56 protein-coding genes (2 of these 56 only partly in view) are annotated in these 55,256 nt (G+C 70.0%); 36 read left to right on the plus strand and 20 right to left on the minus strand.

The annotated features are described in order from the left end of the window. Both AB8810_RS18705 and AB8810_RS18710 read right to left on the minus strand, forming a co-directional pair. Positions 1-1,135, minus strand: partial view of a DUF1631 domain-containing protein gene (locus AB8810_RS18705; protein ID WP_369914498.1) — the 5' end (the start) only. It extends 1,196 nt beyond the left edge of the window; the window shows 1,135 of its 2,331 coding nt (coding positions 1-1,135); the start codon lies at positions 1,133-1,135; its stop codon lies beyond the left edge, outside the window. A 223-nt stretch (positions 1,136-1,358) separates the two neighbouring features. Further along, positions 1,359-3,599, minus strand: a complete 2,241-nt coding sequence (locus tag AB8810_RS18710) for a DUF1631 family protein (protein ID WP_369914499.1) — start codon at positions 3,597-3,599, stop codon at positions 1,359-1,361. A 155-nt stretch (positions 3,600-3,754) separates the two neighbouring features. Between AB8810_RS18710 and AB8810_RS18715 the strand changes: the two genes are divergently transcribed. Further along, positions 3,755-4,330, plus strand: a complete 576-nt coding sequence (locus AB8810_RS18715; RefSeq protein WP_179568172.1) for a nitroreductase — start codon at positions 3,755-3,757, stop codon at positions 4,328-4,330. Continuing rightward, positions 4,327-5,250, plus strand: coding sequence for a 5'-3' exonuclease H3TH domain-containing protein (locus AB8810_RS18720; RefSeq protein ID WP_369914500.1), 924 nt, complete (start codon positions 4,327-4,329; stop codon positions 5,248-5,250). Before AB8810_RS18715 ends, AB8810_RS18720 begins: the two co-directional genes overlap by 4 nt. 51 nt (positions 5,251-5,301) lie before the next feature. On the opposite strand, the gene AB8810_RS18725 is transcribed toward AB8810_RS18720, so the two are convergent. The 3 genes from AB8810_RS18725 to AB8810_RS18735 all read right to left on the minus strand — a co-directional run bounded on the left by AB8810_RS18725 (position 5,302) and on the right by AB8810_RS18735 (position 7,810). Further along, the gene (locus AB8810_RS18725; protein ID WP_369914502.1) at positions 5,302-6,090 is read right to left on the minus strand and encodes a hypothetical protein; all 789 of its coding nucleotides are present in this window, start codon (positions 6,088-6,090) and stop codon (positions 5,302-5,304) included. A 10-nt stretch (positions 6,091-6,100) separates the two neighbouring features. Further along, positions 6,101-6,805 carry a hypothetical protein gene (locus tag AB8810_RS18730; protein WP_369914503.1) on the minus strand — a complete coding sequence of 235 codons (705 nt, stop codon included), beginning with the start codon at positions 6,803-6,805 and terminating at the stop codon, positions 6,101-6,103. Between the two features lie 171 nt (positions 6,806-6,976). Then, the gene (locus tag AB8810_RS18735) at positions 6,977-7,810 is read right to left on the minus strand and encodes an SDR family oxidoreductase (protein ID WP_369914504.1); all 834 of its coding nucleotides are present in this window, start codon (positions 7,808-7,810) and stop codon (positions 6,977-6,979) included. Between the two features lie 100 nt (positions 7,811-7,910). Here AB8810_RS18735 and AB8810_RS18740 point away from each other — a divergent pair, with 100 nt between their 5' ends. The 5 genes from AB8810_RS18740 (at position 7,911) to AB8810_RS18760 (ending at position 12,375) form a co-directional block, all read left to right on the plus strand. Then, complete coding sequence (locus tag AB8810_RS18740) at positions 7,911-8,828, plus strand: LysR substrate-binding domain-containing protein (protein ID WP_369914505.1); 918 nt, start codon at positions 7,911-7,913, stop codon at positions 8,826-8,828. 160 nt (positions 8,829-8,988) lie between these two features. After that, on the plus strand, positions 8,989-9,540 hold the full coding sequence (locus AB8810_RS18745; RefSeq protein WP_179568176.1) for an NUDIX hydrolase: 552 nt from the start codon (positions 8,989-8,991) through the stop codon (positions 9,538-9,540). 7 nt (positions 9,541-9,547) lie between these two features. Then, the gene (locus AB8810_RS18750; protein WP_179568178.1) at positions 9,548-10,333 is read left to right on the plus strand and encodes an N-formylglutamate amidohydrolase; all 786 of its coding nucleotides are present in this window, start codon (positions 9,548-9,550) and stop codon (positions 10,331-10,333) included. A 77-nt stretch (positions 10,334-10,410) separates the two neighbouring features. After that, positions 10,411-11,304: a transglutaminase family protein gene (locus tag AB8810_RS18755; RefSeq protein WP_179568180.1), complete on the plus strand. Its 894-nt coding sequence runs from the start codon at positions 10,411-10,413 to the stop codon at positions 11,302-11,304. 378 nt (positions 11,305-11,682) lie between these two features. Then, positions 11,683-12,375 carry a hypothetical protein gene (locus AB8810_RS18760; protein WP_369914507.1) on the plus strand — a complete coding sequence of 231 codons (693 nt, stop codon included), beginning with the start codon at positions 11,683-11,685 and terminating at the stop codon, positions 12,373-12,375. Between the two features lie 134 nt (positions 12,376-12,509). On the opposite strand, the gene pip is transcribed toward AB8810_RS18760, so the two are convergent. Both pip and prmC read right to left on the minus strand, forming a co-directional pair. Further along, positions 12,510-13,451, minus strand: a complete 942-nt coding sequence (gene pip / locus AB8810_RS18765) for a prolyl aminopeptidase (protein WP_179568184.1) — start codon at positions 13,449-13,451, stop codon at positions 12,510-12,512. Between the two features lie 128 nt (positions 13,452-13,579). Then, positions 13,580-14,413 (minus strand): peptide chain release factor N(5)-glutamine methyltransferase, encoded by an 834-nt coding sequence (gene prmC, locus AB8810_RS18770; RefSeq protein ID WP_206230690.1) that lies wholly within the window; start codon positions 14,411-14,413, stop codon positions 13,580-13,582. Between the two features lie 215 nt (positions 14,414-14,628). Between prmC and ahpC the strand changes: the two genes are divergently transcribed. The 8 genes from ahpC to AB8810_RS18810 all read left to right on the plus strand — a co-directional run bounded on the left by ahpC (position 14,629) and on the right by AB8810_RS18810 (position 22,795). Then, positions 14,629-15,192 (plus strand): alkyl hydroperoxide reductase subunit C, encoded by a 564-nt coding sequence (gene ahpC, locus AB8810_RS18775; RefSeq protein WP_039007575.1) that lies wholly within the window; start codon positions 14,629-14,631, stop codon positions 15,190-15,192. A gap of 202 nt (positions 15,193-15,394) precedes the next feature. Then, complete coding sequence (gene ahpF, locus AB8810_RS18780) at positions 15,395-16,984, plus strand: alkyl hydroperoxide reductase subunit F (RefSeq protein WP_206258390.1); 1,590 nt, start codon at positions 15,395-15,397, stop codon at positions 16,982-16,984. 100 nt (positions 16,985-17,084) lie between these two features. Next, positions 17,085-18,050 (plus strand): LysR substrate-binding domain-containing protein, encoded by a 966-nt coding sequence (locus AB8810_RS18785; protein WP_191826797.1) that lies wholly within the window; start codon positions 17,085-17,087, stop codon positions 18,048-18,050. 103 nt (positions 18,051-18,153) lie between these two features. Next, complete coding sequence (locus AB8810_RS18790; protein WP_369914508.1) at positions 18,154-18,948, plus strand: hypothetical protein; 795 nt, start codon at positions 18,154-18,156, stop codon at positions 18,946-18,948. Between the two features lie 98 nt (positions 18,949-19,046). Continuing rightward, on the plus strand, positions 19,047-19,475 hold the full coding sequence (gene rnk, locus AB8810_RS18795; protein ID WP_191826795.1) for a nucleoside diphosphate kinase regulator: 429 nt from the start codon (positions 19,047-19,049) through the stop codon (positions 19,473-19,475). Positions 19,476-19,523: 48 nt separating this feature from the next. After that, positions 19,524-20,489 (plus strand): transaldolase, encoded by a 966-nt coding sequence (gene tal, locus AB8810_RS18800; RefSeq protein WP_369914510.1) that lies wholly within the window; start codon positions 19,524-19,526, stop codon positions 20,487-20,489. Positions 20,490-20,798: 309 nt separating this feature from the next. Next, positions 20,799-21,368 (plus strand): type 1 glutamine amidotransferase family protein, encoded by a 570-nt coding sequence (locus AB8810_RS18805; RefSeq protein ID WP_369914511.1) that lies wholly within the window; start codon positions 20,799-20,801, stop codon positions 21,366-21,368. A 197-nt stretch (positions 21,369-21,565) separates the two neighbouring features. Beyond that, positions 21,566-22,795, plus strand: coding sequence for a hypothetical protein (locus AB8810_RS18810; RefSeq protein WP_369914513.1), 1,230 nt, complete (start codon positions 21,566-21,568; stop codon positions 22,793-22,795). A gap of 111 nt (positions 22,796-22,906) precedes the next feature. Here the strand turns inward: AB8810_RS18810 and msrA are convergent, their stop codons facing one another. Together msrA and AB8810_RS18820 are read right to left on the minus strand one after the other, a co-directional pair. Beyond that, on the minus strand, positions 22,907-23,557 hold the full coding sequence (gene msrA / locus AB8810_RS18815) for a peptide-methionine (S)-S-oxide reductase MsrA (RefSeq protein ID WP_369914514.1): 651 nt from the start codon (positions 23,555-23,557) through the stop codon (positions 22,907-22,909). Between the two features lie 126 nt (positions 23,558-23,683). Beyond that, entirely contained in the window at positions 23,684-24,199 is a 516-nt protein-coding gene (locus AB8810_RS18820; protein ID WP_369914515.1) for an SgcJ/EcaC family oxidoreductase, read from the minus strand. 127 nt (positions 24,200-24,326) lie between these two features. Between AB8810_RS18820 and AB8810_RS18825 the strand changes: the two genes are divergently transcribed. From AB8810_RS18825 to AB8810_RS18835, 3 genes are read left to right on the plus strand one after another with little or no spacing between them, the layout of a single operon-like run. Beyond that, positions 24,327-25,025: a response regulator transcription factor gene (locus AB8810_RS18825; protein ID WP_369914516.1), complete on the plus strand. Its 699-nt coding sequence runs from the start codon at positions 24,327-24,329 to the stop codon at positions 25,023-25,025. Continuing rightward, positions 25,022-26,932 carry an ATP-binding protein gene (locus AB8810_RS18830; RefSeq protein WP_369914517.1) on the plus strand — a complete coding sequence of 637 codons (1,911 nt, stop codon included), beginning with the start codon at positions 25,022-25,024 and terminating at the stop codon, positions 26,930-26,932. Before AB8810_RS18825 ends, AB8810_RS18830 begins: the two co-directional genes overlap by 4 nt. Next, a complete protein-coding gene (locus AB8810_RS18835) occupies positions 26,929-27,390 on the plus strand; it encodes a response regulator (protein ID WP_179568215.1) in 462 nt (153 codons plus the stop codon). Before AB8810_RS18830 ends, AB8810_RS18835 begins: the two co-directional genes overlap by 4 nt. Before the next feature lie 101 nt (positions 27,391-27,491). On the opposite strand, the gene AB8810_RS18840 is transcribed toward AB8810_RS18835, so the two are convergent. Both AB8810_RS18840 and AB8810_RS18845 read right to left on the minus strand, forming a co-directional pair. After that, on the minus strand, positions 27,492-27,719 hold the full coding sequence (locus AB8810_RS18840) for a DUF2007 domain-containing protein (protein ID WP_010340670.1): 228 nt from the start codon (positions 27,717-27,719) through the stop codon (positions 27,492-27,494). 9 nt (positions 27,720-27,728) lie between these two features. Beyond that, positions 27,729-28,370, minus strand: a complete 642-nt coding sequence (locus tag AB8810_RS18845) for a glutathione S-transferase family protein (RefSeq protein ID WP_369914519.1) — start codon at positions 28,368-28,370, stop codon at positions 27,729-27,731. A gap of 98 nt (positions 28,371-28,468) precedes the next feature. On the opposite strand from AB8810_RS18845, the gene AB8810_RS18850 reads away from it, so the two are divergent. The 7 genes from AB8810_RS18850 (at position 28,469) to rlmM (ending at position 34,649) form a co-directional block, all read left to right on the plus strand. After that, positions 28,469-30,223, plus strand: a complete 1,755-nt coding sequence (locus AB8810_RS18850; RefSeq protein ID WP_369914520.1) for a glutamine--tRNA ligase/YqeY domain fusion protein — start codon at positions 28,469-28,471, stop codon at positions 30,221-30,223. 143 nt (positions 30,224-30,366) lie between these two features. Next, complete coding sequence (locus AB8810_RS18855; RefSeq protein ID WP_369914521.1) at positions 30,367-31,104, plus strand: AraC family transcriptional regulator; 738 nt, start codon at positions 30,367-30,369, stop codon at positions 31,102-31,104. A gap of 70 nt (positions 31,105-31,174) precedes the next feature. Further along, on the plus strand, positions 31,175-32,128 hold the full coding sequence (locus AB8810_RS18860) for a DMT family transporter (protein WP_369914522.1): 954 nt from the start codon (positions 31,175-31,177) through the stop codon (positions 32,126-32,128). 51 nt (positions 32,129-32,179) lie between these two features. Next, the gene (locus AB8810_RS18865; protein ID WP_369914523.1) at positions 32,180-32,572 is read left to right on the plus strand and encodes an STN domain-containing protein; all 393 of its coding nucleotides are present in this window, start codon (positions 32,180-32,182) and stop codon (positions 32,570-32,572) included. A 61-nt stretch (positions 32,573-32,633) separates the two neighbouring features. Next, complete coding sequence (locus AB8810_RS18870; protein ID WP_179568227.1) at positions 32,634-33,014, plus strand: hypothetical protein; 381 nt, start codon at positions 32,634-32,636, stop codon at positions 33,012-33,014. Next, on the plus strand, positions 33,014-33,574 hold the full coding sequence (locus AB8810_RS18875; protein WP_179568229.1) for a nucleoside deaminase: 561 nt from the start codon (positions 33,014-33,016) through the stop codon (positions 33,572-33,574). Before AB8810_RS18870 ends, AB8810_RS18875 begins: the two co-directional genes overlap by 1 nt. Before the next feature lie 34 nt (positions 33,575-33,608). Beyond that, complete coding sequence (rlmM, locus tag AB8810_RS18880) at positions 33,609-34,649, plus strand: 23S rRNA (cytidine(2498)-2'-O)-methyltransferase RlmM (RefSeq protein WP_179569387.1); 1,041 nt, start codon at positions 33,609-33,611, stop codon at positions 34,647-34,649. A gap of 167 nt (positions 34,650-34,816) precedes the next feature. On the opposite strand, the gene AB8810_RS18885 is transcribed toward rlmM, so the two are convergent. Then, on the minus strand, positions 34,817-35,932 hold the full coding sequence (locus AB8810_RS18885; protein WP_369914524.1) for a Gfo/Idh/MocA family protein: 1,116 nt from the start codon (positions 35,930-35,932) through the stop codon (positions 34,817-34,819). Positions 35,933-36,065: 133 nt separating this feature from the next. On the opposite strand from AB8810_RS18885, the gene AB8810_RS18890 reads away from it, so the two are divergent. The 4 genes from AB8810_RS18890 to AB8810_RS18905 all read left to right on the plus strand — a co-directional run bounded on the left by AB8810_RS18890 (position 36,066) and on the right by AB8810_RS18905 (position 38,716). Further along, a complete protein-coding gene (locus AB8810_RS18890; RefSeq protein WP_369914525.1) occupies positions 36,066-36,980 on the plus strand; it encodes an SMP-30/gluconolactonase/LRE family protein in 915 nt (304 codons plus the stop codon). 96 nt (positions 36,981-37,076) lie between these two features. Then, entirely contained in the window at positions 37,077-37,799 is a 723-nt protein-coding gene (locus tag AB8810_RS18895) for a hypothetical protein (protein WP_179568235.1), read from the plus strand. 49 nt (positions 37,800-37,848) lie between these two features. Beyond that, complete coding sequence (locus AB8810_RS18900) at positions 37,849-38,259, plus strand: EF-hand domain-containing protein (protein ID WP_191826829.1); 411 nt, start codon at positions 37,849-37,851, stop codon at positions 38,257-38,259. A gap of 139 nt (positions 38,260-38,398) precedes the next feature. Next, entirely contained in the window at positions 38,399-38,716 is a 318-nt protein-coding gene (locus AB8810_RS18905; RefSeq protein WP_179568239.1) for a hypothetical protein, read from the plus strand. 142 nt (positions 38,717-38,858) lie between these two features. Here the strand turns inward: AB8810_RS18905 and AB8810_RS18910 are convergent, their stop codons facing one another. From AB8810_RS18910 to AB8810_RS18945, 8 genes are read right to left on the minus strand one after another with little or no spacing between them, the layout of a single operon-like run. After that, the gene (locus tag AB8810_RS18910) at positions 38,859-40,037 is read right to left on the minus strand and encodes a UbiH/UbiF family hydroxylase (protein ID WP_369914527.1); all 1,179 of its coding nucleotides are present in this window, start codon (positions 40,035-40,037) and stop codon (positions 38,859-38,861) included. Then, positions 40,034-41,248: a 2-octaprenyl-6-methoxyphenyl hydroxylase gene (gene ubiH / locus AB8810_RS18915; RefSeq protein WP_369914528.1), complete on the minus strand. Its 1,215-nt coding sequence runs from the start codon at positions 41,246-41,248 to the stop codon at positions 40,034-40,036. The genes AB8810_RS18910 and ubiH overlap by 4 nt, the downstream gene beginning before the upstream one ends. Before the next feature lie 51 nt (positions 41,249-41,299). After that, positions 41,300-41,722, minus strand: a complete 423-nt coding sequence (locus AB8810_RS18920; protein WP_206230706.1) for a type IV pilin protein — start codon at positions 41,720-41,722, stop codon at positions 41,300-41,302. 2 nt (positions 41,723-41,724) lie between these two features. After that, on the minus strand, positions 41,725-45,015 hold the full coding sequence (locus AB8810_RS18925; RefSeq protein ID WP_369914529.1) for a pilus assembly protein: 3,291 nt from the start codon (positions 45,013-45,015) through the stop codon (positions 41,725-41,727). Beyond that, a complete protein-coding gene (locus AB8810_RS18930) occupies positions 45,012-45,551 on the minus strand; it encodes a PilX N-terminal domain-containing pilus assembly protein (RefSeq protein WP_241093165.1) in 540 nt (179 codons plus the stop codon). Before AB8810_RS18930 ends, AB8810_RS18925 begins: the two co-directional genes overlap by 4 nt. Then, positions 45,548-46,462, minus strand: coding sequence for a PilW family protein (locus AB8810_RS18935; RefSeq protein ID WP_369914530.1), 915 nt, complete (start codon positions 46,460-46,462; stop codon positions 45,548-45,550). Before AB8810_RS18935 ends, AB8810_RS18930 begins: the two co-directional genes overlap by 4 nt. Then, positions 46,459-46,938, minus strand: a complete 480-nt coding sequence (gene pilV, locus AB8810_RS18940) for a type IV pilus modification protein PilV (RefSeq protein WP_206230707.1) — start codon at positions 46,936-46,938, stop codon at positions 46,459-46,461. Before pilV ends, AB8810_RS18935 begins: the two co-directional genes overlap by 4 nt. Next, positions 46,931-47,440: a GspH/FimT family pseudopilin gene (locus AB8810_RS18945; protein WP_369914531.1), complete on the minus strand. Its 510-nt coding sequence runs from the start codon at positions 47,438-47,440 to the stop codon at positions 46,931-46,933. Before AB8810_RS18945 ends, pilV begins: the two co-directional genes overlap by 8 nt. Before the next feature lie 432 nt (positions 47,441-47,872). Here AB8810_RS18945 and AB8810_RS18950 point away from each other — a divergent pair, with 432 nt between their 5' ends. The 7 genes from AB8810_RS18950 to rsmA form a co-directional block, all read left to right on the plus strand. Then, a complete protein-coding gene (locus AB8810_RS18950; protein WP_206258411.1) occupies positions 47,873-48,457 on the plus strand; it encodes a hypothetical protein in 585 nt (194 codons plus the stop codon). Between the two features lie 21 nt (positions 48,458-48,478). After that, positions 48,479-49,033 carry a cob(I)yrinic acid a,c-diamide adenosyltransferase gene (locus AB8810_RS18955; RefSeq protein WP_369914532.1) on the plus strand — a complete coding sequence of 185 codons (555 nt, stop codon included), beginning with the start codon at positions 48,479-48,481 and terminating at the stop codon, positions 49,031-49,033. Between the two features lie 34 nt (positions 49,034-49,067). Continuing rightward, positions 49,068-49,973: a histone deacetylase family protein gene (locus AB8810_RS18960; protein ID WP_179568259.1), complete on the plus strand. Its 906-nt coding sequence runs from the start codon at positions 49,068-49,070 to the stop codon at positions 49,971-49,973. A gap of 109 nt (positions 49,974-50,082) precedes the next feature. Then, complete coding sequence (lptD, locus tag AB8810_RS18965; protein ID WP_369914533.1) at positions 50,083-52,428, plus strand: LPS-assembly protein LptD; 2,346 nt, start codon at positions 50,083-50,085, stop codon at positions 52,426-52,428. Beyond that, the gene (locus AB8810_RS18970) at positions 52,425-53,804 is read left to right on the plus strand and encodes a peptidylprolyl isomerase (RefSeq protein WP_179568262.1); all 1,380 of its coding nucleotides are present in this window, start codon (positions 52,425-52,427) and stop codon (positions 53,802-53,804) included. The genes lptD and AB8810_RS18970 overlap by 4 nt, the downstream gene beginning before the upstream one ends. A gap of 3 nt (positions 53,805-53,807) precedes the next feature. Beyond that, entirely contained in the window at positions 53,808-54,785 is a 978-nt protein-coding gene (gene pdxA / locus AB8810_RS18975; protein ID WP_369914534.1) for a 4-hydroxythreonine-4-phosphate dehydrogenase PdxA, read from the plus strand. 110 nt (positions 54,786-54,895) lie between these two features. Further along, positions 54,896-55,256 carry the beginning of a 16S rRNA (adenine(1518)-N(6)/adenine(1519)-N(6))-dimethyltransferase RsmA gene (gene rsmA, locus AB8810_RS18980; RefSeq protein WP_369914535.1) on the plus strand. 434 nt of this gene lie beyond the right edge of the window, so only the first 361 of its 795 coding nucleotides appear in the window; the start codon lies at positions 54,896-54,898; its stop codon lies off the right edge, out of view.

Raw genomic sequence — 55,256 nt, forward strand, 5'->3', positions numbered from 1 at the left:
GGGTGGCGTTGGACAACACCTCGCTCTTCAGCCGCTGCGCCAGCGATTCGCCGTCGTCGCCGATCGCCGCGCGCAGCGTGGCGCTGGGCGTGGCCTGCAGCAGCGACAGCACCGAGATCATTTCGCGCTGGCTCAACGAGCGCTGCTGGCCGACCGCGGCGCTGGCCGCGGAGGTGGCGTTCTCGCGCACGCTGCGGGTCTGCTGCAACAGTTCGTGCAGCGCCTCCAGCAACACGCCCTGGCTGCCGCCGGGCAGGTTGGCGCCGGCCTCGGCGTAGCCATCGGTGGCCTGCAGCCGGCCGCGGCTCTCGGCCCAGCGGTTGACGAAGCGGCTGGCCCAGGCCGGCGCGTACTGCTCGTCGTACTCGCCCGCCTCGCCGGCAGCGCCGCTGTCCTCGCCGAACCCGGGGGTGTCGCCGCGTGCCTGGCGCTCTTCCGGCGGCGACGGCGCGCGGCGCGGCGGCGGTGGCGGGCGCGGCCGCGAGATTTCCGGCATCACCCCGGCCCGCGCCAGGCTGTCGTCCAGCTCCTGGTAGAGCTTGCCGATGCCGCCGGTGAGGTCGCGCTCGCACAGCTTGATCAGCACCAGCCGCACTTCCGGGGCGAAATCGCTGGTGGAGAACGCGGCATGCACCGCAACGCCGATGTGTTCGGGGCCGACCGGATTGGTGTCGGCGTCCAGTTCCAGGCCGCCGGCGATCCAGCCCAGGCGGCGGTCGATGCGGCTGAGCACCGGTTTCCATTCGCGCAGCAGCACACTGGCCAGGTTGCGCACCGCCAGCCGCGATTCCAGTTCGTGTTCGGACACCAGGCTCAGGCCCTGGCCGTAGCCGGCCAGCGCCACTTCGGCCGACAGCGGCGCGCCGGCTTCCAGCGCCTGCCAGGCCTGGTCCAGTTGCGCACGGAAGCGCACGCCGATTTCGTCGCGGCGGCGGCGCAGCTCGCGCATGCCGTCCAGGAACAGCAGCTGCGAGGCGCCGGCGCTCTCGGCGCGGTCGAACAGGACGTCGTCGAAATGCGCCAACGCGGCAGCGAACGCCTGCCCCAGCACCGGCAGCATGCCGTCGCGCGCCTGCATCAGCAGATGCGGGTCGCGCGCGGGATGTGCGTGCGGCGAGCTGGGGCTGAAACTCATGCGCGAAGGCTCCGCGCCGGGAGCGGCGCTAGGAAAAGAGTAAAAGGAAGTCGAACGGACACGGCCCCTGTTTCCGCCTCTGCATGGTAGGCAAGGTACCTGAACAGCAACCGTGACGCGCTACACATTTTACGCTCCGGAACGTGACCTCGTCCGTCATCCTAGGCGGTCTTTACGTAACGTCACCTGCAAGACCGTGCGAAACGCGCCTACCCAGGCGCGTTCAGGCCGCGACCGCGACCCGTTCCAACCGGTCCACCGCACCCTGCATCGCGCTGTAGAACGCATCGTCGTCGCGATGCAGGCGCAAGCGATCCAGCTGCACCATCATCGCCAGCGCCTCCGGCGAGGCGACGCACAGGCGGCCGCCGCGGCGGTTGACGAACATCAGCCGCGACGAGATCGGGCTGACCCAGGACAATTTGCCCGGCTGCACGCGCCCTTCGCGATCGACGAAGTCCAGCCAGGTCCCCATCGCCAGGGTGCGGAAATACTCGGCGGTGGTGTGGTCGAAATCGGCCGCCTGCGCCGGCTCGGGCAACGCCGGCACGGTCTCGGCCGCCGGCGTCTCGGCAGCGGCCGGCGCGGGCGCAGGTGCCGGCGCCTGCAGCGGGCGCGCATGCGCCACATCGTCCAGCGCCGTCTGCAAGCCCAGCCAGGCGGCCTCGGCGGCGGCCGCATCCAGGCCGACGCTGGTCCACAGCCGCAACAGCTCGGCGCGCTGCGGCTGCAGCCAGCCGCCCGCCGGCACGCCGCCGCCGGTCTGCGCCTGGCGGCATTGCGCCAGCACCGCATCGCCAAGCGCCAGCGCCGCGCTCACCGCCGCGCCATGGCCGTCGTCGCGCAGCGCCGACTGCTGCAGGTACTGGCACCACGGCTGGCGCAGGAAGGTGTCGATCGGCAACGGCAAGGCCGCACCGTCCGCGTCGCCCTGCACGCGTTCGTCCACGGCCTGTGCGGCCAGCCGCCGCGCCTTGTCGCGGCGTTCCTCGGCGCGCTGCAGCTCGGCCGCGCGGCGCTCGGCGATCTCCACCCGGCGCCGGTACTGCTCGTAGGCGCTGCCGAATTCCGCCTCCAGGGTCAGGAACACCGCCAGGTGCTCGTCGAAATCGCTCACCACCCGTTCCACCACCGCCTGCGCCTGCGCCTGCAGCACCTGCTCGATCGCGCTGTCGCCGGCATTGCCGTCGCAGGCATCGGCCAGCAGATTGAGCAGGCGCCGCGCCGGATGCCCGTCGCGCACGAACAGGCGGCCGTCGATCAGCGCCACCTTGGCCAGCGGCACCAGCATCTGCCCGAGCAGTTCGCGTTGCGCCGGTTGCAGCACGCATTCGTCGAGCATGACCTCGAACAGCAGGCCGACCAGGTCCAGCGTGTCCGCATCGGCCGGCTCCAGGCGGGTGCTGGCCGGATCCAGCCCCAGCGACGCGCCGATCGCCACCACCTGCCGGCGCAGCCCCTGCGCCAGCGGTTCACCGTGTTCGGCGATCGCGGCGAAGCCGGCCAGCGGCGTGGTCTGCAGCAGCGACAGCACCGACAGCAGTTCCCGCGGCGACAGGCTGCGGCGCGCATCCTCGGCGGGATCGGGGGCCGCCGGCTGCGCTTCGTGCAGCAAGGCGCGCAGCGCCGGCGGCAGCACCTCATGGTCGTCGCGGGCATGCGCGTCCAGCACGCGCGCCGCGCGCCGCTGCGCGGCCGACAGCGGCGCGGCGGCATGCCAGCTCTCGAAGAAGCGGCTGATCCAGTCCGGCGCCGCTTCGTCGCCGCTGGCGCCGTTGCGCGGGATGGCGCGGCGGCGGGTGCGCCCCATCGGCAGCGAACGCGCCCGCGCGACCTGGTCCAGGCGCTGCTCCAGCCGCGCGTACAGCTCGCCGACCCGCTCCTGCAGTTCCTGCTCGCAGATCTTGACGATCGCCAGTTGCACCTGCGGCGCCAGCACCAGACCGTGCAGCGCCGCATACACCGCCGCGCCGATATGCTCGGGACCGAACGGGTTGTTGTCGGCATCGATGCGCTGGCCGCCGGCGATGAAACCGAGGAACCGGTTGAGCCGCATCAGTTCCGGGCGCCAGCGGTGCTGGATCGCGCCGGCCAGGTTGCGCACCGCCAGGCGCACGTCCAGCTCCTGTTCGGAGACCAGGCTCAGGTCGCCGCGCTCGCGCGCCAGGGTGCGTTCCACCGACAGCGGGCGACCGGCCTCCAGGGCCTGCCAGGCCTGCGCCAGATGGCCGCGGAAGCGCGCCGCGATCGGCTCGCGCTGCTGCCGCAGCAGCTGGATCGCCTCGAAATAGTCGTTCTGGGTCGGCCCCGCGCGCTCGGCCATGCGGAACAGCGCATCGGCGAGCACGTCCAGGACCTCGCCGAACGCCTCTGCAAGCGGCACCGATACCACGTCCCGGACCTGATCAAGCAGGTCCGAATTGCGGCTGGGCAGCAGCTCCTCGGCATATTCGGCGATTGTCATGGCAGTGTGATACGCAAGCGCAAGTGAGACCGACGTCAATTCGGAAGTTAGCGGCAGATCGAGGATGAAGCTTGACTCTCCGTGTAACCGCGGCATCCGCTGCCGCTTTTGGGCACGCGACTATAATTCGGCGCCCGCCCCACGGAATCGAGACTATGCGCACACTTCATTCGCTGCAAGCGCTGGATGAGCGCCGTTCGGTGCCGTCCAAGCAATTGGGCGAGCCGGGACCCGACGCGGCGACCCTGCTGGCGATGCTGCGCTCGGCGGTGCGCGTGCCCGATCACGGCAAGCTGGTGCCGTTCCGGTTCCTGCGCATCGCCGGCCAGGCGCGCCTGGCGCTGGGCGACTTCCTGGCCGAGCGCACGCTGCAGCGCGACCCGGGCGCCCCGCCCGCCGCGGTGGAGAAGGATCGCGAACGTTTCGCGCATGCGCCGCTGGCGATCGCGGTGATCGCGCGGCTGCAGCGCGAGGAGAAAGTGCCGGAGATCGAGCAATGGCTGACCGCCGGCTCGGTCTGCTTCGCGCTGCTGCAGGCGGCGCAGGCCTACGGCTTCGGCGCGCAGTGGCTGACCGCCTGGATGGCCTACGACGACGCGGTGGCGGCGCGGCTGGGCCTAGCCGAGAACGAGCGCATCGCCGGTTTCATCCATATCGGCACCCCGCGCATGCAGGTGCCCGAGCGCGAGCGTCCCGATCCGCAGCAGCTGCTGAGCGATTGGACGCCGTGAACGCAGCGGCGCCGACGCGGCCGCTGTACCTGGTCGATGCCAGCCTGTACGTGTTCCGCGCCTGGCACTCGATCCCCGACGAGTTCCAGGACGCGCAGGGCTGGCCGACCAACGCGGTGCACGGCTTCGCCCGCTTCCTGCTCGACCTGCTCGAACGCGAGCGCCCGCAGCACATCGCGATCGCCTTCGACGAAGCACTGGACAGCTGCTTCCGCAATCGCCTGTATCCGGCCTACAAGGCCAATCGCGCGCCGGCGCCGGACGCGTTGCGGCGCCAGTTCGCGCACTGCAAGGCGCTGTGCGCGGCGCTCGGCCTGGGCGTGCTGGCGCACCACGACTACGAGGCCGACGACCTGATCGGCAGCGCCCTGCACAGCATGCGCGGCGCCGGTTTCCACGGCGTGATCGTGTCCGCCGACAAGGACCTGTCGCAGTTGCTGCTGCTCGACTTCGACGAACAGTGGGACTACGCGCGCGGCCAGCGCTGGGGCATGGCCGGGGTCAAGGCGCGGCACGGCGTGCACGCGCACCAGATCGCCGACTACCTGGCGCTGACCGGCGATGCGATCGACAACATTCCCGGCGTCACCGGCATCGGCGCCAAGTCCGCGGCGATCCTGCTGGCGCATTTCGGCGACCTGGACACGCTGCTGGCGCGGATCGACGAAGTGGCGTTCCTGCGCCTGCGCGGCGCGGCGCAGATGGCGGTGCGCCTGCGCGAGCAGCGCGAGCACGCGCTGCTGTGGCGACAGCTGGCCACCATCGCACTGGACGCGCCGCTGCATTCGGCCGCACCGGGCTTCGCCCGCGGCCAGGCCGACGCCGACATGCTGCACGGCCTGTGCGAAGCGCTGCGCTTCGGCCCGCTGACCCGGCGCCGCTTGCTGCAGGCGGCGGGGCTGGCGACGGTCGGCGAGTAGCCCACGAAACCAAAAGCAGGCCCCGCCTAGAAACGGAAGGGCCTGCCAACCTCACTGCTTGGGCTGAACGCTCAAGCTCTGCGCGACGCTGTTTACGGTGGATGCTCTCATTTCCGGGTTGTTCTGCGAGAACGTGTTGAGCATCGCCGAGGCACGGATGTCACCGCGCTGCTGTGCGGCCACCAGCGCGCCTGCCATGTACTCCGGGGCCCGATCCACGCCCAGTTCGTAGCGCGCCCGTCCATCGAGATAGGCACCGAAGGGACTGGGATCGGACTGCGCCACCTTAGCCGCAAGCAAAATGGCGTCTAGCGCAGGACTGGTTCCCGAACTGGAGTCCTTGGCCGCCGCCGGCGCTGCACTCGCCGAGGTGATCGCCCGATCTGCATAGAGCATCTGTGCCTTGATATTGCCCGAGCTTGCCATGGCTTTGAGCTCGCTATCCGTAAGCATCCTGCTCTCCAGAACCTCAGAGGGCAAAGGAATACCCAACGCGGCCATCCGCTGTAGCTCATCGGGCGAGGCGAACTCCAGCGCGCCAGCATATTTCGCATTGAAAGATGCGACGTACTGGCGATCCTCCGCTGACAAGCTGCCCAGATAGGTCTCCCAGCTCTGAGCCACTGGCACCTGCTCGTTCGGTCGAAGCGCGTAGTGAGTAGGCACCTCGAGGTTTCCCGCGCTAGGTACGCTGGCACCCGTAGCCGGCGCCGTCAGGGAAGCCGCCGGCTCTGCCGCTTGCTGTTGCGTTGCCGGCTGCGGATTACACGCAGCGAGCACCAGTGCGATTGCGGTTGCGGTTGCGGTTGCGGTTGCGGTTGCGCTGAATAGTGTCTTCATGATGTTCTCCTTAGAAGCAGCCGTTCGCGCGCATATCCGCCGCAAATTGTGCACAATTTCGATCGGCGAAATTACTGTTGTACGCATCGGTCGCAGTGGTCGACGTCTGCACAACACCGGCGTAAAGGTTGGCCCAACCTGTGCATATCGCATCACCGTTGCAGGCTGTAAGCATCGATGCCGAGAATGCAGCATCGCAGCTGACTTTACCTGCTTGCATCGCATAGCAGCGGTCATGCTGGTTGCATGCACTCAAGAAACTGACACCGGAGGACGACGGGGCGTCGAGATTCCCTGAATAGTTGGCGCCCGCTACCTGCCCCGCGACAGCGCTAGCCAACGTATTGCTCCAACCACCCACACCGCAGCCATTTGGCTGCCAGGCGGGCCTGCCGGTAACGGGGAGCAAAGGAGAGGGTGGTGGAGAGGCAGTGTTGCAGTTGGCGGGTTGCTGCGTCTTGACGATCTGGCAGAATTCGAACTTAGTCACATTGACCACACCGCCACCGCTGCCTTCCATTGGCAGCTGGTTGTACTTGATGGTCCCGCCGCTGTTCGCAACCATGATCCCTTGGCATGCCTGCCCTCGACACGACACAGACCAACCATCCGAGGTAGTGGCGGTGACTTGCACGGTGGGGAGAGTGTTCTGGGCTATTGCCCAGCAGGGCAGGAAAACGACGACCGCGATCGCGGCGCGTATCAAAGGCTTCATATGCGTCCTTTCAATGATGAGTTATGCCTGAACGGCCCTTTAATAGTCCATGAATGGTACGCGTAAATTTTTGATACTCATCACATTTATCCCTGAAATAGATCTACACCGCTGCTGTCGGTGGCTTTAGTTGAGGACGCCATAGGCCGGCCGGCGTGTCGCCGCTTGCGCTCAGCCCGCCGAATCGAACTGCGCCCGCATCAGCGCCATGTAGCGCTCCTCGGAGGTCTCGCGCCGCGCCGCCAGCAGCGGCACGATGTCCTGGGTCGCCACGTAGCGCAGGCGCGGGCCGGTGTCGGTGGTCGCCTGGAAGATCACCTCCGCCACCTCCTGCGAGGTCGACAGGCGCGTGGCGCGCAGGCCGTCGAACACCTTGGCGCTGTGCGCCACGAAGCCGGCATAGGCCTCCGGCGGTGCGGCGCCCGTGGTGGCTTCCTGCGCCGAGCGCTGGCCGAAGCCGGTGTCCAAGACGCCGCCCGGCTCGACGATGCGTACCGCGATGCCCAGCGCCCGCAATTCGTAGGACAAGGATTCGGAGAACCCTTCCAGGGCGAACTTGCTGGCGTTGTACAGCGAGATCATCGGCAGGCCGAACACGCCCGCGCCGGAACTGACGTTCACGATGGTGCCGGCGCCACGAGCGCGGAAATGCGGCAGCAGCGCCCGCGTCACGTCCATCACGCCGAACACGTTGACGTCGAACTGTTCCTGGATCTTCGCCCGCGGCGTGGACTCGAACACGCCGAACAGGCCGAAGCCGGCGTTGTTGACCAGCGCGTCGATGGCGCCGAAGCGCGCGATGCCGGCGTCGATCGCCGCGGCGATGCTGTCGCGGTCCTGCACGTCCAGGCGCGCGACCACCACCTCGGGGCCGGCCAGCGCCGCGCCGGCCGCCGGATCGCGCATGGTGGCGACGACGTTCCAGCCGCGCGCGGCGAACAGCTGCGCGCTGGCGAGCCCGAACCCGGACGAGACGCCGGTAATCAGGACGGTGGGTTTGCGCATGACGGCGATTCCTTGTGCGAGGTGTACCGCCATGATCGACCCGCCCCACCCATGAGACAATCCGACCAATCCCGCATGCAGTACTGAACAGGATCGCACAATGCCCCGTCCCGCCCTGAGCGAATTGCAGGCGGTCGTCGCCGTCGCCAAGCAGCGCAGCTTCCGCGGTGCCGCCACCGCGCTGGGCGTGTCGGCATCGGCGCTCAGTCACGCGGTCGCCGCGCTGGAACAGCGCATGGGCGTGCGCCTGTTCCATCGCACCACCCGCAGCGTCGCCCTGTCCGACGCCGGCGAACGCTTCCTTGCCCGCATCGCGCCCGCGCTGCGCGAGATCGATGCGGCGATCGAGGACGCCAATGCGTTCCGCGACAGCCCCACCGGCAGCTTGCGCCTCAATACCTCCGAAGGCGCCGCGCGCCTGCTGATGCCGGCGATCCTGGCGTTCCTGGCGCGCTACCCCGAGGTGCGGCTGGACATCGTCACCGACGGCCGCCTGGTGGACATCGTGGAGGAAGGCTTCGATGCCGGCATCCGCTTGGCGGAACTGGTGCCGCAGGACATGGTCGCCATCCCCTGTTCGGCGCCGCTGCGCTTCATCGTGGCCGGCGCGCCGGACTACTTCGCCCGCCACGGCGCGCCGCGCACGCCGGCCGACCTGCGCGGGCACACCTGCATCCGCAGCCGCTACCCGCAGGGCGGCGCGGTCTATCGCTGGGAATTCGCCAAGCGCGGACAGCAGCAGCTGATCGACGTGGAAGGCATGTTGACGCTGGACAATTCCACGCTGCTGATCGACGCCGCGCTGGCGGGCGTCGGGCTGATCTGGACCCATGAGGCCTCGATCGCCCAGCACCTCACGCACGGCGCGCTGGTCGCCGCGCTGGAAGACTGGTGCCCCCGGTTCCCGGGACTATGCCTCTACTACCCCGGCCACCGCCACGTCCCCGCCGCGCTGCGCGCCTTCATCGAGGTGCTGCGCGAGCACGACGCCGCGCATGCCTTCCCGGCGAAGCGGTAGCGCGCCGCTTGTGGCGCCTGGGTCTCTCGCCTTCGAACACGGCAAGCGGCGCGCGGCGCCATGGCATCGCCGCGACGTCGATGGCCCTACACTTCGGTGATCCGGCGATCGCGATCCGCGGCGCCCACCTTCTTCCTTCCGAACCGAGCGAACGCTACCCATGACCCGCCACGATTCCCCGCCCCGCATCGTCTACGAAGGCAAATACCAGCGCATGGTGGTGCGCGGCACCTGGGAGTATTCCGAACGGGTGCACGCCGGCGGCCTGGCCGCGATCATCGTCGCGGTGACGCCGGACGACGAGGTGCTGTTCGTCGAGCAGTTCCGCGTGCCGCTGCAGGCGCGCACCATCGAGATGCCGGCCGGGCTGGTCGGCGACATCGACGCGGGCGAATCGATCGAAGTGTCGGCGGTGCGCGAACTGGAGGAAGAGACCGGCTGGACCGCCGACCACGCCGAGGTGCTGATGATCGGCCCGACCTCCTCCGGCGCCAGCAACGAAAAGGTCGCCTTCGTCCGTGCCAGCGGCCTGCGCAAGGTCGGCGACGGCGGCGGCGATGCCAGCGAGGACATCACCGTGCACACGGTGCCGCGCGCCCGCGCGGCGGCCTGGCTGGTGCAGAAGATGGGCGAAGGCTACGAGCTGGACGCCAAGCTGTGGGCCGGGCTGTGGATGATCGAGCACCAGTTGGACGGCACCCCGCGTGGCTGAGCCGACGATGCACGCGGATGCCGCGCCGTCCCTGCTCGGCGCCGGCGATCCGCCGCCCTACACCGTGTACCAGGCGCACGGCCGTTCGCCCTACCTGCTGATCGCCGACCACGCCGGGCAGCGGGTGCCGCAGGCGCTGGCCGACCTGGGCCTGCCGCAGCGCGAACTGGACCGGCACATCGGCTGGGACATCGGCATCGCCGGCGTCACCGCCGACCTGGCGCAGGTGCTGGACGCGTTCGCGATCGTGCAGACCTATTCGCGGCTGGTGATCGACTGCAACCGGCCGCTGTCGGCGCCGGGTTCGATCGCCGAGGTCAGCGACGGCACCGTGGTGCCGGGCAACCAGGGGCTGGACGCCGCCGCGCGCGCGGCGCGCGTCAGCGCGATCTTCACGCCCTACCACGCGCGCATCGCCGCGGAACTGGACCGGCGCCGCGACGCCGGCCTGACCACCATCCTGATCGCGATGCACAGCTTCACCCCGGCAATGGCGGGCGAGTCCCGGCCCTGGCATGCCGGCGTGCTGTACCAGCGCGATGCGCGCTTCGCGCAGGCGCTGCTGGCCGAACTGCGCGCCGAGCCGGGCCTGGTGGTCGGCGACAACCAGCCGTATTCGGTCAGCGACGCCACCGACTACGCGATCCCGGTGCACGCCGAGGCGCGCGGCCTGGCGCACGTGGAACTGGAGATCCGCCAGGACCTGATCGCCGACCGTGCAGGACAGCGGCAATGGGCACAGCGCTTGCTCAGCATGCTGAATCGGTTGCAAGCTGCCTTCACACCGGGCTGAGCGCAGGCTGCGCACTCTCGGTGCATCGCCGTCCAATCGGACGCCCCCTCGCTGCATGCACCGGACCCCCTGCCCCCATGCTCATCCGCCTCGGCTACGAGATCCGCTACCGTTTCCTGCAGCCTACCCCGGTGCTGGCGATGCTCGACATCCACGACAGCCGCCGCACCGACATCGTCGTGGCCACCGCGCTGCAGACCGAGCCGGCGATTCCGCTGCGCGGCTATCGCGACCAGTTCGGCAACAGCTGCACGCGCATGCTGGCCCCGGCCGGCGTGCTGACCCTGCGCGCCGACGCGGTGGTGCGCGACAGCGGCCTGCCCGACCAGTACCGCTACGACGCGCCGCAGACCCCGGTGGAGCAGCTGCCGGACGACACCCTGATGTACCTGCTCGGCAGCCGCTACTGCGAGACCGACCTGCTCAGCGGCATGGCCTGGGACCTGTTCGGCAGCGCGCCGACCGGCTGGGCGCGGGTACAGGCGATCTGCGACTACGTGCATGCGCAGATCGAATTCGGCTACGAGCACGCGCGCCCGACCAAGAGCGCGGCGCAGGCGCTGCAGGAAGGCCGCGGCGTGTGCCGCGACTTCGCCCACTCGGCGATCGCGCTGTGCCGCTGCATGAACATCCCGGCGCGCTACTGCACCGGCTACCTGGGCGACATCGGCGTGCCCGCCTCGGCGGCGCCGATGGATTTCTCCGGCTGGTTCGAGGCGTTCCTGGACGGGCAGTGGTACACCTTCGATGCGCGCCACAACCTGCCGCGCATCGGCCGGGTGCTGATCGCGCGCGGCCGCGACGCCGCCGACGTGGCGATCAGCAACACCTTCGGCTACAACACGCTGGAATCGTTCGTGGTGTGGACCGACGAAACCGACCAGGCACGGCTGGATCCGCGTCCTGCCAGCGCCGCGGGGGTCGCCGGCAACGGCGCTGCGGCGCTGCGGACCGAGGGACTCTACCTGTAGGGCGGTTTCGCCCAGATGCGGCCGCATCCCGCAGTGGCTTGCGGGATCGGCGCAGCGGTCGCGACGGGCAGTACCGACAGCGTCCGGCGCAACCGGTGGCCCGAAGCCATCCCGGCGGTCGCGCCTTCGGGAACATGGGGCTAGGCGCTGGACGGGCCGGCCGTTTGTGGGAGGGACTTCAGTCCCGACTGCAGCGAACCGCCAGGCTTCGGTCGCCATTTCATCCGCCCGCCGGGAACCTTCCCCGACACGACACCATGGTCCCGCGGCGAAAAGGAAGCGACGCGCGCTGCGTGGCCGGCGGCGACACACCACGGCAAGAGCGCGCGAACGCCGCGCCGTAGCATCGTCGGACTCGTTGCCAGTCGGAGTCTTGCCGTGCCCGTTCGCCGTCGCTGTCCCCCTCTTCTGCTGCTGGTGCTGATGCTGCAGGTCCCGGCGTTCGCGCAACAGGTCGCCACCGACCCGCCGACGCAATGGCAAGCCGACGCCAAGGCCAACAAGAAAGCCGCCAAGCAGGCAGAAAAGGCCGCCGAGCGCGCGGTGCCGCGGCAAACGGCCGCCGCCGGCGGACCCGCGCCTGACGGCGAAGGCCCGGGCGGTGGTCAGGGAGGACCGGGCGGTCCAGGCGGCGAAGGCGGCCCGCCGGGCGGCCCCCCCGGCGGCGGATCCGGCGCACGCCGCGCCAGCGGTCCGCTGCAGATGCTGCGTCCGGAGATGGACTTCGCCGCGCCGTTGACCGATACGCTGCTGCTGTACCGCACCCGCGAATCGGTGGTGTTCGGCCGCCCCGGCAGCAGCGACGTGGTGATCCTGCCGCTGTCCGGCGCGCACGTGCAGATCGCGCCCGGCGTGCAGGCGCTGCTGCACGACAACCCCGACGGCATGGTGGTGGAAATCAGCACCAGCAACGGCATCCGCGTGTCCTACCGCTACACCACCGATGTGCAGGATGCGGACAGCCTGCGGGTGCACATCCGCGCCGAAGGCCATGCCGAATCGCAGCGCGGCGGGGTGTTCGAGGTCGATCGCGTGTACCACCGTGGAAACGCCGCAAAACGAAAGCGTTGAGCCGCGTCGCGGCGCCTGCAACGCCGGCAGCGCGCAGGCATCGCGGATGCCTCGCAACCTGGCCCGATCCAGGCCCACGGCGTGGACATTGCCGCATACCGTGCGCCGCGGGTGCGGCGCACGGCATGCCCGCCTCAGGCGAAGGCGTCGGTGGCGCGCACCAGGGCGTCGACGTTCTCGACCTCGAACGCGGAATGGCCCGCGCTCGGGGTGATCTCAAGCGTCGCCTTCGGCCAGGCCTTGTGCAGCTCCCAGGCGCTCTGCAGCGGGCACACCACGTCGTAGCGGCCCTGCACGATCACCCCGGGGATGTCGGCGATCCTGCCGGCGTCGCGCAGCAACTGGTCTTCGACCTCGAAGAAGCCGCCGTTGACGAAGTAGTGGTTCTCGATGCGCGCGAACGCCAGCGCGAACTGCGCGTCCTCGTGGCCGCTGACGAAATCCGCGTCCACGTGCAGGAAGCTGGTGGCGCCTTCCCACACGCTCCACGCGCGCGCCGCGGCCAGGCGCGTGGCCTGGTCGTCGCTGGTGAGGCGGCGATGGAACGCGGAGATCAGGTCGGCGCGCTCCACCGGCGGAATCGCGGCGACGTAGTGCTCCCAGGCATCGGGGAACAGCCGGCTGGCGCCTTCCTGATAGAACCACTCCAGTTCCCAGCGGCGCAGCATGAAGATGCCGCGCAACACCAGCTCGGTGACGCGCTGCGGATGGGTCTGCGCGTAGGCCAGCGCCAGGGTCGAACCCCAGCTGCCGCCGAACACCTGCCAGCGCGCGATGCCGAGCGTTTCGCGCAGCGTCTCGATGTCGGCGACCAGATCCCAGGTGGTGTTGTCGACCAGGTCCGCATGCGGGGTGGAGCGGCCGGAGCCGCGCTGGTCGAACAGCACGATGCGGTACTTGGCCGGATCGTGGAAGCGACGCATCTTGGCATTGCAGCCGCCGCCCGGCCCGCCGTGCAGCAGCACCACCGGCTTGCCCTGCGGGTTGCCGCACTGTTCGTAGTACAGCGTGTGGCGGGCGTCCACCGGCAGCATGCCGCTGTCGAACGGTTCGATCTCGGGATACAGCGTACGCATGGCGGCTCCTGCTCGAAAACGGTGCTTGAAAACCGGATTTTACCCGCGGATGGCGTGGCCCTGCGGCGTCCGCCGTCGCCGTTCGCTCACGCCGGCTTCCGGCGCAGACACGGCTGGCGGCGCTCGAATCAGCCAGCCGGCCAACATCCCAGGCTGACCCGGTCGCGCGCTTCCAGGTCCTGGTAGGTCGCCACGGCATCGAAGCCGGCATCCGCCAGCAGCGCGCGCACGCCCTCGCCCTGCTCCCAGCCGTGCTCCAGCAGCAGCCAGCCGCCCGGCAGCAGATGCGCCGATGCGCCGGCGACGATCAGCCGAATGTCGTCCAGGCCGTCGGCGCCGGATGCCAGTGCGCTGGCCGGTTCGTAGCGCAGGTCGCCCTGCGCCAGGTGCGGGTCGCCGGCGGCGATGTAGGGCGGGTTGCTGGCGATCAGGTCGAAGCGCTGACCGGCCAGCGGCGCCAGCCAGGGACCGTGGGCGAAACGGACGTTGTGCAGGCCGTGCGTGCGCGCATTGGCTTGCGCCACCGCCAGCGCCGCGTCGCTCAGGTCGGTGGCCAGCACCTGCGCCTGCGGCCGTTCGCTGGCCAGCGCCAGCGCGATCGCGCCGCTGCCGGTGCCCAGGTCGGCGGCGCGGCGGCCCGGCGCCGTGTCCAGCCGCTCCAGCGCCAGTTCCACCAGGCGCTCGGTGTCCGCGCGCGGGATCAGCGTGGCCGGGCCGACCGCCAGGTCCAGGGTCCAGAAGCCGCGACGACCGGTCAGATAGGCCACCGGTTCGCCCTGCGCGCGCCGCGCCAGCAGGGCATCGAAGCGCTCCGCCGCCGCCGTGGGCAACGGATCGCGGGCGTGCGCGAACAGCCAGGCGCGGTCGCGCTGCAGGGCGTGGATCAGCAAGGCTTCGGCATCGGCGCGGTCGATCCGCGCGCTGGCCGCGCGCAGCAGGGACTCGGGGGTGGGGGCGTTCATCGGCGTCACGATGCCGCAGCGGCCTGGAAAAGCCAACGTGGTAGAACCATTGAACGGTGTGCGCCCACCGCAGCGCAGCAAAGAGCCAGGCTTGAATAGCGATAGGCAAACTCTATCTATTCAATTCCATCAATCGATTTGAGATATCTATCGACCCCTCCTATGATGAGCCTCGTTCTATCCCCCGTTCCCCTTCGCAACCACGAGGAAACTCCATGTCTCTGATCAACACCCAGGTCCAGCCGTTCAAGGCCAACGCCTACAAGAACGGCGAATTCATCGAAGTCACCGACGCGGACCTGAAGGGCAAGTGGTCGGTGCTGATCTTCATGCCGGCCGCCTTCACCTTCAACTGCCCCACCGAAGTGGAAGACGCCGCCGACAATTACGCCGAGTTCCAGAAGATCGGCGCCGAGGTCTACATCGTCACCACCGACACCCATTTCTCGCACAAGGTGTGGCACGAGACCTCGCCGGCCGTCGGCAAGGCGCAGTTCCCGTTGGTCGGCGACCCGACCCACCAGCTGACCCGCGCGTTCGGCGTGCACATCGACGAGGAAGGCCTGGCCCTGCGCGGCACCTTCGTGATCAACCCGGAAGGCGTGATCAAGACGCTGGAAATCCACGACAACGCGATCGCCCGCGACGTCACCGAGACCCTGCGCAAGCTCAAGGCCGCGCAGTTCGTCGCCTCGCATCCGGGCGAAGTGTGCCCGGCCAAGTGGAAGGAAGGCGAAAAGACCCTGAAGCCGTCGCTGGACCTGGTCGGCAAGATCTAAGCCGCGCCCCACTCCCATCTCCGCCGTTTCGGCGGGGGTGGGGGTGAACCGCAGCCCGCGTCGCGGCCGGTACGCCCGCCTCACGCCAGCCACCGGCAGCGCGCGCCGGCTGCGGTTCACCCCTCCTCCCAATTCTTTACGGCGCTCTGCCCCCGCGGCAGCAACGCCTTCCCCTCGCTTTGCCCATCGTCAGGAGTCCGCCATGTTGGATGCCGATCTGAAAACCCAGTTGAAGGCTTACCTGGAGCGGGTCGTTCGGCCCATCCACATCACCGCGTCGGTGGACGACGGCGCCAAGTCGCGCGAGATGCTCGACCTGCTCGAGGACCTGGTGCTGCTGTCGGACCAGATCAGCCTGGACGTGCACCGCGACAGCGCCGAGCGCACCCCGTCGTTCGCGCTGACCAGTCCCGGCCACGACATCCACCTGCGCTTCGCCGGGCTGCCGCTGGGCCACGAGTTCACCTCGCTGGTGCTGGCGCTGCTGCAGGTCGGCGGGCATCCGTCCAAGGCCACCGCCGAGGTCATCGAGCAGGTGCGCAACCTGCCCGGCGAGTACGTGTTCGAGACCTATTTCTCGCTGTCCTGCCAGAACTGCCCGGACGTGGTGCAGGCGCTGAACCTGGCCGCGGTGCTGAACCCGAACATCAAGCACGTGGCGATCGACGGCGCGCTGTTCCAGGACGAGGTGGAGGCGCGGCAGATCATGTCGGTGCCCACCGTGTACCTCAACGGCGAAGTGTTCGACCAGGGCCGCATGAGCCTGGAGCAGATCGTGGCCAAGCTCGATACCGGCGCGGCCAAGCGCGACGCGGCCAACATCGCGGCCAAGGCGCCGTTCGATGTGCTGGTGATCGGCGGCGGCCCGGCCGGCGCGGCGGCGGCGATCTATGCGGCGCGCAAGGGCATCCGCACCGGCGTGGCGGCCGAGCGTTTCGGCGGCCAGGTGCTGGACACCATGGCGATCGAGAACTTCATTTCGGTGCAGGAGACCGAAGGCCCGAAGATGGCCGCGGCGCTGGAGCAGCACGTGCGCCAGTACGACGTGGACATCATGAACCTGCAGCGCGCCGAGCAGCTGATTCCGGCCGGCGCCGACGGCCTGGTCGAGATCAGGCTGGCCAACGGCGCGTCGCTGAAGAGCCGCAGCGTGATCCTGTCCACCGGCGCGCGCTGGCGGCAGATGAACGTGCCCGGCGAGGACCAGTACCGCAACAAGGGCGTGGCCTATTGCCCGCACTGCGACGGCCCGCTGTTCAAGGGCAAGCGCGTGGCGGTGATCGGCGGCGGCAACTCCGGCGTGGAGGCGGCGATCGACCTGGCCGGCATCGTCAGCCATGTCACCCTGGTCGAGTTCGACGCCAAGCTGCGCGCCGACGAAGTGCTGCAGCGCAAGCTGCGCAGCCTGGGCAACGTGGACATCCTCGTCAACGCGCAGAGCACCGAGGTGCTGGGCGACGGCAGCAAGGTCACCGGGCTGGTCTACAAGGACCGCGTCGGCGGCGACGTCCACCGCGTGGCGCTGGAAGGCATCTTCGTGCAGATCGGCCTGCTGCCCAACACCGAATGGCTGCAGGGCACGGTGGCGCTGTCGCCGCGCGGCGAGATCGTCGTCGACGACCGCGGCCAGACCTCGCTGCCCGGCGTGTTCGCCGCCGGCGACGCCACCACGGTGCCGTACAAGCAGATCATCATCGCCATGGGCGAAGGCTCCAAGGCGGCGCTGAGCGCGTTCGACCACCTGATCCGCAGCAGCGCGCCGGTCAGCAGCGCGGTCGCCGAAGCGGCCTGATGCGCGATCGCCCCGCGCCGCGACCCGGCGCGGGGCCTATGCTGTCCCGGGGGGCGACTGGCCCCACGCCGCGCCGAACGCACCGCCAAGGAACCTGCCGATGAACCTGCGTGATCTGAAATACCTGGTGGCGCTGGCCGATCACAAGCATTTCGGGCGCGCCGCGGCGGCCTGTTTCGTCAGCCAGCCGACGCTGTCCACGCAGATCAAGAAGCTCGAGGACGAACTGGGCGTGCCGCTGGTCGAGCGCGCGCCGCGCAAGGTCATGCTGACCCCGGCCGGGCGCGAGGCGGCCAGCCGCGCGCGCGGCATCGTTGCCGAGATCGAGCAGATGAAGGAAGCAGCGCGGCGCAGCCAGGACCCGGAAGCGGGCACGGTGCGCCTGGGCATCTTCCCGACGCTGGGCCCGTACCTGCTGCCGCACGTGATCCCGGGCATCCGCGAGCGCTTCCCGCAACTGGAACTGCTGCTGATCGAGGAAAAGAGCGACGTGCTGCTGACCCGATTGCGCGAAGGCCGGCTGGATGCGGCGCTGCTCGCGCTGCCGCTGCACGACGACCAACTGCATACCGAATTCCTGTTCGAGGAACCGTTCGTGCTGGCGGTGCCGGATAGCCATCCGCTGGCCCAGCGCGATTCGTTGAGCCTGAGCGAACTGCACCAGCAACGGCTGCTGCTGCTGGAGGACGGCCACTGCCTGCGCGAGCAGGCCTTGGACGTCTGCCATCTGTCCGGCGCGCTGGAAAAGGCCGAATTCCAGGCCACCAGCCTGGAAACGCTGCGGCAGATGGTGGCCGCCAATGTCGGCGTGACCCTGCTGCCCTTGCTGGCGGTGCAGCCGCCGGTGACCAACTCGTCCAATATCCACCTGCTGCGCTTCGACGATGCCTCCGGCCCGAGCCGGCGCATCGCGATGCTGTGGCGCCGCAGCTCGGCGATGAGCGATTTCCTGGAGCAGTTGGCGCAACTGTTCAAGGCGCTGCCCGAGGCGCTGCTGTCGGCCAAGGCCGCACCGTCGGCGCTCGCCCCGACGGCCGCCGCGCTGCCCCGCGCCGCGACGCTCTGAGCACGGCACCGCGCCATTGGCGCAAGGCGCGCGGGCGACGCTAACGCCCGGTTTACGGCCGACGGTGCGACAATCCCGCGATTACCTGTGTAGAGGAATGCGGATGACGTCTATTGGAACCGTGCTCGGCCGCCATCGCAACAATGCGACGCTGTCGATCCTGGTCATGCTGTTCGGCGTGGCGTTGCTGGCCTGCGGCGTGCTGCTGTTCGCGGTGCGCGACAAGGTCGCGCCGGAAGCGGCGCAGACGCTGCAATGGATCATGCTCGGCCTGGCCCTGGTCGGCGTGTTGACCCTCCTGCTGGGCTGGGCGATCCGCCGCGGCGGCTGGGAACAGGGCGAGCTGGGCGTGCGCCAGTTTCCCGAGCGCAGCGACGGCACCTATCTCTATCGCGACATCGTCGAGACCTGCCAGTTCTACCGTGCCGGCCTGTCGGTCAACCTGGGCTGGCGGCGCGAAGGCCAGGAACAGTGGCAGGCCGCCAACGGCAACATCGGCGGCTACTACAAGTTCCTCGACCGCTTCATGCACGGCTACCTGCAGGCGCGCGTGCCGGTGCTGATGGCCAAGCTCGATGCCGGGCAGACGCTGAGTTTCCGCATGGTCACCACCGCCGGCGCGATCCGCCGCGAATTCGCGGTCAACATGAAGGGCTTCACCCGTGGCCCGCTCGAGACGGTGCAGCTGAGCCGCGAGCGCATCGCCTTCGCCGGCAACGAGGTCCGCATCGACGACATCGTCGGCATGGACGTGTCGGCGTGGACCTCGCGCCTGCAGTTCCAGCTGCGCGGCGGCAGCAAGGTCAGCGTCAGCTATACCGCCTTGTTCGACGGCCCGCTGCTGCTGGCGGTGCTGGAGCAACTGCTGCCTGCGCAGCCGCAAGCTACCGCTGTCTGAGCGCGGCCACCGGCTCTGCGGCCGGTGCCACGCAGCAGCCAGCGCCATCCGGGCGGCGCCTCGCAGCGCCGCCTTTTTCTTGACCCAAGGAGTCTGTCATGTCCTCGCAACCGCAAAGCGGCCTGCCCCCTTCACTGATCGTGTCCAGCCACGACCTGGCCCGTCTGGAGGCCTTGCTCGAATCCCCCGCATTGCAGCAGCACCCGGCCGCGCTCGCGCTGGGCGCAGAACTCGGCCGCGCCACGGTGGTGCCGCCCGAACAGATTCCCGCCGGCATCGTCGCCATGCACTCGCGCGTGGAATGCGAAGACGAACTGCACGGCGAACGCCACCAACTGACCCTGGTCTATCCGCACGAAGCCGATGCCGCGCAAGGCCGCATCTCGGTGCTGGCGCCGGTCGGCAGCGCCCTGCTCGGCCTGGCCGTGGGCCAGTCGATCGACTGGCAGGGCCCCGGCGGCCGTGCGCTGCGGCTGCGCGTGCTCGCGGTGCAGGCCGCAAGCGACTTCGCGCCTGCGGCGGGTTAACGTGCGCGGGTTTATCCTCCATTTCATCCGTTCCGAGAGATACCGATGATGTCTTCCGCTCCTTCCAAACTGGCCCAGCTGCGCGAGTTGTCCGTGGTCGTGGCCGATACCGGCGACTACGATGCGATCAAGCGGCTCAAGCCGGTCGACTGCACCACCAACCCGACCCTGGTGAAGAAAGCCCTGGATTTGCCGGTCTACGCCGAGCTGATCGACGAGGCGCTGGCCTGGGCGCGCAGCCAGGACGGCGACCACGCCGCCCTGGTCGACGAGATCGCCGACCGCCTGACCATCGGCGTGGGCAGCAAGCTCAGCGCGCTGGTGCCCGGGCGCGTGTCCACCGAGGTGGACGCCGACCTGGCCCACGACACCGCCGCGACCATCGCCAAGGCGCACAAGTTCATCGCCATGTACGCCGAACGCGGCGTGCCCAAGGACAAGATCCTGATCAAGGTCGCCGCGACCTGGGAAGGCATCGAGGCCGCGCGCCAGCTGCAGAAGGACGGCATCGACTGCAACCTGACGCTGATCTTCAACCGCACCCAGGCACTGGCCTGCGCCGAGGCCGGCGTGTTCCTGATCTCGCCGTTCGTCGGTCGCATCCTGGACTGGTACGTGGCCAACGGGCAGACCCCGGCCAGCATCGACGACGACCCGGGCGTGCAGTTCGTGCGCGGCGTGTATGCCGAGTTCAAGCGCCGCGGCTCGCAGACCGTGGTGATGGGTGCCTCGTTCCGTTCCACCGCGCAGATCGAGGCGCTGGCCGGCTGCGACCGCCTGACCATCTCGCCGGAGCTGCTGGAAAAGCTCGATGCCGACCATGGCGAGCTGCCGCGCAAGCTGTCGCCCGGCCAGGCCGACGGCGCGCAGATCGCGCCGATCGATGCCAAGCAGTTCGCCACCGACCTGGCCGCCGATCCGATGGCGACCGAGAAGCTGGCCAGCGGCATCGACACCTTCGCCAAGGACCTGCAGGCGCTGCGCGACACGATCCGGCAGAAGCTGGCGGCCTGAGCGCAGCCTGCAACGGCACGACCCAGGAGCGGCGGCAACGCCGCTCCTTTTTTGCGGGGAATGGGAAAGCGGGAATGGGGAATGGGCGAAGCGGGTCTCCGCTTTGCGTTCGATTCCCGATTCGCTGCGGACTCCATCGTAGTTGAGACGCGATAGCCCGCTGCACACAGCGTGGATGCGGCAACGCGGTCTGACGCCAAGGACACGCACAGACCCGATGCACGCGTGACAGCGGTCGTGCGGCATAGCGTTGGCGCCGCCGCAACTCTCCGCTCGCTATGCTGCCTACCTCACAGCAGAGGGACGGCAATGGCAACGATCGCGGTAGTGATGGTCGACGGCGTGGCGGACTGGGAGATCGGCACCGTCCTGCCGGCGGCGCGGGCCTGGTTCGGCGACGAGATACGGGTCGCCAGCATCGACGGCAAACCGGTCACCTCGATCGGCGGACTGAACCTGCATCCGGAGTACGCGTTGTCGGACCTGGCGCCGCTGGAAGCGGACCTGTGGCTATTGCCGGGCAGCGAACGCTGGCAGGCCGGCGAGATTCCCGGACTCAGCGCGCTGCTGCAGCAACGCATCGACGCCGGGCGCGCGGTCGCGGCGATCTGCGGTGCGACCCTGGCGCTGGCCTACGCCGGGCTGCTCGACACGCGGCCGCATACCAGCAATTCCGAAGCCTTCCTGCGCGAGCACGCCAGCGTCTACGCCGGGACGGCGCACTACCTGGATCAGAAAGTGGCCAGCGCCGACGGACTGATCACCGCACCCGGCACCAGCCCGGTCAGCTTCGCGGTGGAATGCCTGCGCGTGCTGCATCCCGAGCGCGAGGAACAGATCACGCAGATGCGGCAGATGTTCGCGGCCGAGTTCGTGTAGTGCGGCCAGTGCCGACTGTCATGCAGACGACGGCGGCGACGGTTGCCTACACTAGTCGCCGCCGTAGGCCCAGGCACGACAACTGCGCCATGCAGCGCGCCTGCGTGGACTGAGCGCGTCGCCGCGCCGGGCAATGGCGACCACGCGACAACGGGTGTCGCGATGGCGTTGCCGCAGCGTTCACAGGGAGATTGTGCATGCGCAGATGGAGAGCGCGTCGTTTCTTTTTGCTGGCACTTGCCGCTGCCGTGGCCCCGGGCGTGGCCGCCGCGCCTGCGCCGACCCGGGTCGCGATCCTGGGCGTGGAGCACGCGGCGCAACTGGTGTCCGAGCACGACCAGCCCGGCGTCCTGGCCGCGTTCCTGGAGCAACTCGCACCGGACGCGGTGTGCATCGAGCGCCCGCCGGAGCAGGCGGCGCGCGGCGACTACTACGAGTACACCTACGAGGTGCAGGGCGTGATCCTGCCGTATGCCGCGGCGCACCCGGTCGCCCTGTGCCCGATCGACTGGATGCCGCCGGTGGAGGACGCCAAGCTCGGCTTCGGCGTGGACCTGGACACGCCATTGGAGATCCGGCGGGCGCAGGGATTCCAGGGGTTCCTGTCCTTCCCCGACAAGGCCATCCTGCACCGCGACTTTTTCGCCGCGGACGCGGCCGAAAACGTGGCCGCGGTGCGGCAGTGGGCCCAAACCCCGGCGCCGCGCGCCGATCTCGACCTGCCGCGCCGCCTGTACCTGTACCGCACCTTCCTGCAGGCCCAGCGCATCCGCGCCGCGGCGATGGCGCACCCGGGCAAGACGCTGCTGGTCGTGGTGGGCTATTTCCACAAGCCGGACCTGGAGGCGATCCTCGCCCACGATCCGTCGATTGCGCTGGTCCAGCCGTCCGCGCTGGGGCGCCCTGCGGCCGAAGCAATCGAGCGCGCCACCACCGCGGCGCACCGCGCGGCGATCCTCGCCTTCAACCTGCTCGGCACGCAGGCCGACACCGGCAACGTCGACTGGGCGTGGATGACGCGCGTCCTGGACGCCTACGCCGCCGATGCGCCCGCCGCCGAAACGGCGCTGTTGCGCATCCGCCTGGCGCTGTTGAGCGGACGCATCGCGCCGAGCGAGGCGCTGCGCCGCTACGCCCGGCTCGCCAAGGAGGCCCCCACCGACCTCGCGTTCGGCTGGACCGGGGTGCAGGACCGCACGCGGCTGGATTCCTTCTTCGATCCGTTCGGCAACCTGACGGTGCGCCAGCGCGCGTCGCTCGAACTGGCGCGGACCTGCTACGCCCTCGGCCGGAACCGCGAGGGCGACGCGGCGATCGAACGGGTCAAGGCCGAGCTGTCGCCGCGCAAGGCACTGCAACTCGCCGGCTATGCGCTGCGGCTGCGTCCCGCCGTCGCCAGCGGTCGCAGTGCAAGCGCCGCCAAATGATCGGCGTGCGCTGACGGGCGCGAGCGCGCCATTGCCGGGGGCGGCGGCAGCACGCGTCCCGCGCCCACGCCGCCAGTCCTGCCCCGCGCCGGCGGCGCGGGGGCCGGTTGCTCAGGCCTCCAGCCCCAGCGGGCAACTGACTCCAGTGCCGCCCAATCCGCAGTAGCCGCCCGGATTCTTGGCCAAGTATTGCTGGTGCTCGTCCTCGGCGTAGTAGAACGGCGGCGCCGGGAACAGGATCTCGGTGGTGATCTCGCCGTAGCCGGCCGCGCGCAGGCGCTGCTGGTAGGCGTCGCGGCTGGCGATGGCCGCGTCGTACTGCGCCTGCGTGCTGCAGTAGATCGCCGAGCGGTACTGGGTGCCGGTATCGTTGCCCTGGCGCATGCCCTGGGTCGGATCGTGGCTTTCCCAGAAGGTCTGCAGCACCTGCTCGAAGCTCAGCGCCTGCGGATCGAACACCACCAGCACCGCCTCGGTGTGGCCGGTCTGGCCGGAGCACACTTCCCGGTAGGTGGCGTTGGGCGTCTGCCCGCCGGCGTAGCCGACCGCGGTGCTGAACACCCCCGGCAGCGACCAGAACTTGCGCTCGGCGCCCCAGAAGCAGCCCAGGCCGAACTGCACCTGTTGCAGGCCGGCGAACGCGTCGCGCAGCGGGTGGCCATTGACGAAGTGGCGGTTGTGCAGCGGCAGCGGCTCCGCGCGGCCGGGCAGGCTTTCGCCTGGGCGCGGCAGGCGCTGCTTGAAGGCACCGATTCCCAACATGGCGCGGACTCCTGGCATCGAAAGGGATGCCTCCTGGATGGCGCTGCCGGCACCGGCTTTCAAGGTGCGTGCGGCGCCCTTCCGTGGCGGTGGGCCGCAACGGGCCCACGCCACGCGTCCTCCAGGTCAGTGCGCCGCGGTCTTGCTGCCGCCGTCCGCCAGTTCCGGCATGGCCGAGCTGTGGTGGTTGATGATCAGCCAGCGGCCGTCGCGCTTCTCGTAGACGAAGGTGTAGCGCGCCTGCACCTGGCGGGTGCTGCCGTCCGGATTGGTCAGGGTGAAGGTGTAGACGCCGGCATCGACCGCGCTGTCGTCGTCGAGCAGCCGCACCTGGCGGTAGTTGATGACGCCGCGCGGCTTGGCCGCCAGGAAGTGGTCGAAGTAGTCCTTGATCTCGGCGCGGCTGGCGCGGACCTGGTTGGACACGGTCGGCAGCAGCACGCCGTCGCGGGCATACAGGTCGGCGACGCGGTCGGCGTTGCCGGTGGCCAGCGCCGCGTTCCAGCGGTCGAACAGGCCGGCGATCTCGCGCTCCTCGCCCGCCGCCGGCAGCGACGGCCGGGCGTCGTAGTGCATCGCCGGCGCCGCCAGCGCGGCGGTGGCGGACAGGCTCAGGACCAGGGTGAACAGGATGCGACGCATGGTGGATCTCCGCTGTGGATGAGGGAATGCCGTCTCGGGGCGAAGCCAGTATTGGCAGCGGCGGCTTGCGCAAAATCCGCTGGGCGGCATATCCTCGAATATGCCGATCGGCATAGTGGAGAGCGTCATGCAACCCCCTCTCAATGCGGGCCAGTGGCGGCAGGCGCTGCGCCGCGAAGCGGCCGACAGCGCACGCTGGCAGGCGGTGGCCGACGCCGCCGACGCGGTGACGCGCGCCAGCGGCGCCGAGCAGGCCGGGGCCGACGCGCTGCGCCTGGCGCGGGAGCTGGTGGATGCGCCGCACGCCGCGGTACTGGCGCTGCGCGGCAGCCGCAGCCTGGTGCTGGCCAGCCATGGCGACGCGCTGCCGCCCGGCGCCAGCGTCGCCAGCGACGGCCCGGCGCTGTCCTGGCGCCTGGCCGCGCGCGCGGGCGAGGCGGCCGAGCTGTGCGTGCCGATCGCCGCGCTGGGCGCCACGCTGGGCACGCTGTGCCTGGGCTGGAATACGCGCATGGCGCCGGCGCCGGGCGACGTGCAGGCGATCGCGACCATCGCCGCGCTGCTCGCGCCGGCGGTGGCCGAACCGGCGCGCGCGCCGCGGCGCAGGAAGCCGGCGCAGCCGGACCGCCTGGGCGCGCTCAGCGCGCGCGAACGGCAGGTGCTGGCGCTGCTGCCGCGCGGCCTGACCAACGCCGGGCTGGGCGCGGAACTGGGCATTTCCGCCGGCACCGCCAAGGTCCACGTGGAGCGCATCCTGCAGAAGCTGCAGGTGTCCGATCGCACCCAGGCGGCGGTGTATGCGGTGCAGGCGGGGATGGCGCTGTGAGCGCGGCCACGCTGCGCTGGAACGACTGGCCGCTGACCCGCAAGAGCCTGGCGGTGGTCGCGCTGCCGCTGTTGCTGCTGCTGGCGGCATTGGTGGCGATCTACAGCGTGGAACGGCAGAACATCGCCGCCGAGAACGACGTGCGCCAGACCCTGGAAGTGCTCAGCGACCTGTACGAGGCGCATGCACTGCTGGCCGAGACTGCGGCCGGCGTGCGCGGCTACCGGCTGGTGCGGCAGGACGCGTTCCTGACCCCGTACCGCGACGCCGAGCCGCGCCTGCAGACCGTGGTGCAGCGCCTGGCGCAGCGCATCACCGATCCGCGGCAGGCGCAGCGCTTCGCCCGCATCCAGCCGCTGTTCGCGGAGAAGATGCAGGGCTGGCGCCGGCTGCTGGCGCCGGACCTGAGCCGCGAGGAAGAGATCCGCCAGCTCAGCGAAGGCAAGGTCAAGCTCGACATCCTGCGCGCCGAACTGCGCGAACTGCGCAACTACGAGACCGCGCAGTTGCAGGTCCGCACCGCCAAGGCGCAGGCGCTGCGCCAGCGCAACCTGCTGATCACCCTGTGCGCGGCGATGCTCGGCGGACTCGGCGCGGTGTTCGCGGTGGCCTGGTTCGCCTCCTCGCTGTCGCGGCGGCTGCGCGTGCTCTCCGCCAATGCCGACCGCCTGGGCGAAGGCCTGCCGCTGGCGCCGCAACTGCGCACCGGCGACGAACTGGGCCAGGTCGCGCAACGCCTGGACCAGGCCAGCACCCTGCTCGCCGCGCGTGCCGCCGAAGCGCAGTCGGCGCGGCGCGAGGCCGAGGCCGCCAACCGCGCCAAGACCGAGTTCCTGTCGCGCAGCAGCCACGAGCTGCGCACCCCGCTCAACGCCATCCTCGGCTATGCGCAGGTGCTGGAGATGGACCTGCCCGGCGCCGCGCAGCGCGGCCAGCTGCAGCACATCCTCGGCGCCGGGCGGCACCTGCTCGGGCTGATCACCGAGCTGCTGGACATCGCCCGCATCGAGGCCGACCAGCTCGACCTGAGCCCGCAGCCGGTCCCGGTGCGCGCGGCGATCGAGGAAGCGCTGGGCCTGGTCGCGCCCGAGGCGAAGACCCGCGGCATCGCCCTGCAACCGCTGCAGGTCCCGCCCGCCTGGACCGTGCGCGCCGATCCGCAGCGCCTGCGCCAGGTGCTGATCAACCTGCTGTCGAACGCGATCAAGTTCAACCGCCCCGGCGGCGCGGTGCGGGTGAGCGCCGAGCAGCAGGGCGAGTTCCTGTGCATCGCCGTGCACGACCAGGGCCACGGCCTGTCGGCCGAGCAGGTGCAGCGCCTGTTCACCCCGTTCGAGCGGCTCGGCGCGGAGCGCTCGGCGATCGAAGGCACCGGCCTGGGCCTGGCGTTGAGCAAGCGCCTGACCGAAGCGATGGGCGGGCGCATCGTGGTGGAAAGCAGCCCGGAGGGTTCGCGGTTCTGGATCGCGCTGCCGCTGGACCGGCCCGCCGACGCGCCGGCACCGCACCCGGCGATCGCCGCGACCGCGGCCGGCGATGGCCAGCGCAGCGTGCTCAGCGTCGAGGACAATCCCTCCAACCAGGCGCTGATCCGCACCCTGGCCGAGCGCCGACCGCACTGGCGCCTGCACGAGGCGGCGACGCTGGCGCAGGCGCGCGCGCAGGTGCAACAGGCCCGCCCCGACCTGATCCTGCTCGACCTGCACCTGAGCGACGGCAACGGCGAGGACCTGCTGCGGCAACTGCGCGCGCAGCCGCACACCGCGGCGATCCCGGTGGTGGTGGTCAGCGCCGACGCGACGCCCGCCACGCTGGCGCGGGTGCAGGGCGACAACGTGCGCGCCTACCTGACCAAACCGCTGGACGTGGCCGAATTCTTCACCGTTCTGGACCGACACCTCGCATGACCCGCAACGATGTCCTCGCCTCGCGCATCCTGATCGTCGACGACGAACCGGCGAACGTCCGCCTGCTCGAAGACCTGCTGCAGCGCGAAGGCTTCCAGCAGGTGGTGGCGACCACCGATCCGCAACGCGTGCTGGGCCTGGTCTCGGCGTTCGCGCCGGACCTGATCCTGCTCGACCTGATGATGCCAGAGCTGGACGGCTACGCGATCCTGGAACAGCTGTCGCGGCTGGCCGGCGCGTCCAGCTTCCTGCCGGTGATCGTGCTCACCGCCGACCCCAGCCGCAGCGCGCGCCACCGCGCGCTCGGCCTGGGCGCCAAGGACTTCCTGACCAAGCCGCTGGACACCTTCGAAGTCGCGCTGCGGGTCTGGAACGTCGCCGAGACCACCGTGCTGTTCAAGCGCCTGCGCGCCCTGGCCGATCCGGAAGCCGCCCCACCAGGCTGGCGCGCCGATTGAATTGAAGGCCGGGATTGGGGATTCGGGATTCGGGATTCGCAAGAGCCGCACGCCCGCTTTTTCGAATCCCGAATCCCCAATCCCCAATCCCGGCCTCCCAGCTACATCGCCCGCGTGACCTGGCCGCCCAGGCCCAGTGCCGTCAGCACTTCCTGCGCCTTCTCCAGCAGTTCGTCGGCCACGCAGACCTGCACCACGCCGAACGGCAGTTCGCCGGCGCCGCCGAGCAGCGCCTCGCCGAACACGAACGCGGTGATGCCGGCATCCTCCAGCGCGTGCTTGGCCAGGTGCGCATCGATCAGGTGCTGGGCACGATAGGCGATCTGCATGGCCTGCCCTCAGCCGCGCACGGCGACTTCGGCGGCCGCGCCAGCGCGCCATTCGCGCATCGCCGGCAAGGCCTCCAGCGCCGCCATGTACTGCGCGGCCTGCGCCGGCACCGCCACCCCGTAGCCGGCGAAACGCACCGCCACCGGCGCGAACATCGCATCGACGATGCCGAAGTCGCCGCACAGGAACGCCCCGCCGCCGCCCTGGGTCTCGCGCAGCGTCGCCCACAGCTGCACGATGCGCGCGATGTCGGCCCGCGCCTCGGCGTCCCAGTGCTCGCCGTCGGGCTGGCGGCAGGCCTGCATCGGCAGCTGCCGGCGCAGCGCCAGGAACCCGGAATGCATCTCGCAGGCCGCTGCCCGCGCCTGCGCGCGCACCTCCAGCGCCGCAGGCCAGCCGCGGCCGCCCAGCCAGCGCTCGTTGGCGTACTCGCAGATCGCGAGCGAATCCCAGATCTGCAACTCGCCGTCCCACAGCGCCGGCACCCGCCCAGTCGGCGAGTAGGCGCCGATGCGCGCGGCGAACTCGGGCGTGTCCAGCGGCAGCGGCACTTCCTCGAACGGCACCGCGAAGTGCCGCAGCAGCAGCCACGGCCGCAGCGACCACGAGGACAGGTTCTTGTCGCCGATGACCAGACGGGGCAGCGGCATGGCGCGATCTCGGGGATGGGCGGACCCGCAGCGTACGCGGCGGGGCGGCCAGCGGCCAGCTCGGCTAAACTTGCGCTTTACTTTCTGCTGAAGCGCGCATGTCCGAGACCCCCGCCACCGACGCCACCGCCCCGGCCGAGAAGAAAGACTTCATCCGCCAGATCGTCCGCGAGGACCTGGCCAGCGGCAAGCACGCGGCCATCCGCACCCGCTTCCCGCCCGAGCCCAACGGCTACCTGCACATCGGCCACGCCAAGGCGATCTGCCTGGATTTCGGCATCGCCGCCGAGTTCGCCGGGCGCTGCAACCTGCGCTTCGACGACACCAATCCGGCCAAGGAAGACCCCGAGTTCGTCGCCGCGATCCAGGACGACGTGCGCTGGCTGGGCTTCGACTGGGCCGAGCTGCGCCACGCCTCGGACTACTTCGAGGTGTACTACCTGGCTGCCGAGAAGCTGATCCGCGATGGCCACGCCTTCGTCTGCGATCTCTCCGCCGAGCAGGTGCGCGAATACCGCGGCACGCTCACCGAACCTGGCCGCAACTCGCCCTACCGCGAGCGCAGCGTCGAGGAGAACCTGGACCTGTTCCGGCGCATGCGCGCCGGCGAGTTCCCCGACGGCGCGCGCACCCTGCGCGCGAAGATCGACATGGCCAGCGGCAACATCAACCTGCGCGACCCGGCGCTGTACCGGATCAAGCACGTCGAGCACCAGAACACCGGCAACGCCTGGCCGATCTACCCGATGTACGACTTCGCGCACTCGCTGGGCGACGCGGTGGAAGGCATCACCCACTCGCTGTGCACGCTGGAATTCGAGGACCACCGCCCGCTGTACGACTGGTGCGTGGACAAGGTCGACCTGGCCGGCCATCCCGAGCTGCTGCAGCCGCTGCTGGACAAGGGCCTGCCGCGCGAGGCCGCCAAGCCGCGGCAGATCGAGTTCTCGCGCCTGAACATCAACTACACGGTGATGAGCAAGCGCAAGCTGACCCAACTGGTGGCCGAGCAGTTGGTCGACGGCTGGGACGACCCGCGCATGTACACCCTGCAGGGCCTGCGCCGGCGCGGCTACACGCCGGCGGCGCTGCGCCTGCTGGTGGACCGGGTCGGCATCAGCAAGCAGAACTCGGTGATCGACTTCTCGGTGCTGGAAGGCTGCCTGCGCGAGGACCTGGATGCCGCCGCGCCGCGGCGCATGGCGGTGATCGACCCGCTCAAGCTGGTGCTGGGCAATCTGCCGGAAGGCCACAGCGAGACGCTGAGCTTCTCCAACCATCCCAAGGACGAATCCTTCGGCACGCGCGAGGTGCCGTTCTCGCGCGAACTGTGGATCGAGCGCGAGGATTTCGCCGAAGTCCCGCCCAAGGGCTGGAAGCGGCTGGTGCCGGGCGGCGAAGTGCGCCTGCGCGGTGCCGGCATCGCCCGCGTCGACGAGGTGATCAAGAACGATGCCGGCGAGATCGTCGAGCTGCGCGGCTGGCTGGATCCGGAGTCGCGTCCCGGCATGGAAGGCGCCAACCGCAAGGTCAAGGGCACCATCCACTGGGTCAGCGCGGCGCATGCGCTGGAGGCTGAAATCCGCCTGTACGACCGCCTGTTCTCGGTGGAGAAGCCCGACAACGAATCCGACGGCAAGACCTACCGCGACCACCTCAACCCGGCCTCCAAGCGCAGCGTGCGTGGCTACGTGGAGCCGGCCGCCGCGCAGGCCGCGCCGGAGCAGGCGTTCCAGTTCGAGCGCAGCGGCTACTTCGTCGCCGATCGCTACGACCACAGTGCGGCCACGCCGGTGTTCAACCGCAGCGTGACCCTGCGCGACACCTGGACCGGTGGCCAGGGCGCAGCCTGACCCGATCGCGCCGCGCCACCGGCGCGGTTTCCGGCATGCGCTGCGCTGCCTGAGCGCATGCCGTGCCGCCATGGCCGCCCCGGCGCCACGGTCGCCAGCGTCGCGCTTTCCAACGGCATTGCCGGCGCGTTAGCGTAGCGTCCATGTCGCCCGCCCCCACCCTGAGCCTGCGCAGCTACGGCCGCGACGGCCATGCCCACCAGCACGCACACGTGCAGATCGTGTTGCCGCTGCAGGGCGAACTGGAAATCGAGGTGGGCGGACGCGGCAGCCGCCTGGATGCGTTCCGCGCGGCCGTCGTCGCACCGCACACCTCGCACGCGCAGTCGGCACAAGGCGACAACCGCTTCCTAGTGCTGGACTGCGATGCGGCCGCGTTCGACGACCACGCACTCGAACGCCTGCAGCGCGCGCCCTTCCTCGACCTGCCGCCGCAACTGCAACGCCTGTTGGCCTCGCTCGACCCCGTGCAGCCCGGCACCGGCGCTGCGGCCTGCGCAGCGCTGGCGCTGCGCCAGCTGCGCACGCAGCGCCGCGCATGGGTGCGGCTGCAGGAACTGTGCCTGCGCATCGAGGACGCCCCGGGCCAGCCGTGGCCGGTGGAACGCATGGCGCAGGCCGCGCACCTGAGCGTGAGCCGCCTGCATGCGCTGTTCCGCGAAGCGCTGGGGCGCACGCCGCAGGCATGGCTGTCGGCACGGCGGCTGGACTGGGTGCGGCGGCAACTGGCGTATGGCGAGCGCCCGATCGCGCAACTGGCGCTGGACAGCGGCTATGCCGACCAGAGCGCGCTGACCCGCGCGCTGCGGCGCCAGACCGGACACACGCCTGCCGCCTATCGCCGACGCCATCGGGCGGCCACCGTGGCGCCGGACCAGTAGCCTGGGACAAGCCGGGGCGGCACGCGCAGGCCATGCTGGCGCACTACGCAACGAAGCAACAGGACACGGCATGCGCAAGCGTTTGTGGGCGGGAGTGGGCAGCGGCGTGGCGGCCGGCGCGTTGTGGGGACTGGTGTTCCTGGCGCCGCAATTGCTGGCCGGGTTCTCGCCGCTGCAGCTGTCGGTGTCGCGCTACCTGGCCTACGGCGCGGTCGCCGCGCTGCTGCTCGCGCCGCGCTGGCGCGCCGCCACCGCGGCGCTCGGGGCGCCGGAATGGTGGGCGCTGCTGCGGCTGAGCCTGCTCGGCAACATCTTCTACTACGTGTTGCTGGGCAGCGCGGTGCAATGGGCCGGCGGCGCGGCCACGGCCCTGATCATCGGCCTGCTGCCGGCGGTGGTCACCGTGCTCGGTTCGCGCGCGGCCGGCGCGATGCGGTTGCGCCGGCTGGCCGCGCCATGCGCGCTGTGCGTGCTCGGCGTGGCGCTGGTCGCGGCACAGACGCTCGACGCCGCGCACCCGGCGCAGACCAGCGTGGGCACGCGCGCGGCCGGGCTGGCGTGCGCGGTCGGCGCGCTGGCGTGCTGGGCGGCGTATTCGGTCAAGAACGCCGGCTGGCTCGCGCGCCGGCCCGAGATCTCCGGGCGCGACTGGTCGATGCTGACCGGCGTGGTCACCGGCGCATTGGCGCTGACCCTGGCGATCCCCGCGTTCGCGTTCGGCCACGGCCATGCGGCGGCGGACTGGGCGCGGTTCTGGGGCGTGGCGATCGTGCTGGGCGTGTTCGCCTCGGTGATCGGCAATGCCTGCTGGAATCACGCCAGCCGGCTGCTGCCGCTGACCCTGGTCGGGCAGATGATCGTGTTCGAAACCGTCTTCGCGCTGCTCTACGGTTTCCTGTGGGAGGCGCGCTGGCCCACCCCGCTGGAGACCCTGGCGATCGCCTGCCTGCTGGTGGGCGTGCTGGGGTGCGCCTGGCTGCACGCGCCTGCGCCGGTGCGCAAGCCGGATGCAACCTTGGGTTAAGGCACGCCGCCTAGACTTCACGCGTCGTCCCCAGCACCAGGAAATCCCGCCATGTCCGCTGCGTTGCGCACCTCCTGCATCAGCCTTGCGTTGCTCGCCCTGCTCGCCGGGTGCGACATGGCACCGTCTTCCGCTCCCTCGCAAGCCGCCGCGACGCCCGCACCCGCGCCGGTATCTGCGCCTCCAGCGGCGCAAGGCAAGTGCGACGCCGTGCCCGACCACGATTACGACATGCCGGCCGCACGCTTCGACGAAACCGCACAGCAGCTGGCGCATGCCACCGGTTGCGGCATCGTCTATGACGACCAGTCGCTGTCGCCGGTGCAGGTCAATGCGGTGAAGGGCCGGATCAGCATCCGCCAGGCGATCCACCAGGCCATCGACGGCACCGCGCTCCAGGTCAAGCAGGAAACCGCCGATACGATCGCCGTCGGCCACCGCTGAGTTGCCGGCGCCGCGGCCATGCGCGTTAGGATGGCAGCGGTCTCTCGCACGGAAGGTCGCCATGTCCACTCGTCTTGCGCTGTTGCTGTGCTGCCTGTGCCTGTTCGCCGGCACCCTCGTCTTCAGCGGCTGCGCGCGCAGCGAAGGCGCCAAGCCCGCCGCGCCCGGTTTGCCGGTGAAGGTGGACACCAGTTGCCGCAGCGACGCCGACTGCGCGGTCAAGGACGTCGGCAACTGCTGCGGCGCGATGCCGGCCTGCGTCAACCGCGACAGCCCCACCGATCCGCAGGGCGTGATGGCGCAATGCCAGGCCAGCGGCCGCATGAGCGTGTGCGGCTCGCGCGCGATCAGCGGCTGCCAGTGCGTGGCCGGGCAATGCAGCGCCAAGGGCGCGCAAGCCGATACACTGCGCGACCCCCAGCCTGCCGAACCCGTCCGCTGATGCTCTACGCGCAAGTCCACCTCACCCTGCCCGCCTGGATCCACGAGGCGGTCGATCCGCAGGCGGTCTATCCCGGCGATGCCGACAAGGTGGCGCTGGCGGTGGAACTGTCGCGGCTGAACGTGGATGCCGGCAGCGGCGGTCCGTTCGGCGCGGCGGTGTTCGGCCCGGACCACCGCATCATCTCGGTCGGCGTGAACCGGGTGGTGCCGCAGACCACGTCGCTGGCGCACGCCGAGAACATGGCCTACATGCTCGCGCAGCAGCGCCTGCAGACGCCGCGGCTGAACGCGGCGCTGTCGCCGGTGACCCTGGCGACCTCGGCGCAGCCGTGCTGCCAGTGCTACGGCGCCACCATCTGGGCCGGCATCGACCGCCTGCTGATCGGCGCCAGCGCCGAGGACGTGATGGCGCTGACCCCGTTCGACGAAGGCCCGCTGCCAGCGGACTGGATCGGCGAACTGGAGCGCCGCGGCATCGAGGTGGTGCGCGGCCTGCATCGCGACGCCGCCTGCGCGGTGTTGCGCCGCTACGGCGAGCTCGACAGCCCCCGCTACTGACCGCCGCCCGGCGAAGGCTTCCTCCATGTCCTCCCTGAACGGCCTGCTGTGCTACTGCCGGCAAGGCTTCGAGCCCGAACTGGCGGCCGAACTGAACGATCGCGCCGCGCGCGCCGACCTGCCGGCCTACGCGCGCACCGAACGCAACAGCGGCTACGCGCTGCTGGTCTGCGAGACCGCCTTGCCGCCGCGCGCGTTGCCGTGGCGCGGGCTGATCTTCGCGCGGCAGAAACTGCGCCTGCTGGCCGAACTGCGCGAGCTGGATCCGGCCGACCGGATCGCACCGATGCTGCAGGCGCTGGCCGGGCACAGCCGCTTCGGCGACCTGTGGGTGGAGCACCCGGATTCGGACGAAGGCAAGCAGCTGTCCGGGCTGGCGCGCAGCTTCGGCAATGCGCTGCGTCCGGCGCTGCGCAAGGCCGGCCTGCTCAGCGACAAGCCGCAGCCGAAGCTGCCGCGCCTGCACGTGTGCTTCCTCGCCGGCACCCACGCCTTGCTGGCCGTCGCCGACAGCGACGACAGCGCGCCGTGGCCGCTGGGCATTCCGCGCCTGAAGCTGCTGTCGGAGGCGCCCTCGCGCTCGGCGCTGAAACTGGAAGAAGCACTGCTGGCGCTGCTGGCGCCGGAGGAGCGCGAAGCGCTGCTCAAGCCCGGCATGCGCGCCGCCGACCTGGGCGCCGCGCCTGGCGGCTGGACCTGGGTGCTGACCCGCCAGCACCTGCACGTGACCAGCGTCGACAACGGCCCGCTGCGCCAGCACGTGCTCGACAGCGGCCTGGTCGATCACCTGCGCGCCGACGGCTTCCACTGGAAGCCGCCGCAGGCGCTGGACTGGATGGTCTGCGACATGGTCGAACAGCCGCGCCGCGTCGCCGAACGCATGGGCACCTGGTTCCGCGAAGGCTGGTGCCGGCACGCGATCTTCAACCTCAAGCTGCCGATGAAGAAGCGCTGGGACGAGACCCAGCTGTGCCTGGACCTGTTCGCCGAACGCGCCGAGCGCCCGCTGCAGATCCGCGCCAAGCAGCTCTACCACGACCGCGAAGAGATCACCGTGCTGGCGATGCCGGCCTGACGTTGCGGGCGCCCACTGCGCCCGCCAACAGCGTCTCCTGTAGGAGCGGCTTCAGCCGCGACAGGATCTCGCCGGCAACGCCCGGTCGCGGCTGAAGCCGCTCCTGCAGGAAATCGAAGCAAGCGTACCCAACGTCGCGCGGCCGTGGCCCCGCAACCACCGCACCGCTACAGCACGATCCGCTTGCCACCCTCGCGCGCCGAACGCTGGATCGCGTCGATCACGCGCATGTCGCGCAGGCCTTCCTCGCCCGGTGCGCGCAGCGGCGTGCCGTCGAGGATCGCCAGCGCGTCCTCGTCCATCTGCAGCGCCTGCTGGTGGCGCACCTTCGCGTCGAACACGCGGCCGTCGCTGGCGCTGCCGCGGATGCCGTCGTAGCTCTGGAACGGCGCCAGTTCGTACCAGCCGCGCTCGCACTCGGCGCGCAGCCGGTTCATGCTGCGGCCGAAGCTGGTGGCGCAGTCGGCGAGCACTTCGTGCGGGAATTCCAGCTTGAACTGCATGTGTTCGTCGACCTCGTCGAACAGCGCCGGCCGGTCGGTGGAACGGTGCGCGCTGACCGCCAGCGGTTCGGCGCCGACCGTGTAGCGCGCCGCATTGAGCGAATACACGCCCATGTCGTACATCGCGCCGCCGCCGAACTGCGCGCGCAGCCGCCACGGCCGCTGCGCCGGATCGGTGTCGCCGTAGCCGTTGTAGCCGGCCTCGGCGCGCACCGTGCGCAGCGCGCCGAACGGGCGCTCGCCGGCCAGCGCGATGATCCGCCGCGTGTTCGGCTCGTGCTGCATGCGGTAGCCGATGCTCAGCCGCACCTTGTTGCGCGCGCAGGCGGCGATCATCGACTGCGCCTCGTCGGCATGCATCGCCATCGGCTTCTCGCACCACACGTGCTTGCCTGCGGCGGCCGCACGCAGGCTCAGCGGCGCGTGCAGAGAGGTCGGCGTGACCACATAGACCACGTCGATGTCCGGGTTGTCGGCGATGCGCTCCAGGTCGTCGTAGCTGTAGACGTTGCGATCGGGAATGCGGTAGCGCGATTGCCACTGCGGAATCTTGTGCGGCGAGCCGGTGACGATGCCGGCCAGCCGGCAGTGCCTGGTCAGCGCCAGGCCAGGCGCCAGGCGCTCGGTGGCATAGCTGCCCAGCCCCACCAACGCCACCCCCAGCGGTTTCTTCGGCTTGCCGCGCGGGGCCGCCAACAACGGCGATCCCAACAGGCCTGCGCCCGCGGCGGACAACCCGGCGAGCAGCACACGGCGACGATTCGGCGAGGACAGCGACATGCGGATCTCCCTGGCGGCCGGACACGGACCGCCCGAACCTTAACGCATCCAGCGCCCGGCGTTGTGAGCGCCATCCCGGCGCCGCCGGCACCTCTGGCACACTGCCCGGCCCTGCACCGCTTCGGGTCTGTCCATGTCCATTCGCCTGCCGTTTCCCGCCGCTGCCGGCGTTGCGCTGCTGCTCGCCTGCACCGCGGCCTCCGCAGCGAACGCCGACCTGTTCCGCGCCCGCGACCTGATCGGCGACGGCGTGTTCACCCACGGCATCGAAGGCCCGGCGAGCGGCCCGGACGGCGCGCTGTACGCGGTCAACTTCGGCCACGAGGGCAGTATCGGCCGGGTCAGCGTCGCCGCCGATGGCCGCGCGCAGGCGGCGTTGTTCGTGGACCTGCCCGCGGGCAGCATCGGCAACGGCATCCGTTTCGACCGTGCGGGGCGCATGTACGTGGCCGACTACGCCCAGCACCGCATCCTGCGCATCGCACTGACCAGCAAGCGCATCGAGGTCTATGCCACGCTGCCCGGCGCGTTCCAGCCCAACGACATCGCCATCGCCCCGGACGGCACCCTGTACGCCAGCGATCCGGACTGGAAAGGCAACGGCGGCCAGCTGTGGCGCATCGACCGCGACCGCAGCGCGCACCTGATCGAGACCGGCATGGGCACCACCAACGGCATCGAGGTCAGCCCCGACGGCAAGCGCCTGTACGTCAACGAGAGCGTGCAGCGCAAGCTATGGGTCTACGACCGCGCCGGCGACGGCACGCTGTCGAACAAGCTCCTGCTGCTGACGTTCCCCGATTTCGGCCTGGACGGCATGCGCTGCGACGCCGACGGCAATCTGTACCTGGCCCGCTACGACGCCGGCAAGGTGCTGGTGCTCGATCCCGCCGGCAGGATCCTGCACGAGATCGCCACCAAGGGCGCCAAGCCCACCAACGTGGCTTTCGGCGGCAAGGACGGACGCGACGTGTACGTGACCCTGCAGGACCGCGGCGCGATCGAGACCTTCCGCAGCGATCGCCGCGGGCGCGAATACGGGCGTTAGTCCATACAATGGCGCTGGGATGCGCATCGCATCGCGGTCTCAGTCCGCGCAATCGGCGTCGGGCATCCTGCCTGCACTGACTGGAGAGCCGCGCACATGCAGCCGATCGAACTGAAAGACCCGGCCGGCTTCGCCGACGAATTCCTGCGCCTGACCCTGTTGCAGGGGTTCCAGTCGCTGACCAAGCGCGACCTGGAGTTGCTGATCTTCGTGCTGCTGGAACGCGACGGCGCGATCTCGCGCAGCGACTCCAACAACGCGGTGGCGCTGCGCCTGCGGGTGACCCCGGCCAAGGTGAAGGGCCTGCGCCGCGACGGCTATGCGCGCTGGCGCGCGCTGGTGCCCGAAGACGGCGACGCAGCCCTGGAGCGCATCGTGGCGACGGTGCTCACCGAAGACAATCTGCGCGCCGGGGCCAAGCACGTCAGCGAACGCAGCAAGAAGGAAGGCTTCCTGGCGATCCGCATCGAGCATCCGGACGACCAGCAGCGCTTCGAGCAGGCCATCGTCGATGTGGGTGCGATGCCGGTGTACGAGCGTAACCGCGACGTGGTCGCGGTGCGCTTCGACACCTTGCTGAAGATCGCCGAGCGCTGGGGCTACCTGCAACCGGAACCGGAGAAGGTGGTGCGCGAGCTGGAAAAGCTCACCCCGACCGCCGAGGAAGTGGCGGACCTGTTGAAGAAGGACGTGGGCAAGCTACGCTGGGAGGACGTGCGCCGCGCGCTCAACAGCCTCGGCGCCAAGGCCATCGCCAGCACCGCCGAGGGCGGGCTGAAGGGATTGCTGAAACTGGCGTTCCCGTTCATCCCTGGCTGAGCCTGCCCGCGCCGTCCCATCATTCGAACCATCGGAGTCCGTTGTGTCCATGCACTGCCGTTCGTCCCTCGCCGCCTTTCTGCTGGCCGCCGCCATTGTCCCGGCCGCCGCGCAGAACCTCAACCCGACCTCGAGCGTCGTCACCGAGCCGTTGCGCGACGTGCCGGCGAGCATCGTGCAGGCGCAGCCACTGAGCAGCGGCGAGGTGACCCACCAGGTGCGGCTCGAGGTCCCGCATGGCCAGGCGCCGGTCACCGTGCGCACGGTCCAGCCCGACACCGTCGCCGGCAACTACCGCATCGACTTCGACGCGCTGGACAGCGACCACGACGGCTACATCAGCCGCAGCGAAGCGCAGGCCAACCCGGCGCTGGCCGACGAATTCGATTCGCTGGATCCGCAACGGCGCGGGCGCCTGAGCCGCGAGCAGCTGGCCGGTTGGTTGCTGCCGCCGTCGTAAGCGGCGACCGCGGCGGCGGCGAGTGGAAACCGGCGCTAAACGCCTTCGGTGGACATGCGTGGCGAGGCGCTTTTTTCAAATCCGCTTAATTTCGCCAGGCCTATGTTCATGGCTCCTTTCCCACCACAGGAGTCGTGCCATGAAATCTGTCGTTGCTCCACTCTTTCCCCTCGCGCTCGGCCTACTGAGCATCCCGACGCTGGCACTGGCCCAGTCCGGCGGCAATAGCGTCACCCTGCAGGACAAGGGCCAGACCGTGCAGGTCACGTCGGTCGAACCGAACTCGATCGTCGGCCAGTACCGCATCGACTTTTCCGCCCTCGACAAGAACCACGACGGCTATATCAGCCGCGCCGAGGCCAAGGCCGACCCGACCCTGGCGGCGGAGTTCGACGCGGTGGACGCGCATCACCGCGGCCGCCTCAGCAAGCAAGACCTGAAGGGCTGGATCCAGTGACCGTTGCAACCGCCGGCGCAGCAGCGCCGGCGGGACGCCACACCGCGCATGCGACACCGACCAGGCCGTGCCTGGCGCGCGTCGCTCCAGGTGCGCCAATCGCACGGCACTGGCGCTAGCGCGCAGCGCCCGGTGCGCCGCGCTACACCCCCGAAGCGCGCTTCCAGAACCCGTGCATCAGCAGCGGCAGCTTGCCGGCCAGGCCCAGCAGCGGGCCGCGCAGCAGGGTCAGATGCATCTCGTCGTTGGAAAACACCCGGTTGATCGCATCGAAGCCGTAGGCGGCCACGGTGTTGTCGCTGCGGCGGCCGCGCGCCCAGCGCGCCAGCCGGTGCGGCGCCGACCAGTCGACCCGCCGCGCCTGCGCCTGGCGCACCTGCGCGGCCAGCGCGGCGACGTCGCGCAGGCCGAGGTTGACGCCCTGCCCGGCCAGCGGATGCACCACGTGCGCGGCATCGCCCAGCACCAGCAGGCGGCCGCGGTGGTAGTCCTCTACCAGTTGCCGGCGCAGCGGGAAACCGAGCCGCGGCGACAGGGCGCGCACCGCGCCCAGCCGCGCGCCGAAGGCCTGGGTCAGCTCGGCGCCGAACGCGGCGGCGTCCAGCGCCAGCACCCGCGCCGCCTCGGCCTCGGGCAGCGTCCACACGATCGAACTGCGGCCGTCGGCGAACGGCAGGAACGCCAGCGGGCCGCCGGGCAGGAAGCGCTGCCAGGCGGTGTCCTGGTGCGCCACTTCGGTGTGCACGAAGGCGACCACGCCGCGCTGGCCGTAGTCGTGCGCCGGCGCGTCCAGTCCGGCCAGGCCGCGCAGCGTGGAATCGGCGCCGTCGGCGGCGATCGCCAGGCGCGCGTCGAGCCGGCTGCCGTCGTCCAGGCGCAGGCGCACGCGCTCCTCCGCCAGTTCCACCGCCTCGACCCGCGCCGGACAGTGCAGTTGCACTCCGGCCGCCGGCAGCGCCGCCCACAGTTGTTCGACCAGCAACGCATGCTCGACGATCCAGCCCAACTGATCGCGGCCCAGCGCATCGGCATCGAAGTCCAGCTCGCCGCCGCCACCGGCATCCCACACGCGCATGCGCCGGTAGGCCTGTGCGCGCCGCGCCAGCACCTGCGGCCACACGCCCAGCGCCTGCAGCAGCGCGGCGTTGTCCGGGGCGAACGCGTACACGCGCAGGTCCGGCTCGGCCGGCGACCAGCGCGGCGGCTCGCGGCCCTCCACCAGGGCCACCGCCAGGCCTTCGGCGGCCAGCGCCAATGCGCAGGCGGCGCCGACCACGCCGCCGCCGACCACCACCACGTCCAGCACGCCGCGCCGGCTCATGCCGTCGCCTCCCGGCACAGCTGCGGCACTTCGCCGCGGAAGCCCATCGCGCCGCCGACCAGGAACGACTGCAGCGGCGCGGCCTGCGCGGCCGCCAGCAGGCCCAGGCTGCGCAGCGGGCGCAGCAGCGGCGCAGGGTTGGCGGTCAGCCGCGCCAGCCCGCCGGAGAAGGTCACGGTGCGCTGGCGGTCCTGTTCGCGGCGCTGCGCGTAGTGCTGCAGCAGCGCCGGCGCGCCCGGATCGGCGCGGTCGCGCTCGATCAGTTCGGCCAGGGTCAGCGCGTCGCGCAGGCCCAGGTTGAAGCCCTGCGCACCCAGCGGGTGCAGGGTCTGCGCGGCGTTGCCGAGCAGCACCGCGCGCGCATCGGTCAGGCGCCCGGCCAGCACCTGCACGATCGGGTAGGCGCTGCGCTCGCCACTGCCCAGCAGGCGGCCGACGCGCCAGCCCAACGCCTCCTGCAGGCGCTGCAGCCAGGCGGCCTCGTCGAGCGCGGCCACCGCGTCGGCCTGCTCGGCGGCGACCGCATGGATCGCGCCGTAGTGGCGGTCGCCGCGCGGCAGCAGCGCGGTCGGGCCGTCGTCGCGGAACCGCTCGTAGGCGGTGCCATCGGGCTGGCGGCTGCCGCGCACCCGCGCCACGAACAGGGTCTGGCCGAAATCGTGACGGGCAGCCTCGATGCCCAGCGCGCCGCGCACCGCGCTGGCGCTGCCGTCGGCGCCGACCAGCAGGCGCGCCTGCAGCACCTGGGTGGCGCCGTCCTGGGCGATGCGCACGGAGCGCAGCGCCGCATCCTCGCCAGCCTCCAGCGCCAGGAACTGCGCCGGCCGGTAACGGCTGACATGGGTCGCCTCGGCCAATCGCGCCTCCAGCGCCTCGCCGAAGTCGCGCGCCACCACCACCTGCCCGAACGCCTCGCGCCCATAGTCGGCCGCGTCCAGCCGCACCCGGCCGAAATCGCCTTCGCGGCTGACGTGGATGCGCCGGATCGGGCCGGTCGGCGTGCGCAGCCGCTGCATCACCCCGAGCGCCCCCAGCGCGTTGACCGTGGCCGCGGCGAAGCTGAGGTTGCGCTGGTCGAACACCGGCGGCAGCGCGCCCGGCGGCGCGGCCTCGATCAGCCCCACGTCCACGCCCAGGCGGTCCAGCGCGATGGCCAGGCTGGCGCCGACCAGGCCGCCGCCGACGATCACTACGTCATGTCGTTTGCTCATCCGGCCATGATACGACCGCCGCCGTCAGACCACGAACACGCCGCCGTTGCGCTACCAGCAACTGCCGGCACCGGCGCTGCCGGTCGCGCTGCGCGTCCCGGTCTGGTCGATGCCCAGCGCGGCGCAGGCGGTATCGGCGACGGCCTGGCCGGCGAGCGGGGTGGCGACGATCTTGAACGCGGTGGCGCTGGGCGTGCCGCTGAAGGCGACGCTGTAGAAATTGGAGACCGCTTCGCACTGCGCCGGATCCGGCGCGTCGGCATAGGTCATATTGGTGGTGTAGTAGCGCTCCATGAACTGGGCACGCTCCTGCAGGCAGGCCGCCGCCGTGCGCCGCCGCGACGTGACAATCGAAGCGGTGTAACTGGCATAGGCGATCGCCGCCAGTATCCCGATCACCGCGACCACGATCATCAGTTCGATCAGGGTGAAACCGGCGATCCGCCGCCGCTGGGGGTGCCGCTGGCGCTGCATGCTCATTTCTCCTTGATGACCTCGCGCCAGGACACGCGGCTCGGGCTGATCGCCGACGTGGCGAGGCTGGTGCTGGTACCGCTGGAGTCGCTGACCACCAGCTTGCCGTTGAGCAGCGCCGCCACGCTGGCCATGCCGCTGCTGATCGCCACCGAACCGACCGCGACGCTGGCGCCGGCACTGGTGGTGAGCGTGTCGTTGCTGGTGCTGCCGTTGCCGTCCAGGTCGAAATACCCGGTCTTGGTGCTGGTCCCGGTGAATGCGCTGATCGCGTTGACGTAGCTGGTGCCATTGGACTGGCAGGCGCTGCTGCTGGGAATGATGCTGCTGAACACCAGGGTCGTGCCGGAGATCACCGGGGTGCCGACGACGCGCTCTCCCTGCGGGTCGCTGGCATCGGTCAGCAAGTCGAGCGACCAGCCCTGCGATCCGGTCGGCAGCGCGGCATAGCTCTGGAAGCCACGCACGCTGTAGCCGGAACTGGTGCTGCTGACCGCGATTCTGCGCGCGGTCAGGCCGCTGCGCGCCACCGTGGCGCCGGCGTCGACGATGCCGTACATGGTCTGCACCGAGGTGTCCTGGAGGTCGCTCTTGACCAGGTAGCGGCCGGTGCCGAAGAACACCCAGGTGTCCGACGTGCCGGGATCTTCGGCGACCAGCACGCCGCCGGTGATCGGCTGCGCCACGCCGGCGCTGCTGGTCGCGCTGAACAGCGCCGCCGCGCCGTTACCGACCGACCAGGACGCGGCGGCGCTGGCGGACAGGTCGAACTTCCAGACATGTCCTTGCAGATCCCCCGCATACACGTAGTCCACCGTGCCGCTGCCGTCCGCATCCCAACCGGTCGGGGCGAACAGGCCGTTGCTGGTGGCGGTGGTGGCCCCGCCGCTGCCCGTGTCCAGCTCCCGGATCAGTGCACCGGTGCTCAGGTTGTAGACCAACAGCACGGCATGGCCATTGCCGCTGTTGATGCCGTTGCCGGTCACCAGCGCGGTCACGCCGTTGTTGAGCTTGGCGATGAACGGCTGGCCGAGCACCTGGCCCATGTTGCCGGCGGAGGTTTCCGTTTTCTCCCACAGCACGGAGCTGGCCGAGAACGCGGTCGGGCTGCTGACATCCAGTGCGTACAGGCCTTTGCCGCCGCGCCCCAGGGCGCCGACCAGGATGTTCCTGCTGCTGGTCTGGGTCCACGTGGATACCACCACCGGACCGTCGACGAAGAACTGGTGCGTGTAATCGGGATCGGCGAGCGTGGCCAGATCGCGCATGGCCAGCGCCCCGGGCACGTAGGCGAACAGCTCGGCGCCGGTGCCGGCATCGAAGGCGTGCAGCATGCCGTCGTTGGCGCCCACGTACACGGTGCCGGTGTCGCCGACGTAGGCCGGCGTGGAATCGACGATGTCGCCGAGCACCGTGCTGCGGTTGCGCAGCGTGCCGCCGTTCTGCTTCTCGTTGCTCTGGTCGCCGCGCAGGTAGCTGGCGATATCGGCACCGCCGAGCGCGGTCTGCTGGGTGGTGGTGGGAAAGCTGGCGCCGGCCGCGTTCTCGTAGGTGACGATGGTGCGCGCGGTGGCGGCCGGCATGCCCGCCGTCGCCAGCCAGGACGCACTGCTCGCGTTGCAGGTGCTGACCGTGGCCGCGCAGGCGAGCAACTGTCCGCTCCAGGTGCCGGAGACGTACAGCGCCGAGAACAGCTGGGTGCTGCTGCTGAGGCTGGTGGAGGTGGCGCTGATGTTGGATCCGGAGCCGGTGCGCTCGGTGATCGCGGCCAGCGCCGACTGCAAGGCGGTGACGAAACTGTCCGGATCGCTGGCGACCACGAACGAGCCGTGGCCGTTGACCGTGGCATGCCACAGGTCGTCGATGTTGACGATGGTGTTGTTGACCGGCTTCGGCCAGGACAGGGTGCCGGCGGTGATCGCCGCCAGGTCGGTGGACGGATCCAGCGTGCCCGCCGCACCGATGGAGATGCCGAACGTGACCATGTGCTGCCAGAACGCCGGGTCGTCGCTGTTGGTCGGCACGATGTTGGACAGGTCGCTGCGCAGGTCGTTCTTCCAGTAGCGCATCGCCACGTCGGCCAGCGTGTCCGCATAGGCGCTGCTGTAGGGACGCGCCGGGGTGTAGGTATAGGTATTGCCGCTGGGTCCGCTGATCGTCGACCCGCTGGCGTTGTCCTGCTCGCCGGCGGCCGGGGTGTAGCCGGATTCGTTCCAGTAGCCGTCGGTGGTGAGGATCGCGAAGTTCTGCCGGCACGCGTATTGGTTGGTGTCCGACTCCGGGCCGTACGGGCCGGCGGACGTGGTGCTGCTGAAGTAGGTTCCCGCCGAGGCCAGCGCGCCGCGCAACGGCGTGCTGTCGCTGGCATTGGCGCTGTACAGGCGGTCGTACCACAGCGTGCGGTTGTTGTTGGCGCCGGTGGTCCCGTTCGGGTCGACGAACAGCCCATCGTTGTTGTTGACCGGAATCGGATACGCATTGGTGATGTAGTTGCTGGACAGCGTATGCAGTTGCCGCGCCCAGATGGTGCGGAATCCGACCCGCACGTTCGAGCCCAATTCGCTGAACGCACGCCCGGCCGAGGCCTTGGCGACCTTGTTGCGGGTACGGAAATACGAGTACCAGATCGCGAAGTTGCTGCGCTCGGCGGCCTCGCTGCGCCCGGTCGGCGTGGTCCTGACGCAGTTGCGCCAGCCGCTGCCCGACGTGGAGGTGGCGCAGCCCATCGAGGAGGCGCCGGCAGGCGTGTTGGCGGCGCTGTAGGTGGTGTACTCGCTGCGGTAGATCGCCCCGCTCGTCAGGATCTGGTAGCGGTAGTAATTGGCGCCGTTGGCCAGATACACCGCCGTATCGGTGCTGGCCGTGTTCTTGGGGACGTAGAAGGTCTGTACGCTCGCATACAGGCTGGTGGTACTGCCGGAGGCGGATTCCAGGCTGCTGTACACGCTGTCGTAGCTGGTGCCGCCGGTCATTTCCGTGCCGGTCGAGTCCACCCATGGCGCATAGCTGGTGGCCGGGTTGTAGTAGATGGTATTGCGCGCATAGGTCTTCGATGCGACGTCGGACAAGGTGCTGGTCGCCGGCACGCTGTCCGGCATGTAGGTGTAGTCCATGGACCCCGAATCGTCGAGGATGAACAGGATGTTGGGCGCCACCGTGGTGTCGGTGATGAGCGGATTGTCGGGAAGCTCCAGGCCGCTGGTCGCCGCCGCGGCAGGCATCGAGACCACCACAGGCAGGCACGACAGCGTCAGACCGATGCGGATGCAGCGCACGCGCGCCATTGCGCTCATTTGGCCACCAGGTAGTTGGTTTGCAGGATCACCGCGGCGCGGTCGTTGCCGGCGCTGCGCGCAGTGATCCGGTAGCGCCGCATGTCGCAGTTGGCATCGGTGGACGCGGTGGATTTGGAGGTGGTGCAGTTCGGCCCGTAGGCGCCGTCGCCCATGTACTCGACGATGTAGCTGGTGGTGATGGCCGCATCGTTGTTGCCGGTCTTGCTCGCCGTCGCCCAGCCGCCGAAGCCGCTGTCCAGCCAGCGATCGGTCGCGCCCGCGAGCGGCGTGGCGCACACGCCGCCGTTGCACCCGCTGCTGGGCACGCTGATGCCGGCGGAGATCGCGGTCTCGGCGATGCGCAGCGCCGACTCGGCCGACTGGAACTGGCGGGTGCGATCGAGCAGATTCGCGCTCATCCGTTCCTCCAGCGCGGTGCTGCGCAGCACCGCCACCGCGAGCAGCGACATGATCAACAGCAGGATCAGCGCCACCAGCAGCGAAATGCCGCGTTGCGGCGCGGCGCCCGGGACCGGGGTTTTCGGCATGTTCATCCGTCGCGATTCCTCAGGCCGACCACGTGCACCAGCGATCGCTGCAGCACCTTGCCGTCGCTGCCCACCTTGTCCGGGCTGTCCACGGTCAACGCGATGCGCACCGCGACCACGCTCGACCAGTCGCTGACCGCCGCCGCATCGACATAGCCGCTCGTACCGCTGACCAGGTAGCTCAGCGCCATCGCCGACACGCCCTGCGCCACCTCTTCCTGCTTCAGCGCTCCGGCATACAGGCGGCTGCGGTACAGCGAGGTGCTGCCGTTGCCGTTGTAGGCGACATACCAGCGCAGCGCATTGAAGCGCGCCACCGCGGCATTGGCGGCATAGCTGATGGTGCCTGGATGGGAGAGGCTGGTCGTGGCGACGCTGGAGGCGGCGAACACGCTGCTGGTGTTGCCGTCGCACACCAGCAGCACGTCGCCGCTGACGAAATCGTGCAGGCTGCCGTTCAAGGTGAAGACGGTGCCGCTGTCGGCGGCGACGGAGGCGACGTAGTCGCTGCCGGAGAACATCTGCAGCGCCGCAGTGCCGGCCACGCGCGCGCCCTTGCCGCTGCCGAACGCAGGCGTGGCATCGGAAAACTCGGTGCTGGAGGAATAGCCCTTCAGCGCGTCGCCCCAGCGGCTCAGGCTGCCCCACCACGCGCTGCTGCTCAATGTGTTGGTCAAGGCCCGACTGGTACAGGCGCTGCCGCCGGCCACGCGCAGGTCGCGCGACATCAGGTCGAAGGCCGTACGTGCGCTTTCCTGGATGCGGCTCAGGCCTTCGGTGCTGCGGTAGGTCTGCTGGTTGCTGAGGAAGATCCCGATCGCCGCGATCGTCACCATCAGGCCGAGCATCATCCCGACCATCAACTCGATCAGGCCGAATCCCGCCGCGCCCTGCCGCGAACACGCCCGGGCGCTCACAGCTGGGTACTCATGCTGACGGTGTAGCGCGCCGCGCCGCTGCCGACGCCGCTGGCCGACGCATCGCTGGCGCGGCTGTCGTCCCAGTCCACGGTGACCGTGCACAGGCCGCTGCTGCAGCTGACCGTGCCGCAGGCGCTGGCGCCGACCATGCTGTGCAGCGACTGCATCCACCCGTTCAGGTCGGTGGCGGCCAGCGTGCCGGCGGCGGGCACCGTGCAGGTGCGGCTGAGCGCATAGCCTCCGGTCAGGGACACGCTGCGGTTCACCCGCATCGCGTCCAGCAGGGTCGTGACCAGCACCACCGCCTGGCTGCGCTGCATCGCGCTGTGGTTGTTGCGCAGCGCGGTGGCCTGCATCGCGGCGATGCCGAGCAGGCCGATCCCCAGGATCAACACCGCGATCAGCACTTCCAGCAGCAACTCGCCCGCCTGGCGGCGCGGCCCCGGCGTGCGTGGCGGCAAACGCTCACTCATCGGCCGGCGCGGCACAGGCCGCCTCGGTATTCTCGCTGCTGATCGCCACCCGGCTGCCTGCCGCGATGCCGATCCGGCGCTGGTTGTTCTCGGGACGGCTGACCGCCATGCACACCGCGATGCTGGCCGCCAGCAGGCCGTTGCTGGCGTCGCGCGCCAGGCCATCGGGATAGAACACGACCGCGGCGCCGTTGTCGTTGACCGCAGGGCTCGCGTGCACCTGCACCGAGGGATTGACCAGGTTCGCCCGCAGCAGCTCGCCGCTGCTGGAGACGCGCACGATCCACCCGGACCAGGCGACACCAGCGCCGGCACAGCTGCTGCCGTCGCTGCTGCGGCAAAGCACCACCTTGGCGTTGCGACGCACGGCTTCCGAGCGCGCCAGCTGCAGCGATGCCACCAGTTCGTTGGCCTGCGCCACCAGGCGATTACCGTTGATCAGCGCGGCGAAGGCGGGAACCGCCATCGCCAGCAAGATCGCCAGTACGGCGATCGTCACCATCAACTCGATCAGGCTGAATCCGCCAGCGCACCCGCCGGCCCTGGGCCAGACCTGGCCTTTGGCTCGATACCGCATGCCCCCTCCCCCGTCGATCCACTGTCGCTGGCGGGCGGCAAAGCCCTCCCGCCAGCGAACGACCGGACCGTCTCGTCTTGGATACGAATCGACATGAATCCCACGGCGCCGGCGTACCGACGCACCCAGCGGCGACACCGCGCCTTGCGAATCTAGTGCCCGGGCGTGGCAGGCCATTGCCAGGATGTGCGCTTGCCGGCAACGTTCTGGCACACGCTCCGCCGCCCCTGCCGCGCTTGTCCGCGGTGCCCGCCATGCCGCAGGCCAGCCGCTCCGGCCCGGCGCCCCGATGGCGCGCCACCGCCGCGCGGCGCTTCCAGTAGAATCGGCCCCATCCGCCGCCCGCCGTGATCCGCCATGACCCCTTCCAGCCACCGCCTTCCCGCCCTGCTCCTGCTGGCAGCGCTGCTGGCCGCGACCCGCATCAACCATTTCGGCGCGATTCCGGACGCCTCCTGGGCGGTGTTCTTCGTCGGCGGCTTCTACCTGCGCGGCTGGACCCGCTGGGCGTTCCCGGGGCTGATGGCACTGGCGGTGCTGATCGACTACCTGGTGATCCGTGGCCAGGGCCTGAGCTTCTGGCAGCACTACTGCGTGTCGCCGGCATACTGGTGCCTCATCCCGGCCTACTTCGCGCTGTGGGCCGGCGGCAGCTGGCTGGCGCGACGCTACCGCGGCGCCGACTGGCGCGCGCTGGGCCTGACCGCCGCCAGCCTGGTGGTGGCGGTGGCGGTGTGCCACCTGATCGCGCAGGGCAGCTTCTACTGGGTCAGCCGCAGCGTGCCGAACCCGACCGTTTCCGGCTGGTGGCAGAACTACAGCGACTGGCTGCTGCCGTACCTGGGCAGTGCGGCGCTGTACACCGCGCTGGCCGCGGCGGTCCAGGTCGGCGTCGAGCAGCTGGCGCGGCTGGGCCAGCGCGGCCAGCCCGCCGGCCACTGAGCCGGGGCCGGATCGCCGCCGATGGGCAATCGTCTCTCCAAGATCTATACCCGCACCGGCGACGACGGCAGCACTGGCCTGGGCGACGGCAACCGGGTCGGCAAGGATTCGGCGCGGGTGGCCGCCTACGGCACCGTCGACGAGGCCAATTCGGCGATCGGCGTGGTCCTGGCCTGTGCGCTGGCCGACGACGTCCGCAGCCTGCTGACCGCGATCCAGCACCAGCTGTTCGACCTGGGCGGCGAGCTGTGCATTCCCGGCCATGCGGCGATCCACGACGCCGACATCGACGCCCTCGAGCAGCACCTGGACCGCTACAACGACACCCTGCCCGCGCTGAAGGACTTCATCCTGCCGGCCGGCGGCGAGGCCGCGGCGCGCTGCCACCTGGCGCGCACCATCGTGCGCCGCGCCGAGCGCGAGACCGTGGCGCTGTCGCGCCAGGACGCGGTGCGGCCGGAGGCGGTGCGCTACCTCAACCGCCTGTCCGACCTGCTGTTCGTGCTGGCGCGGGTACTGGCCCGGGCCGATGGCCAGGGCGAAGTGCTGTGGCGCCACGACCGCCGCCAGGCCTGAGCGGCAGCGGCGGCGCGCGGACCGGGCGGCAGGCATGCTGATCTATACCCATCCCGCGTGCCTGGGCCATGACCCCGGCCCGGAGCACCCGGAGCGGCCGGAACGCCTGCAGGCCGTCACCGCGGCGCTGCGTGAGGCCTTTCCCGACCTGCAATGGCGCGAGGCGCCGCTGGCCAAGCTCGGCGACCTGGCCCGGGTCCACGAGCGCGAGCTGATCGACAGCGTGCTGGCCGACATCGACGGCAAGCGCATGCTCGACGTGGACACGGTGATCTCGCCCGGCTCGCGCGCCGCCGCGCTGCGCGCCGCCGGCGCCGGCCTGGCTGCGGTGGACGCGGTGATGCGCGGCGAGACCGACACCGCCTTTTGCGCGGTGCGCCCGCCCGGCCATCACGCCACCGCCGCCACCGCGATGGGCTTCTGCCTGTTCAACAACATCGCCGTGGCCGCCGCCCACGCGCGCGACACGCACGGCCTGGAACGGATCGCCATCGTCGACTTCGATGTGCATCACGGCAACGGCACCCAGGCGATCTTCGAGCGCGATCCGCACGTGCAGTACTTCAGCACCCACCAGTCCGGGCTGTTCCCCAACTCGGGCGGGGTCCACGACCGCGGCGTCGGCAACCTGCACAACGCGCTGCTGCCGCCGGGCAGCGGCGGCTTCCGTTTCCGCAACACCTGGGCCGACCAGATGCTGCCGCTGCTGGACGCGTTCAAGCCGCAGCTGCTGCTGATCTCGGCCGGCTTCGACGCGCATATGCGCGACCCGCTGGCCGACCTGATGCTGGAGACCGAGGACTTCGGCTGGCTTACCGCGGAGCTGCGCGCGCTGGCCGAACGGCATGCGCGCGGCCGCGTGGTGTCGCTGCTGGAAGGCGGCTACGACCTGCAGGCGCTGCGCGAATGCAGCGTCGCCCACGTCGACGCGCTGCGCTGAGGCAGGCCCGGGCGGATGAACCCCGTCCCCCGGCCGGGGGACGTCTTCATTGCCCCCATGCATGGGATGGGGCAAGCTAGCGGTCGTTTTAGCCCGATACCTGACGCGCGTGCGCCGAGCCCTCCGCCTGCTACCCCTTCCGTTCAGTATCGCTCTCTGCCTGCCGGCGATGGCGGCCGAGAAGCCGCCCAATTGGGGCCTGTGCCCGACCCCGGACGTGCTGCCCAAGTTCGACGACGCGCCCAAGGTCGACCCGAAACTGGCCGCGATCCGCGATCAGCAGCCGACCGATATCGTCGGCGACAAGCTGTCCGGCACCACCACCGTTCCCAACTACACCGGCAACGTCGCGCTCAAGCGCGGCGACCAGTTCATGGGCACCGACAGCCTGCGCGTGGATACCGAGACCGGCAACTACATTGCCGAGGGCCACGTGCGCTACCAGGATTCGTCGATCCGCATGGTCGCCGACCGCGCCGAAGGCAACCAGGACACCGACACCCACAAGATCACCAACATCCGCTACCAGCTGATCGAGCGCCGCGGCAACGGCAAGGCCGACTCGGTCGACCTGCAGGGCGCGCTGGGACAGATGCACCGCTCCACCTACACCACCTGCGATCCCTCGCAGCAGGTGTGGGAGCTGCATGCGCCGGAGATCGACGTCGACAACGACGAGGGCTTCGGCACCGCGCGCAACGCGATCCTGAAGATCTACAACGTGCCGATCCTGTACGCGCCGTGGTTCAAGTTCCCGATCGACGACCGTCGCACCAGCGGCTTCCTGTTCCCGGCGATCGGCATGTCCAGCCGCAACGGCTTCGATTACATGCAGCCGTATTACCTCAATCTGGCGCCGAACTACGATGCCACGCTGTATCCGCGCTACATGAGTTCGCGCGGCTTCATGCTCGGCAGCGAGTTCCGCTACCTGTACGACGGCGGCAAGGGCGAGATCGAGGCGACCTACATGCCCGACGACCAGTTGCGCGACAAGGACCGCGGCAAGTTCGAATACCAGGGTTACCACAACATCGATTCGCACTGGCAGGCCCGCGCCTCGGTGGCCTGGGTCAGCGACGAGCGCTATACGGAAGACTTCTCCAACCGCCTGCTCGGCAACGCGGTGTCCAATCTGCAGAGCACGGTCGGCATCTACGGCACCGGCGAGACCTGGACCGCCGGGTTGATGGCCGACCGCTGGCAGCTGACCGACTACACCCTGACCGAGTCCGCGCTGCCGTACAACCGCCAGCCGCGCGCCTTCTTCAACTGGGACCAGGCGTTCGGCAACTACTTCGAAGCCGGCATCTACAGCGAAGCGGTGCGCTTCGTGCACGACGACGTGCATGCCAAGGACGCGCTGTACGAGCGGACCGGGGTGACCACGGAAATGCCCGGCGGCAGCCGCCTGGATCTCAAGCCCTACATCTCGATGCCGCTGGCCGGCGCGGCCTGGTTCCTGAAGCCGACCGTGGCCTGGCGCTACACCGCCTACCAGCTGGACAAGGATCTGGCGGCCACGCTGGGCGGCGACACCTCGCCCTCGCGCAGCCTGCCGATCACCACCGTCGATGCCGGCCTGTATTTCGACCGCGACGCCAAGTTCGGCGACACCAGCTACCTGCAGACCCTGGAGCCGCGGCTGTTCTATCTGTACACGCCGTACCGCAACCAGGACGACCTGCCGATCTTCGACACGCGCGAATTCACCTTCAGCTGGGGCCAGCTGTTCCGCGACTCGCGCTACACCGGCGCCGATCGTCAGAACGACGCCAACCAGATGACGTTGGCGCTGAGCTCGCGCCTGCTGCGCCAGGACGACGGCAAGGAAAAGCTGTCGGTCAGCCTCGGCCAGATCCTGTACTTCAACGATTCCAGGGTCAGCCTTCCCGGCAGCAACACCACCATCGAGCAGGGCAAGTCGGCGTGGATCGCCGACGCCAACTACATGATCAACGACCGCTGGACGATGGGCGCCACCTACCAGTGGGACCCCAAGTACCGGCGCAAGGACCTGGCCAGCTTCCGCACCCGCTATCTGCTGCCGGGCGACGGCATCATCAACGTCAGCTACCGCTTCCGCCGCGACCTGCTGGAGCAGACCGACGTGTCGGTGCTGTACCCGATCAACCCGACCTGGAGCCTGGTCGGGCGCCACTACTATTCGCTGGAAGACAGCAAGCCGCTGGAAATCATCGCCGGCGTGCAGTGGGACAGCTGCTGCCTCGCCGTGCGCGCATTGGCGCGGCGCTACGTGCGCAACCGCGAAGGCGATCTGGACACCGCGTTCCAGGTCGAGTTCGTGCTGAAGGGACTCTCCTCGCTTGGCCAGGACACGGACCGCGTTCTGCGCCGTGCTATTCTCGGCTACAACCGCGACGACCTGTACTTGGTCCCGCCCAGCAACACCACGACCGATCCGGACGCTTACGATCCGAACCTGATTCCATGACCAATACCCTCTCTGCTTTCCTCGTCACCTTGCTGGCGATCGCCGGCGTGTCCGCTCCGGCGGCCGCGCAACAAACCCAACCACTGGACCGCATCGCTGCGGTCGTCGACGAGGATGTCGTACTGCAGAGCGAACTGGATCGTGCCGTTCGCAACGTGAAGGCGCAGTATTCCGGCCGCGAAGCGCAGCTGCCGCCGGACAACGTGCTGCAACGCCAGGTGCTCGAGCGCCTGGTGCTGGTCAAGCTGCAGGTGGCGCGCGCCAACAGCACCGGGATCCGCGTCGGCGACGACGAACTGAACCGCGCCATCGGCAGCATCGCCCAGCAGAACGGCACCGACGTCGACGGCCTGCGCAAGAAGCTCGCCGCCGACGGCATGGCGTTCGACGACTTCCGCAATTCGGTGCGCGATGAGATCACCGTGCAGCGCCTGCGCCAGAGCTTCGCGCAGAGCCGCATCAACGTCAGCGAGAGCGAAGTCGATGCGGCGCTGGCGCAGCAGGCCACCACCGGTGCCCAGTACCACCTGGCGCACATCCTGGTCGGCCTGCCGGAAGGCGCCACCGCCGACCAGATCAAGACCGGGCAGAGCAAGATCGACGGGGTCAAGACCCTGATCGACAAGGGCGAGATCGATTTCAGCGCGGCTGCGGTGCGCTATTCGGACAGCCCCAACGCGCTGGAAGGCGGCGACCTCGGCTGGCGCAGCCTGGACGAGATCCCGAACGCCTTTGCGCAGCTGATCCGCGACATGAAGCCGGGCCAGGTCGCCGGCCCGCTGCGCGGACCCAGCGGCTTCCAGCTGCTGAAGCTGGTCGAGATCCGCGATGCCTCGGCCAACCCGGAAAAGAAGACGGTCACCGAGTACCACGCCCGCCACATCCTGATCCGCGTCAACGAGGCGCAGCCGGATGCCGCCGCCAAGGCCAAGATCGAGACCCTGCGCGCGCGCATCGCCGGCGGCGCCGACTTCCAGGCCGTGGCCAAGGAATCCTCCGACGACGCCAACAGCCGCGGTCAGGGCGGCGACCTGGGCTGGTTCCCGGCCGACGCGTTCGGCCCGGACTTCGGCCACCAGATCGAAGGCCTGAGCGACAACCAGATCTCGCAGCCGTTCCGCACCGAGGCCGGCTGGCACATCGTGCAGCGCGTCGCCACGCGCCAGACCGACGTGACCAGCGACACCCAGCGTGCCCAGGTCCGCGAGACCATCGGCCGCCGCAAGCTGGAGGAAGAGTACAACCGCTTCCTGCAGGAAATGCGCGGCGAAGCCTATGTGAACCTGCGCGTCGGCGGTGCCGAGAGCTCCGCCGCGCCCGCTGCCGACGCCACCGCGCCGGCGGCGACCCCGGCACCGGCCGCCACCAAGCCGTAAGCCGTGCTGCCCTCGCTCGCGCTGGTGCCGGGCGAGCCGGCCGGGATCGGCCCGGAACTGTGCGTGCGGCTGGCGCAACAGCCGCGACGCGACTGCCAACTGCTGGCCTTCGCCGATCCCGACACCTTGCGCGCCGCGGCTGCGGCGCTGTCGCTGCCGCTGCAGCTGCTTCCCGAATCCGCGTCTGCCGTGGCCCCTGGCGACCTGCGCCTGCGCGCGGTCGTCAATGCCGTGCCCAGCCGTTTCGGCCACACCGAACCGGCCAATGCCGCCGCGGTGATCGGCGCGCTGACCCAGGCCGCCGACGACTGCCTGCGCGGCGAACTGGCCGGCCTGGTCACCGGCCCGGTGCACAAGGCGGCGATCAACGACGGCGGCATCGCCTACACCGGCACCACCGAACTGCTCGCCCGCCATGCCGGGCGCGAGGTGGTGATGATGCTGGCCAACGACATCGTGCGCGTGGCCCTGGCCACCACCCACCTGCCGTTGCGCGCGGTCGCCGACGCGCTGACGCCCGCGCTGCTGGAACGCTGCCTGCGCATCGTCCACGCCGCGCTCCGCAGCGAATTCGGCATCGCCGCGCCGGTCATCGCGGTGCTCGGGCTGAACCCGCATGCCGGCGAAGACGGCCACCTGGGCCGCGAAGAAATCGAGGTGATGGCGCCGGTCCTCGCCGCCTTGCGCGCCGAGGGCATGCGCCTGGTCGGCCCGCTGCCGGCCGACACCGCATTCCTGCCGCAGAAACTGGCCGGCTTCGACACGGTGCTGGCGATGTACCACGACCAAGGCCTGCCGGTGCTCAAGTACAGCGGGTTCGAGCAGGCGGTGAACCTGACCCTGGGCCTGCCCTACCCGCGCGTGGCGGTCGATCACGGCACCGCGCTGGAGCTGGCCGGCCGCGGCATCGCCGACCCGTCCAGCCTGTTCGCCGCGGTCGCGCAATGCGCGCAGCTGGCCGCGCGCAAGGCGCTTGTGTAGGAGCGGCTTCAGCCGCGACCAAGCTCTACCGGTAAACGCCCCGTCGCGGCTGAAGCCGCTCCTACAGGAAGGCGCACGCCATCCCGGCCCCATCCCGATAAGATGCCCGCATGACTTCCTATTCCGGCTTCAGCGCCCCCGCCAAGAAATCGCTTGGCCAGCACTTCCTCAGCGACCGCCACTACATCGACAGCATCGTGCGCGCGGTGAATCCCAAGCCCGACGACCTGCTGGTCGAGATCGGCCCCGGCCAGGGCGCGATCACCTTCCCGCTGCTGCGCCGCCACGGCCGCCTGACCGTGATCGAATTCGACCGCGACCTGATCGCGCCGCTGACCGCCGCGGCGGAAGGGGTCGGCGCACTGACCATCCTCAACCGCGACGTGCTGTCGGTGGATTTCGCCGAACTGGCCGGCAACGGCCGCATCCGCCTGGTCGGCAACCTGCCCTACAACATCTCCTCGCCGATCC

This window comes from Xanthomonas sp. NCPPB 3005 (assembly GCF_041228095.2).
In the GTDB taxonomy this organism is placed as follows: Bacteria; Pseudomonadota; Gammaproteobacteria; order Xanthomonadales; family Xanthomonadaceae; genus Xanthomonas_A; species Xanthomonas_A bonasiae.

Excerpts from the sequence above, each read along its gene's own strand:
- AB8810_RS18710 (WP_369914499.1), bottom strand. The coding sequence starts at position 3,599 with ATGACAATCGCCGAATATGCCGAGGAGCTGCTGCCCAGCCGCAATTCG.
- AB8810_RS18715 (WP_179568172.1), top strand. The coding sequence starts at position 3,755 with ATGCGCACACTTCATTCGCTGCAAGCGCTGGATGAGCGCCGTTCGGTG.
- AB8810_RS18725 (WP_369914502.1), bottom strand. The coding sequence starts at position 6,090 with ATGAAGACACTATTCAGCGCAACCGCAACCGCAACCGCAACCGCAACC.
- AB8810_RS18730 (WP_369914503.1), bottom strand. The coding sequence starts at position 6,805 with ATGAAGCCTTTGATACGCGCCGCGATCGCGGTCGTCGTTTTCCTGCCC.
- AB8810_RS18735 (WP_369914504.1), bottom strand. The coding sequence starts at position 7,810 with ATGCGCAAACCCACCGTCCTGATTACCGGCGTCTCGTCCGGGTTCGGG.
- AB8810_RS18740 (WP_369914505.1), top strand. The coding sequence starts at position 7,911 with ATGCCCCGTCCCGCCCTGAGCGAATTGCAGGCGGTCGTCGCCGTCGCC.
- AB8810_RS18745 (WP_179568176.1), top strand. The coding sequence starts at position 8,989 with ATGACCCGCCACGATTCCCCGCCCCGCATCGTCTACGAAGGCAAATAC.
- AB8810_RS18750 (WP_179568178.1), top strand. The coding sequence starts at position 9,548 with ATGCACGCGGATGCCGCGCCGTCCCTGCTCGGCGCCGGCGATCCGCCG.
- AB8810_RS18755 (WP_179568180.1), top strand. The coding sequence starts at position 10,411 with ATGCTCATCCGCCTCGGCTACGAGATCCGCTACCGTTTCCTGCAGCCT.
- pip (WP_179568184.1), bottom strand. The coding sequence starts at position 13,451 with ATGCGTACGCTGTATCCCGAGATCGAACCGTTCGACAGCGGCATGCTG.
- prmC (WP_206230690.1), bottom strand. The coding sequence starts at position 14,413 with ATGAACGCCCCCACCCCCGAGTCCCTGCTGCGCGCGGCCAGCGCGCGG.
- ahpC (WP_039007575.1), top strand. The coding sequence starts at position 14,629 with ATGTCTCTGATCAACACCCAGGTCCAGCCGTTCAAGGCCAACGCCTAC.
- ahpF (WP_206258390.1), top strand. The coding sequence starts at position 15,395 with ATGTTGGATGCCGATCTGAAAACCCAGTTGAAGGCTTACCTGGAGCGG.
- AB8810_RS18785 (WP_191826797.1), top strand. The coding sequence starts at position 17,085 with ATGAACCTGCGTGATCTGAAATACCTGGTGGCGCTGGCCGATCACAAG.
- AB8810_RS18790 (WP_369914508.1), top strand. The coding sequence starts at position 18,154 with ATGACGTCTATTGGAACCGTGCTCGGCCGCCATCGCAACAATGCGACG.
- rnk (WP_191826795.1), top strand. The coding sequence starts at position 19,047 with ATGTCCTCGCAACCGCAAAGCGGCCTGCCCCCTTCACTGATCGTGTCC.
- tal (WP_369914510.1), top strand. The coding sequence starts at position 19,524 with ATGTCTTCCGCTCCTTCCAAACTGGCCCAGCTGCGCGAGTTGTCCGTG.
- AB8810_RS18805 (WP_369914511.1), top strand. The coding sequence starts at position 20,799 with ATGGCAACGATCGCGGTAGTGATGGTCGACGGCGTGGCGGACTGGGAG.
- AB8810_RS18810 (WP_369914513.1), top strand. The coding sequence starts at position 21,566 with ATGCGCAGATGGAGAGCGCGTCGTTTCTTTTTGCTGGCACTTGCCGCT.
- msrA (WP_369914514.1), bottom strand. The coding sequence starts at position 23,557 with ATGTTGGGAATCGGTGCCTTCAAGCAGCGCCTGCCGCGCCCAGGCGAA.
- AB8810_RS18820 (WP_369914515.1), bottom strand. The coding sequence starts at position 24,199 with ATGCGTCGCATCCTGTTCACCCTGGTCCTGAGCCTGTCCGCCACCGCC.
- AB8810_RS18825 (WP_369914516.1), top strand. The coding sequence starts at position 24,327 with ATGCAACCCCCTCTCAATGCGGGCCAGTGGCGGCAGGCGCTGCGCCGC.
- AB8810_RS18835 (WP_179568215.1), top strand. The coding sequence starts at position 26,929 with ATGACCCGCAACGATGTCCTCGCCTCGCGCATCCTGATCGTCGACGAC.
- AB8810_RS18840 (WP_010340670.1), bottom strand. The coding sequence starts at position 27,719 with ATGCAGATCGCCTATCGTGCCCAGCACCTGATCGATGCGCACCTGGCC.
- AB8810_RS18845 (WP_369914519.1), bottom strand. The coding sequence starts at position 28,370 with ATGCCGCTGCCCCGTCTGGTCATCGGCGACAAGAACCTGTCCTCGTGG.
- AB8810_RS18850 (WP_369914520.1), top strand. The coding sequence starts at position 28,469 with ATGTCCGAGACCCCCGCCACCGACGCCACCGCCCCGGCCGAGAAGAAA.
- AB8810_RS18855 (WP_369914521.1), top strand. The coding sequence starts at position 30,367 with ATGTCGCCCGCCCCCACCCTGAGCCTGCGCAGCTACGGCCGCGACGGC.
- AB8810_RS18860 (WP_369914522.1), top strand. The coding sequence starts at position 31,175 with ATGCGCAAGCGTTTGTGGGCGGGAGTGGGCAGCGGCGTGGCGGCCGGC.
- AB8810_RS18865 (WP_369914523.1), top strand. The coding sequence starts at position 32,180 with ATGTCCGCTGCGTTGCGCACCTCCTGCATCAGCCTTGCGTTGCTCGCC.
- AB8810_RS18870 (WP_179568227.1), top strand. The coding sequence starts at position 32,634 with ATGTCCACTCGTCTTGCGCTGTTGCTGTGCTGCCTGTGCCTGTTCGCC.
- AB8810_RS18875 (WP_179568229.1), top strand. The coding sequence starts at position 33,014 with ATGCTCTACGCGCAAGTCCACCTCACCCTGCCCGCCTGGATCCACGAG.
- AB8810_RS18885 (WP_369914524.1), bottom strand. The coding sequence starts at position 35,932 with ATGTCGCTGTCCTCGCCGAATCGTCGCCGTGTGCTGCTCGCCGGGTTG.
- AB8810_RS18890 (WP_369914525.1), top strand. The coding sequence starts at position 36,066 with ATGTCCATTCGCCTGCCGTTTCCCGCCGCTGCCGGCGTTGCGCTGCTG.
- AB8810_RS18895 (WP_179568235.1), top strand. The coding sequence starts at position 37,077 with ATGCAGCCGATCGAACTGAAAGACCCGGCCGGCTTCGCCGACGAATTC.
- AB8810_RS18900 (WP_191826829.1), top strand. The coding sequence starts at position 37,849 with ATGCACTGCCGTTCGTCCCTCGCCGCCTTTCTGCTGGCCGCCGCCATT.
- AB8810_RS18905 (WP_179568239.1), top strand. The coding sequence starts at position 38,399 with ATGAAATCTGTCGTTGCTCCACTCTTTCCCCTCGCGCTCGGCCTACTG.
- AB8810_RS18910 (WP_369914527.1), bottom strand. The coding sequence starts at position 40,037 with ATGAGCCGGCGCGGCGTGCTGGACGTGGTGGTGGTCGGCGGCGGCGTG.
- ubiH (WP_369914528.1), bottom strand. The coding sequence starts at position 41,248 with ATGAGCAAACGACATGACGTAGTGATCGTCGGCGGCGGCCTGGTCGGC.
- AB8810_RS18920 (WP_206230706.1), bottom strand. The coding sequence starts at position 41,722 with ATGCAGCGCCAGCGGCACCCCCAGCGGCGGCGGATCGCCGGTTTCACC.
- AB8810_RS18925 (WP_369914529.1), bottom strand. The coding sequence starts at position 45,015 with ATGAGCGCAATGGCGCGCGTGCGCTGCATCCGCATCGGTCTGACGCTG.
- AB8810_RS18930 (WP_241093165.1), bottom strand. The coding sequence starts at position 45,551 with ATGAACATGCCGAAAACCCCGGTCCCGGGCGCCGCGCCGCAACGCGGC.
- pilV (WP_206230707.1), bottom strand. The coding sequence starts at position 46,938 with ATGAGTGAGCGTTTGCCGCCACGCACGCCGGGGCCGCGCCGCCAGGCG.
- AB8810_RS18945 (WP_369914531.1), bottom strand. The coding sequence starts at position 47,440 with ATGGTGACGATCGCCGTACTGGCGATCTTGCTGGCGATGGCGGTTCCC.
- AB8810_RS18950 (WP_206258411.1), top strand. The coding sequence starts at position 47,873 with ATGACCCCTTCCAGCCACCGCCTTCCCGCCCTGCTCCTGCTGGCAGCG.
- AB8810_RS18955 (WP_369914532.1), top strand. The coding sequence starts at position 48,479 with ATGGGCAATCGTCTCTCCAAGATCTATACCCGCACCGGCGACGACGGC.
- AB8810_RS18960 (WP_179568259.1), top strand. The coding sequence starts at position 49,068 with ATGCTGATCTATACCCATCCCGCGTGCCTGGGCCATGACCCCGGCCCG.
- AB8810_RS18970 (WP_179568262.1), top strand. The coding sequence starts at position 52,425 with ATGACCAATACCCTCTCTGCTTTCCTCGTCACCTTGCTGGCGATCGCC.